This window comes from Paenibacillus chondroitinus NBRC 15376 (genome assembly GCF_004000765.1).
GTDB classification, from domain to species: domain Bacteria; phylum Bacillota; class Bacilli; order Paenibacillales; family NBRC-103111; genus Paenibacillus_E; species Paenibacillus_E chondroitinus.
In genome coordinates, this window is record NZ_BILW01000006.1 from 115,344 (window position 1) to 173,014 (window position 57,671).

The 57,671-nt window shown below is 43.5% G+C and carries 36 protein-coding genes and 1 pseudogene (2 of these 37 cut by a window edge); 25 read left to right on the forward strand and 12 right to left on the reverse strand.

The genetic code is table 11. From position 1 onward, the window contains the following. The 9 genes from PCH02S_RS10190 to PCH02S_RS10235 all read left to right on the forward strand — a co-directional run. Nucleotides 1-1,672: the 3' portion of an endo-1,4-beta-xylanase gene (locus PCH02S_RS10190; protein WP_127452574.1), read on the forward strand. The gene continues 1,613 nt to the left of window position 1, outside the view; the window shows 1,672 of its 3,285 coding nt (coding positions 1,614-3,285); its start codon lies off the left edge, out of view; its stop codon occupies nucleotides 1,670-1,672. Nucleotides 1,673-2,110: 438 nt separating this feature from the next. Then, complete coding sequence (locus tag PCH02S_RS10195) at nucleotides 2,111-7,525, forward strand: cohesin domain-containing protein (protein WP_127452576.1); 5,415 nt, start codon at nucleotides 2,111-2,113, stop codon at nucleotides 7,523-7,525. Between the two features lie 275 nt (nucleotides 7,526-7,800). Further along, entirely contained in the window at nucleotides 7,801-8,622 is an 822-nt protein-coding gene (locus PCH02S_RS10200; protein ID WP_127452578.1) for a helix-turn-helix domain-containing protein, read from the forward strand. A gap of 450 nt (nucleotides 8,623-9,072) precedes the next feature. Then, nucleotides 9,073-9,927, forward strand: coding sequence for an ABC transporter permease (locus PCH02S_RS10205; protein ID WP_407670053.1), 855 nt, complete (start codon nucleotides 9,073-9,075; stop codon nucleotides 9,925-9,927). A 13-nt stretch (nucleotides 9,928-9,940) separates the two neighbouring features. Beyond that, nucleotides 9,941-10,813 (forward strand): carbohydrate ABC transporter permease, encoded by an 873-nt coding sequence (locus PCH02S_RS10210; RefSeq protein WP_127452582.1) that lies wholly within the window; start codon nucleotides 9,941-9,943, stop codon nucleotides 10,811-10,813. Nucleotides 10,814-10,880: 67 nt separating this feature from the next. Beyond that, complete coding sequence (locus PCH02S_RS10215; RefSeq protein WP_127452584.1) at nucleotides 10,881-12,485, forward strand: extracellular solute-binding protein; 1,605 nt, start codon at nucleotides 10,881-10,883, stop codon at nucleotides 12,483-12,485. A 238-nt stretch (nucleotides 12,486-12,723) separates the two neighbouring features. After that, nucleotides 12,724-15,240: a carbohydrate-binding protein gene (locus PCH02S_RS10220; protein ID WP_127452586.1), complete on the forward strand. Its 2,517-nt coding sequence runs from the start codon at nucleotides 12,724-12,726 to the stop codon at nucleotides 15,238-15,240. A 221-nt stretch (nucleotides 15,241-15,461) separates the two neighbouring features. Next, complete coding sequence (locus PCH02S_RS10225; RefSeq protein ID WP_127452587.1) at nucleotides 15,462-17,024, forward strand: response regulator; 1,563 nt, start codon at nucleotides 15,462-15,464, stop codon at nucleotides 17,022-17,024. Nucleotides 17,025-17,740: 716 nt separating this feature from the next. Further along, nucleotides 17,741-19,402: a response regulator transcription factor gene (locus PCH02S_RS10235; RefSeq protein ID WP_127452589.1), complete on the forward strand. Its 1,662-nt coding sequence runs from the start codon at nucleotides 17,741-17,743 to the stop codon at nucleotides 19,400-19,402. A 75-nt stretch (nucleotides 19,403-19,477) separates the two neighbouring features. Here PCH02S_RS10235 and yjfF read toward each other — a convergent pair whose 3' ends face one another. Genes yjfF through PCH02S_RS10250 form a run of 3 tightly spaced genes read right to left on the reverse strand, consistent with a single transcriptional unit; the run spans nucleotide 19,478 to nucleotide 22,970 of the window. Next, the gene (yjfF, locus tag PCH02S_RS10240) at nucleotides 19,478-20,440 is read right to left on the reverse strand and encodes a galactofuranose ABC transporter, permease protein YjfF (protein WP_127452591.1); all 963 of its coding nucleotides are present in this window, start codon (nucleotides 20,438-20,440) and stop codon (nucleotides 19,478-19,480) included. After that, nucleotides 20,424-21,461 carry an ABC transporter permease gene (locus tag PCH02S_RS10245; protein WP_127452593.1) on the reverse strand — a complete coding sequence of 346 codons (1,038 nt, stop codon included), beginning with the start codon at nucleotides 21,459-21,461 and terminating at the stop codon, nucleotides 20,424-20,426. The genes yjfF and PCH02S_RS10245 overlap by 17 nt, the downstream gene beginning before the upstream one ends. 3 nt (nucleotides 21,462-21,464) lie before the next feature. After that, on the reverse strand, nucleotides 21,465-22,970 hold the full coding sequence (locus tag PCH02S_RS10250) for a sugar ABC transporter ATP-binding protein (RefSeq protein ID WP_127452595.1): 1,506 nt from the start codon (nucleotides 22,968-22,970) through the stop codon (nucleotides 21,465-21,467). Nucleotides 22,971-23,418: 448 nt separating this feature from the next. Here PCH02S_RS10250 and PCH02S_RS36840 point away from each other — a divergent pair, with 448 nt between their 5' ends. The 4 genes from PCH02S_RS36840 (at nucleotide 23,419) to PCH02S_RS10270 (ending at nucleotide 34,355) form a co-directional block, all read left to right on the forward strand. Beyond that, entirely contained in the window at nucleotides 23,419-26,655 is a 3,237-nt protein-coding gene (locus tag PCH02S_RS36840) for a family 43 glycosylhydrolase (RefSeq protein ID WP_127452597.1), read from the forward strand. A 486-nt stretch (nucleotides 26,656-27,141) separates the two neighbouring features. Continuing rightward, on the forward strand, nucleotides 27,142-30,585 hold the full coding sequence (locus tag PCH02S_RS36845; protein ID WP_407670054.1) for a carbohydrate-binding protein: 3,444 nt from the start codon (nucleotides 27,142-27,144) through the stop codon (nucleotides 30,583-30,585). 104 nt (nucleotides 30,586-30,689) lie between these two features. After that, nucleotides 30,690-32,012, forward strand: coding sequence for an Ig-like domain-containing protein (locus PCH02S_RS10265; RefSeq protein ID WP_127452601.1), 1,323 nt, complete (start codon nucleotides 30,690-30,692; stop codon nucleotides 32,010-32,012). Between the two features lie 279 nt (nucleotides 32,013-32,291). After that, nucleotides 32,292-34,355 (forward strand): alpha-glucuronidase family glycosyl hydrolase, encoded by a 2,064-nt coding sequence (locus PCH02S_RS10270; RefSeq protein WP_127452603.1) that lies wholly within the window; start codon nucleotides 32,292-32,294, stop codon nucleotides 34,353-34,355. Between the two features lie 59 nt (nucleotides 34,356-34,414). On the opposite strand, the gene PCH02S_RS10275 is transcribed toward PCH02S_RS10270, so the two are convergent. From PCH02S_RS10275 to PCH02S_RS10290, 4 genes are all read right to left on the reverse strand, one after another. Then, the gene (locus PCH02S_RS10275; RefSeq protein WP_164819505.1) at nucleotides 34,415-35,437 is read right to left on the reverse strand and encodes an S-layer homology domain-containing protein; all 1,023 of its coding nucleotides are present in this window, start codon (nucleotides 35,435-35,437) and stop codon (nucleotides 34,415-34,417) included. A 295-nt stretch (nucleotides 35,438-35,732) separates the two neighbouring features. Beyond that, entirely contained in the window at nucleotides 35,733-36,707 is a 975-nt protein-coding gene (locus PCH02S_RS10280) for a sugar ABC transporter substrate-binding protein (protein WP_164819506.1), read from the reverse strand. Between the two features lie 52 nt (nucleotides 36,708-36,759). Beyond that, on the reverse strand, nucleotides 36,760-37,155 hold the full coding sequence (locus tag PCH02S_RS10285) for a response regulator (protein ID WP_246069025.1): 396 nt from the start codon (nucleotides 37,153-37,155) through the stop codon (nucleotides 36,760-36,762). Nucleotides 37,156-37,160: 5 nt separating this feature from the next. Then, entirely contained in the window at nucleotides 37,161-38,972 is a 1,812-nt protein-coding gene (locus PCH02S_RS10290) for a cache domain-containing sensor histidine kinase (RefSeq protein ID WP_127452611.1), read from the reverse strand. A 259-nt stretch (nucleotides 38,973-39,231) separates the two neighbouring features. On the opposite strand from PCH02S_RS10290, the gene PCH02S_RS10295 reads away from it, so the two are divergent. The 10 genes from PCH02S_RS10295 to PCH02S_RS10350 all read left to right on the forward strand — a co-directional run bounded on the left by PCH02S_RS10295 (nucleotide 39,232) and on the right by PCH02S_RS10350 (nucleotide 50,778). Then, on the forward strand, nucleotides 39,232-40,269 hold the full coding sequence (locus tag PCH02S_RS10295) for an ABC transporter substrate-binding protein (protein WP_127452613.1): 1,038 nt from the start codon (nucleotides 39,232-39,234) through the stop codon (nucleotides 40,267-40,269). An 80-nt stretch (nucleotides 40,270-40,349) separates the two neighbouring features. Then, the gene (locus tag PCH02S_RS10300) at nucleotides 40,350-40,547 is read left to right on the forward strand and encodes a hypothetical protein (RefSeq protein WP_127452615.1); all 198 of its coding nucleotides are present in this window, start codon (nucleotides 40,350-40,352) and stop codon (nucleotides 40,545-40,547) included. A gap of 80 nt (nucleotides 40,548-40,627) precedes the next feature. Continuing rightward, nucleotides 40,628-41,692, forward strand: coding sequence for an ABC transporter substrate-binding protein (locus PCH02S_RS10305; protein WP_246069017.1), 1,065 nt, complete (start codon nucleotides 40,628-40,630; stop codon nucleotides 41,690-41,692). Nucleotides 41,693-42,460: 768 nt separating this feature from the next. After that, on the forward strand, nucleotides 42,461-43,378 hold the full coding sequence (locus tag PCH02S_RS10320) for a family 43 glycosylhydrolase (RefSeq protein ID WP_246069018.1): 918 nt from the start codon (nucleotides 42,461-42,463) through the stop codon (nucleotides 43,376-43,378). 296 nt (nucleotides 43,379-43,674) lie between these two features. Then, on the forward strand, nucleotides 43,675-44,991 hold the full coding sequence (locus tag PCH02S_RS10325) for an extracellular solute-binding protein (RefSeq protein WP_127452617.1): 1,317 nt from the start codon (nucleotides 43,675-43,677) through the stop codon (nucleotides 44,989-44,991). Nucleotides 44,992-45,051: 60 nt separating this feature from the next. Then, nucleotides 45,052-45,972, forward strand: a complete 921-nt coding sequence (locus PCH02S_RS10330; protein ID WP_127452619.1) for a carbohydrate ABC transporter permease — start codon at nucleotides 45,052-45,054, stop codon at nucleotides 45,970-45,972. 33 nt (nucleotides 45,973-46,005) lie between these two features. Beyond that, on the forward strand, nucleotides 46,006-46,827 hold the full coding sequence (locus tag PCH02S_RS10335) for a carbohydrate ABC transporter permease (protein WP_127452621.1): 822 nt from the start codon (nucleotides 46,006-46,008) through the stop codon (nucleotides 46,825-46,827). Between the two features lie 97 nt (nucleotides 46,828-46,924). Continuing rightward, nucleotides 46,925-48,706: a cache domain-containing sensor histidine kinase gene (locus PCH02S_RS10340; RefSeq protein ID WP_164819507.1), complete on the forward strand. Its 1,782-nt coding sequence runs from the start codon at nucleotides 46,925-46,927 to the stop codon at nucleotides 48,704-48,706. Beyond that, entirely contained in the window at nucleotides 48,699-49,484 is a 786-nt protein-coding gene (locus PCH02S_RS10345) for a response regulator transcription factor (RefSeq protein ID WP_164819508.1), read from the forward strand. The genes PCH02S_RS10340 and PCH02S_RS10345 overlap by 8 nt, the downstream gene beginning before the upstream one ends. Next, complete coding sequence (locus PCH02S_RS10350) at nucleotides 49,477-50,778, forward strand: ABC transporter substrate-binding protein (RefSeq protein WP_127452627.1); 1,302 nt, start codon at nucleotides 49,477-49,479, stop codon at nucleotides 50,776-50,778. Before PCH02S_RS10345 ends, PCH02S_RS10350 begins: the two co-directional genes overlap by 8 nt. Before the next feature lie 259 nt (nucleotides 50,779-51,037). On the opposite strand, the gene PCH02S_RS35700 is transcribed toward PCH02S_RS10350, so the two are convergent. The 4 genes from PCH02S_RS35700 to PCH02S_RS10370 all read right to left on the reverse strand — a co-directional run bounded on the left by PCH02S_RS35700 (nucleotide 51,038) and on the right by PCH02S_RS10370 (nucleotide 55,338). Next, nucleotides 51,038-51,328 carry a hypothetical protein gene (locus PCH02S_RS35700; protein WP_164819509.1) on the reverse strand — a complete coding sequence of 97 codons (291 nt, stop codon included), beginning with the start codon at nucleotides 51,326-51,328 and terminating at the stop codon, nucleotides 51,038-51,040. A gap of 146 nt (nucleotides 51,329-51,474) precedes the next feature. Then, on the reverse strand, nucleotides 51,475-52,701 hold the full coding sequence (locus PCH02S_RS10360) for a Ger(x)C family spore germination protein (protein WP_127452631.1): 1,227 nt from the start codon (nucleotides 52,699-52,701) through the stop codon (nucleotides 51,475-51,477). Next, nucleotides 52,691-53,788 carry a GerAB/ArcD/ProY family transporter gene (locus tag PCH02S_RS10365; RefSeq protein ID WP_127452633.1) on the reverse strand — a complete coding sequence of 366 codons (1,098 nt, stop codon included), beginning with the start codon at nucleotides 53,786-53,788 and terminating at the stop codon, nucleotides 52,691-52,693. Before PCH02S_RS10365 ends, PCH02S_RS10360 begins: the two co-directional genes overlap by 11 nt. Then, on the reverse strand, nucleotides 53,785-55,338 hold the full coding sequence (locus PCH02S_RS10370) for a spore germination protein (RefSeq protein ID WP_127452635.1): 1,554 nt from the start codon (nucleotides 55,336-55,338) through the stop codon (nucleotides 53,785-53,787). The genes PCH02S_RS10365 and PCH02S_RS10370 overlap by 4 nt, the downstream gene beginning before the upstream one ends. 462 nt (nucleotides 55,339-55,800) lie before the next feature. On the opposite strand from PCH02S_RS10370, the gene PCH02S_RS10375 reads away from it, so the two are divergent. Continuing rightward, complete coding sequence (locus PCH02S_RS10375; protein ID WP_164819510.1) at nucleotides 55,801-56,280, forward strand: response regulator; 480 nt, start codon at nucleotides 55,801-55,803, stop codon at nucleotides 56,278-56,280. Between the two features lie 352 nt (nucleotides 56,281-56,632). Beyond that, nucleotides 56,633-56,761: pseudogene (locus tag PCH02S_RS36385) on the forward strand (IS200/IS605 family transposase); the annotation flags it as partial. A gap of 28 nt (nucleotides 56,762-56,789) precedes the next feature. Here the strand turns inward: PCH02S_RS36385 and PCH02S_RS10385 are convergent. After that, a protein-coding gene (locus PCH02S_RS10385; RefSeq protein WP_127452639.1) for an NAD-dependent epimerase/dehydratase family protein crosses the window boundary here: on the reverse strand, nucleotides 56,790-57,671 show its 3' portion. It continues 99 nt past the right edge of the window; 882 of the gene's 981 nt are visible here — the last part of the coding sequence; its start codon lies off the right edge, out of view — the gene reads right to left on this strand; it ends in the stop codon at nucleotides 56,790-56,792.

A 57,671-nucleotide genomic window follows, 5' to 3' on the forward strand; every position in this document is an offset into this window, starting at 1 on the left:
ACTCAAAAACACCAACTGGCTTTCTGCAATGTCGGATGATCTAATTGGCGGCGACATCTCCGAGCATTATATTTACTTGCTCTTCAAATACGCTCACATCGCTGCCCCTAACGCCACAATGGCGGCGGCTTACAAAGCCAACTACACTAACCTTCCCGAGTACATGAAGGTAGACGGACACGACAATGTTGGCAGCATTGACGCGTATATCGTTAACGATCCTCCAAAACTAACCTATAACGATTACGACATTTCTAATCGTACCAAAGCGAGAACTGTATACAACATGGTTCGTGCACTGAATACCGCATGGCTCTCAGATCCGTTGTATGACGGAAGACCCCTTATTGAAGATATCGGTATCCAGGGACACGATTCGATTGGAAAGACCCTTGCAAGCGATAATCAATATGCCATGGCCCTCTATGCTTCTCTTATTGACGAAGGTCTACTTTCCGGAATTGCCTACTCAGAACTTGACCTTAAGATTCCGACTACTACGCCTGGTGGGGGCTCGGTCGCTCCTGCAGTGCTCAATGTGAAACAGTCTGACGCCCTTGGTTATGAGTATGCGCTGATGTACAAACTGTTCAACAAATTCGCCCCTTACATCGATCATATTATCAGTTGGGGCGTAGCCGGTTCAGGATGGCAGGGAAGCTATGTTTTGTTTGATAGCCAGAGCAATGCCAATGCCGGCTACTATGGCGCCGTGAATCCGGACAGATTCGTTCTTGGACATTCATACCTAGATGATTTCTTTGATGGGGAATACGAGAAACTCCAGAACAGTTATGCAATTGACCTTGGCGATCTTGGAATCTATACACCTGGTAATGGGGAAGTCAAATCCCTTACAGCAACAATCTCGGCTAACAACAATGTGACACCTGAAAGTACTTTCACAGCAGCTGTTAGCCTAGATAGTGTGACACAAAGCGTGTACGCACAGGATATCACGCTAAGCTATGATTCCACTGTATTCGATTATGCCAGTGTAGCAGGTGCAACCACGAACATTCAGGTTCTGATAGTTGATACAGCTACCCCTGGAAAAGTGAGAATCATTTCCGTTAATATCGGTGGAGTAGCAGGAACCAGCACGCCCGTTTTGAATATTACCTTTAAGGTAAAATCCGGTATTCAGAATACGACTGGAACCATAGCAGTCTCTCAAGCGAAGGCTGGCGGTGCTGATGGAACCGTAACCTCTGCGGGGCTGAGCAGCAAGACGATATCCGTTGGTAGTATCATTCATCAAGTGGATAAAACGGCCTTGAATACAGCAATTACGAGTGCACAAACCCTGTACAACTCGGCTGTAGTAGGTACTCAACCAGGCCAATATCTGCAAGCAGCTAAAGACGCACTCCATGAAGCAATTAACACCGCAATTGCTGTAAGAGAAAATGCAAGCGCAACACAAGCCGAAGTTGACAGTGCTCTCTCAGCACTCAACGCTTCTATTGATACCTTCAAAGAAACAGCTAACAAGTCTGCAGACATAAACGGAGATGGAGACACCAACGTAGGAGACCTCGCGATTGTAGCTTATCACTATGGCAAGAACTCCACCAGCACAGATTGGGCAAAAGCTAAGGTCGCTGATATGAACAACGATAACAAAATTGATATCTGGGATCTTGGGTATGTCGCAACCAACATAAATTAATGCTATAGTTACACGCTATCCGTTAAATAGAAATCCCAATTGCAAAAAAAGACTGCCGCAATGAAGAGAAGCGGCAGTTTTTTTGCAATTGGGCAAGAGGTTGGCTGCAGCTATCAAGCTGCACCTTCTGAGGCGTTGGAGAACGATCTGATTACTGCTTATGAAAGTATTCTTCACCATTTAAATCTTTCGAAAATAGTACAAATGGCAAATACTTTAACCATGTAGTTTATCAAATTTCAAAGGTAAAATGGTAATGTAACCAAGTATTACATGTGTTTTCGGATTCATTCTCCGAACTAGAGTTATGTGTAAAACACCCACATTTATTGAAAACGCCTTCATGTTTTAAAGTGACATATGCCATTCAAATAATGTGGATTGGGATTGACTGCTCTAATTTCTCAACAAGAAGAAAGCTAAGGAGGAACACGTTGTATGAATAGTTTTATTTGGCGAAAGACACTTGCGGTTAAGTTGGTGGGCGCATTGATGCTTTCAAGCATTGCCCCTGTGGCATATTCCATCCAGGTTCAGGAAGTTCAAGCAGCCGTGAATACCGCTCCTGTAACAGCCAATTGGTACTCGACATATCAAACGATGGATGGTGTAGGCGCTGCCTATGCATACACGGATTCCATTCATATGCTGCAGCTTGCTGCTGCTGGGCATCAGGATACCGTCAGACATTTGCTAAATCTCACATTTAGCGAAAAAAATGGAACAGGACACGATATTGTACGTGTAATTATTGGGGATAACGGCGGTTTAACCGCCTCAGGCGCTACTGCAGCAAGTCCAGGTTTCAATCCAGTAACAGGTTTGTTGGCAGATACTTCGAAACCAGGCTTCGACGTTGAGGGGAATCCTATTCCCATGAGAGGAACTGCTGGACAGTACGGTTATAAAATTGAAGCTGAGAACCGTTATGCCGACGGTAATACAGATAGTATTTGGCCTAACGAGCCGGAGCACGCACCGGGTACGTTGGTGCCGGTTGATGGATTTATTTGGGATTATCCGTCTTGGAATCTGCCGATTGCTAATGACGATGGAGGACCCACCAACCTCCTCGGAGCCTCTGACCGAGATCCAGTAGTTATTAAGAACGGTCCGCGTACCCGAAAAGAGCTGTTCGATTTCGACCAGGTGTGGACAATGCGTCAGGCGATGCAGTATGGTGTCAAGCAATTCTACGCCTGTACATGGACGGTTCCTTATTGGATGAGCAATTCTTCAACCAACTCTCCTAGCAAGATTGTCCGAGGAGACACGGCAACCATTGATGGTAAAGTAGTAAAGATCTACTACCAGGCTTATGCCGATTATCTTGTCAATTATATTCGAGGCATGTGGGAGCAGTGGGGAATTCCGATAACTCATATCAATCCTTTTAATGAAGTTGATCTTGCCGGCGGAACTGCTGACTATGTTCGGGAGCTGATAAACGGCTACATTGGACCTACCTTGAAGAAGTCCATGCAGCCAGGCGGAGCCTTGTATGATATTAAGAATCCAGACGGTAAGATTATTGATTTTATACCTCAACTTGCTGCCGTCGATGGTACTAATCTTAGTGCGTCCTTAAGTAGAGGCGGTTTGGCTTTCCAAGATACAGATCCAGATAATGCATTAGATAAAAATCCGTATCTTGATGTGTTTACCACACATTTATATGGGACTGTAGGCATCGGAACGGATGAAACAAAGCTGTACCATACAGGTGACTTTTCCAAAAGTCCTTTAGATTATACAAAAGACGGGTCCAAGTATCCAGAATACTTGAATAAATATAAACTCTGGCAGGCAGAGTTTATGAATCAGGACACCGCGGACGGATCAGCAGGTGCGTATACGCAGCGGTACGGTAATCAGAACATAAATGATGCCGTGCGTTGGTCCAACCTGCTGACCAATATGTTCACTAGCAATCCAGGCTTTAACGGGTTCGTTTGGTGGAGTATGTGGGATAGTAATGGTGCAGACGGCTCTGATTTGATACGTTTCGTAACAACGAACTCTCAGCAGGAACCCGGAAGAATTAGCACGTTGACAGGCGAATACCGAGCATTCAAGCGCTTTTATGGCTATGGCCATTTTTCACGTTTTATGAATCCTGGTGATGTACGTTTTGATGTTACAAGAACACCAGCTGAAGATATTAATATTGTCGGCTTTAAGAATCCGAACACGAATGATTTTGCTCTCACGGTTTCTAACGCCAAAAATGATGACAGCGTTCAACCCTTAGAGTTTACACTGAAGGACTTCCCTTCGGGGACAACGAGTGTAACCGTCTTCCGTACCTCGGGCAGTGAGAATCAAAAGAAGTTAGCCACGATTCCAGTGAGTAACGGCAAATTTGTTATCGACATCCCGTCGGCTAGCATCGTTACGATTGTACCGTCCCAGGGGACCTATGCCACGTACAACGGTCTTGATAGTGAGCGTGATATTTTCTCCTCACTTGAGGCGGAGGGAAATGACAACGGCGTGAATGGAGACACTGCTGGAAACGCGGGACGTGATAATGAGGCTGTCACCTTGAGTGAGGAAAAATACCTTTCCTACAAAAATATTAACTTTGCAGATGGCTCCGCTAACGGCGGGGTGGTTCGTAGACACTTGTTATACCTTACAGCGCAAGCCAAGTCGGCAAAAGGAGGCAAGCTTCAAGCCTACGTTCTGCCGGTGGGAACAGCTGTGAGCAGCACCGCCGATATTGTATCCAAAGGTACGCCAGTAGCTGAAATTCTCGTTCCTGCTAATGATAAATACGGTAAGTATCAGGATATGGTTGATACAGGCGACCTCAGCGCGTATGGTCATAAGGATCTCTATATCGTATCTGGTGATACGATCACCGTTGACCGCTTCTTATTCGGAGCAAATGACTCCGATTGGAGTGCCACTGCTAACAACTCGACGGTGCTCATTCCGGGCAACATTTTACAGAACGGTGATTTTGATACTGCAACAGCCGCTAATACAAACAATTGGTCAGCAGGCCGTTATAATAAAGGGATGTTTGAACAGACCGTCTCAGGGCCTATTTTAACTGCGGATACCATCCAGAGTTACTCGGGTATTTCTCGTTATCTGAAAAACAATTCTACATCAAAGGTTGCCGGCTCCGGGAAAGTTGCAAATCGTATTGACGCCCCAGACCAGTACGACGGAATGTGGCAGGATGTCACAGGCAAGCTGACTAAAGGGGACAAATACAACTTCAAGGGCTACTTCCTCTCCATGAAGAGTCGTCCGGAGAGCTATGATATTGCTGCTGAAAATCCGGGGGATGTGGAAGCCGCGTTGGTGTACTACGACAGCACAGGGAAGCAACTTGGTATGAATCCTATTAATAACCGGGACATGCCTGAACCTTACCCAGCTCGTGAAGCCGGAGATGCTGCTTATTGGAGCAACGGAAAGTTTATCGGGCGCATTCTGGAGGGCGGACCGGTCGGTTTAAGCTCATTCCAGCCAGTCGATGTTAAAGTGGCGGATTGGCACGAAACACCGAACCAACCGTTTACTTATAACGAACCAGAGGGGACGGCCAAAGTAGCCCTGGTTGTGTATGCTAAGGATTCCAATATTCTCTATGCAGACCAGCTATCGCTTACGCCCGAAGTAACGTCAAACTATAGTCTTTTTATTAACGGAATCCAGCTTTCGGATTTTGATGCAAGTAAGTTGGATTATACGTACTCGGTATCAGGCAATTCCCTACCGGTAGTAACCGCTTCTTCCAGTGATAAAAATGAAATCGTAAGTATCTCACAAGCGGACAGTGCTCAAGGAACGGCTGTTGTCCGGTTTATCAAAGGCCAAAATATTAAAACGTATAAGATTGCTTTTAGTACAAATGAAGTCATCAGCTTCGCGAACGGCCTTCCAACCGGATGGCAGGTAGCTAATCCGTCGGACCCTCAAACTGCTATTACGTATAGTACGGCAGGAGAGGTAACGATTGCTACCACAAAGGGGGATGCCGATTATCCAAATAGCTCGAATGTGCTGCAATTCCCGGGCTCGGCGAGTGGCAACTGGACGCTCACAGCGAGACTTACCGTGAATAAAGCGCTGAATGATTCCACTATAGCAGAGCTTTCACAAGTAGGGCTTGGCATTAATCGCCCTTCAACAGGTGAGTTTTATAGAATCAATGCAAGAAAAGTCGCGCCTAATATTAAGGTGAATTATTCGGGTAAAACAGGTACCAGCACGTACTCGGGTAACACGAACCAAACTAATTTAACAGGTACAGTTTATGATCTTCGTATAGTGAAGGAAGGCAATATTGTACAGGGGTATTTCTCCACGAATGGCGGTTCAAGCTGGCTTGCTATGGGGAATACGACGACATTTACTCCGGCCTTTTTTGATGATGCCAAATTGGAACTATACGGGGCTAACTTTAGTGCAACAACAGATTTGAATGTGAAATTTTCAAATGTCTCCTTAGTGAAAACTATAGCAGAGGCAGGAGAAGTTGACTCGGATCAACAAGCTGTGGAGCAAGCAGCAGCATTGATTGGTACCCGGCTGGCTGTTCCGAATGCAACCGGTGATGATGAAGCCACACTGAAAGAAAAAGCACAAACGCTACTCGATAACGATGCTAATCTGGGCGCCCTTGGAGTTACCAGTACAATTCTCTATGAGGATGGTAAATTTGCGTTGCGTATTTCCAAAGGAGCTTCGAGTGTAAGTGTCAGTTCGTTTACTATTGTAGGGGGAATAGAAGACACAACGCCACCTACATGGACCCAAGGAAGCACACTTGAAGAAAGTATTGTAACAAGTACGGGACTGACATTAAAGTGGCCCGCGGCTGAGGACGCTAACGGGGTAGCTGGCTACAGAATATTCAATGGTATTGATGAAGTGCCTATTACTGTAGCTGGAAATGTATATAGTCATACTATTACTGGATTAACGCCGAATACTACCTATACATTCAAGGTTGAGGCAGGGGATCATGCCGGAAATTGGAGCACAAACGGTCCGTCAAAATCAGTAACCACATCTCCGGGCACCGCAACTACGGCGACAGTAACAGGCCCAGGAAATGTTGCTCCTGGCCAATCCTTTCAAGTAAACTATGGCTTGGCAAATGTATCAGATGACCTATACGCTCAGGATATCACCGTAAACTTTAATGCCTCGCAGCTTGAACTGCAAAGCGTTCAATCCTTGAAGCCAGGTTTTGTAGTCATTGACAAACGCGAAGTGGTTCCAGGCAAAGTGCGTATCCTAGCCTATTCTCAAGGGGAGGAGAACGCGGTGAGTGGAAGCGGCGTCCTTCTTCAGCTACAGTTTAAGGCATTTGCTACGAGCAGTACAGCAACAAGTACCGTTACCTTGTCGGATGTGAAGGTTTCAAACGACAGAGGAACTGTCAATTCAGTGGGCAGCGGTTCTGCGTATAGTGTAGTCATTAGCAGCGTAAACGAAGTTAATAAAACTGCATTGAATAATGCTATTCAAACGGCATCCGCAGCTCTGAGCGATACGACCGAAGGTACTCTATGGGGACAATATGCAGTCGGTTCTAAAGCTGCATTGCAAGCGGCTATCAGCGATGCACAAGCCACGGCAGCGAATACCTCAACTACGCAAGAGCAGGTAGACCAAGCGGTCTTGCAACTGAACGGTGCGCTGCAAACATTTAATAGTTCTATTCAAACTCAAGCTACAATCGGTGATCTGGGCATTTTGGCTAAGCATTACAATAAGTCATCGGATTCATCAGACTGGAGCCTCTTTAAGCGTTACGATACAAATAATAGTGGTCAGATTGATATTGCCGATCTGGCGTACATCGCAAGACTAATCTTGAATAACTAAAGATAAGAATCAAAGTGGAAGGTAGTCTTATAAACAGCCCTCGGTTGCTCACTAAGAGCGCCTAGGGCTGTTTATATTCGCCCGAGCAATTCATGGAAAAGAAGAATTAGAATCAAGCCTAAGTTCGTAGATGGTATGTTCTATACTTTTTGTAGTATGTTCTATACTTTATGGAGTAAACTTTCTTGAATCCAGAAATATCCCATAATATAATTAAATTCAATAAGTAGGTATTGGATTAGCTGTATAATTTTATATTGGAAAGGATAATTTCTATGGAATATATCGAAATTAATCCCCAGATTGAATTATTCATTAATAGACACTCCACACCCACTTGGATTATTGAGGATGCCACAACAGATTTTATTGATTTAACCTATATTTTCAAGGGAAGAGCTTACTACTCCATTAATGGCATCGTGCATGAAGTTAATCAAGGTGATCTTATATGTATTCCAAAAGGCAGCCGTCGAAGTGCCACCACTGACCCCAATAATTTGATGACCAGTTATGCACTAAACATTCATCTTTATGATCTTAAAGGCAAAGACGTTCATTTACCGTTTCCATTAATATCGCATATCGGTGAGCCGGAGGAACTGCATTCCTTATACAATGAATTGACATTTGAATGGTTAAAGAAAAATAAAGGTCATGAAATGAAAGCGCGTGCATTGCTGCTTCTAATTCTCCATTATTATTTCAAGTCTCTGTATTATAAAGGTAACAATGTGAATATAGACAAACGGATTCAGAAGGCCATTAGATACATATTAAGTAACTTGCAGAATCAAATTGAGGTTGAAGAGCTAGCTGCTATTACCGGTTTAACTACCGCTTATTTTGGAACATTATTTAAGAAATACATGGGAGCATCCGTTAAGGAATATATCAACAGAATGAAAATTAACAATGCTGAGAATATTCTACTTAGCGGTGAATTTACCGTCCAGGAGGCTGCTTATAAATGCGGTTTTGAAGACATTTATTATTTCAGCAAGCTATTTAAAAAAATAAAGGGTTTTCCTCCTTCCAGAATTTTAATAGAAAGTAGCAGATCTGATCGGCAGGAATTTGAAATCGTAAACAAGTAAAAACAGGACTTATCGCGGAAGCGGTAGGTCCTTTCTTCATGCAAGTAGTGGCGACAAAAGCTTTAAAACGATTGCTTTCAGAACAAAATATCGAGTGGGATTGAACTGACAAGAACCTTGGAAATTTCTGAGGTTCTTTTTCATGCTGGAGATATCCGTCCGTTTAACAAAAATATTATCCATAATTAATACAAAAGGTAAAAAGTTTGTCCATGGATATTGAAAGCGCTTAAAATTACAATTCAAATATGAAAAAAGTCCTCGGAAACTCAGGATTGGTTTTTCTGACGCATCTGATGCAAGCAACAATAATTAAAAAATACAAAGAGGTGAGTACACCAAATGGAGAGGAACGATTTGATGAAAACAGAAACTAGCACTACAACCTCCATTCCTGCTGTCAAAGGAGGTGGCATTGCCTACTTGAAAAGACAATGGCCACTTTACGTAATGATGGTCGTACCAATGGTATTTTTCATCATTTTTAGGTACATCCCGATGGCAGGCGTTGTGGTTGCTTTTAAAGACTACAACATTTTCAAAGGAGTTTGGGCCAGTCCATGGGTAGGTTTCGCAGTCTTTAAAGAAATCTTTGCCATGCCCGAATTTTATAAGGCACTTCGTAACACCCTCATGTTGAACGTGCTCGGATTGCTAACCTTTCCGGTTCCTATTCTATTAGCACTTCTTCTGAATGAACTTCGCGTGCAATGGTATAAGAAGCTAAGCCAGACATTAATGTATTTGCCCCATTTTATTTCGTGGGTCATCGTAGGAGGGATGGCTATCGAGTTGCTCTCGACCAATAATGGTTCGATTAATCATATGCTGATGGCGATCGGCGCTTCCCCCATTCCATTCTTGGAAAAACCGGCTTTATGGATTGCAACCTATGTTGGAACAGGGGTTTGGCGTAATGCCGGGTGGGGAACGATCCTGTATTTGGCAGCACTTACGGGAATAAATAAGGAGTTGTATGAAGCAGCAGAAGTAGATGGTGCGACTCGTATGCGCAAGATTTGGCACATTACTTTACCGGGCATTAAGCCAACCATTGTCGTCCTGTTTATTCTTCAAATCGGGAATATGGCTAATATCAGCTTCGAGCAACCTTATGTTCTGAAGAACTCATATGTGATGGATTATGCTCAAGTAATCAGCACTTATGTATATTCTGTAGGAATTCAGTCGGCAAGATTCGCACTTGCAACGGCTGTCGGTTTGTTTCAATCAGTAGTCGGATTAATTCTTCTTCTGTCGGCAGAGTTCATTTCGAGAAAAATCAATAATCAGGGCATTTTTTAATGGGGGTACATGTATGATTCAGAATCCGGCTGAGAAAATAGGCAATACGATTATTATACTTCTGCTGGGCATTTTTTGTTTGTTTTGTGTGGTGCCCATGATCCATATTTTTGCATTATCGCTCAGCGGTAATCGGGCAATCATGTCCGGCGAAGTGACTTTATGGCCGATAGATTTAAATTTCGAACCCTATAAGAACGTATTTGGTGACATGAGCATGATTCGCTCCCTGTTGTTTACGATCTGGCTTGTTGTCGGTTACACAATTGTAAGCTTGATCGCTACGATTCTGGCTGCATATCCGCTTAGCCGGCGGAATTTTAAGGGGAAGAACATCCTTTTCGCTCTGATCATCATAACCATGTTCTTTAATCCTGGGATTATTCCAAACTATTTGTTGATTAAAGAGCTTCATATGTTGAATAGCGTTTGGTCGCTAGTTTTGCCGCTTCTCATCAACGCTTTCCTGTTGATTATCTTGAAAACATCTTTTACGCAGCTTCCAGCTGAACTGGAAGATTCCGCCTGGATGGACGGGTGTGGTCATTTCCGTTATTTAATGCGAATCGTGCTCCCGTTGTCATTGCCGATATTGGCGACTTTGGCGCTCTATTCCGCTGTCGATCGTTGGAACATGTTTCAGGATGCACTGTTCTTTATTAACGACTCAAATCTATACCCGATTCAACAAAAGCTTTATGAGATCGTAATCAACAGTCAAGTGAATGACGCTACTGCCCAGGAAGGCTTTGGAGGCTCTGCTCCGGTGCCGGAAAGCTTGCAGGCGGCAAGCATCATGTTCGCAACTGTCCCAATTCTACTCGTATATCCTTGGCTTCAACGTTATTTTATCTCAGGCATGCTTGTAGGTGCAGTTAAAGGCTGATAGCTGTCTCGACCGCTATAGCGGTTGAATTCACTATACATTCAATAGATTAAAGGGAGGATTAAACATGCAGGTAAAATATCGCAAAACTATTAACGTAGCTATGGCCGTTTTAGCGACAACTGCTATCGCGCTTGCAGGCTGCAGCAACTCACAAAACAGCCCAAGTAATTCGGCCACGCCGGGAAGTTCGGCAGGAACGAGCGAGACCCCAAAGGGTCCGCCAATCACTTTAACGGTCGAGCTGTTTGATCGAAGTAATGCACCAGCAGGCGCTCCGCCAATCACTGACAATTTCATGACGCAGTACGTTCAGAAAAACTTCGGAGATCCGAATAATATCACAGTTAAGTTTGTTACGATCCCTCGTTCCGAGGAAGTCAAGAAACTGAATGTATTAATGGCATCCGGAACTGCGCCCGATCTCGTCTTTACGTACGACAAGCCGACTGTTCAAAGTTATGTGCAAAGCGGCGGAATTGCTGATCTTGGGCCAGCGATTGAGAAGTACGGACCTCAGTTGAAGAAAGTACTTGCTCCAACATTGAAGGACGGCGTTTTTAACGGTAAGCAATATACCATTCCGGCCCTACGGGTCATTCAATCGCAAACAACAAGCATCATCCGTAAAGATTGGTTGGATAAATTGAACCTGCCTTTGCCGACGACGACGGATGAATGGTATCAAACATTGAAAGCGTTTAAGGAGAAGGATCCGGGCAATACTGGCGGAAAAGTCATTCCGTTTACGTTAATTGATATGTTCCATATCAAACCGCTAACCAACTCTTTCTGGGATTGGAGTAAGATCACTGAAGAGGACCTATTTGCGGATCCAGACGGATGGACGCTACCTGGCAACAAGGAAGCTTTCAAATTCTTAAATAAGCTATACAGTGAGGGCCTGCTCGATAAAGACTTCCCGCTAGCGGCAGACTTCAGTCAGACATTCAACAAACAAGTCGTTAACGGTCTTGCAGGGTCTGCTACACCGAATACAAACGATCCAATTTACAGCGGATACTACGCAAACCTTAAGAAAAATAATCCTGAAGCTGTTCTTGCAACGATCGATCCGTTCAAAGCAGCGAATGGAAAGTATCCTAAACCGATGTATTCCCCTAGCGGTATTTATCTGATGGTTCCAGCAGCGAGTAAAAACGTTGATTCGGTTATCAAATATTTGAACTGGATGGCGGAACCGAAGAATCTTATTGCGCTGCAGTTCGGACAAGAAGGCGTTTCTTACAAAACAGGTGACGATGGCATTCCATTTGCTTTGACAACGCCTGAAGCCAATCAGATTCTCTTTAATAATCAAGACTACGCCATGATTGTGAATGGTAAATACGTGAGCACAGACTCACCAGAAAAAAACATGGCAGCCAATGCAACCGATCCGCAATTTAAAGACTTCACTATCGACAGTATTAAGAGTGGTGCGAGAGACGGCTATACAGGCCCGCGCGTCGATATTCCAATTCAAGCTGAAATCAAGTATTCACAGATTCTGACCGATAAGATCAAACAGATGTTGGCAAAGATTATTACTGCTAAGTCTACCGAAGTTGACAGTGTTTATGATCAGCAACTGAAAGAATGGAAAGATGCGGGGGGCGAAGCCGTTATGAAAGAAAGAAGACAGGCGTATCAACAAACCTACAAAAAATAATCCTTTTGCTGCCTAACGAACTCGGTTCCCTCTCAATAGGGGAACCGAGTTTTCATTTTTTTTTGAATTAAAAAATATTTAAAGGTTTTAAAAAAAATATTCCATGTAATTCTTATCCATGTTTGATTAAAATTTTTAATAAAAGCGGTTTCAGTTGAAAGTATGAAGTAAGAATGGATGTGATGATGAACGTTATTGGCAAGCAGTAGCCTATTAACTACTCAAGGAGTTGAAAGCAATGAACTTACGTTTTAAAAAAACAGTTAACATTTTCTTGGCATGTGTAACTGCTATACCATTATGCTTCGTGCCTGCGTCGACTGAGGTATCGGCCGCTTCGGCAGCTAACGATGTAATTGTTAACTTATCGGCAGAAAAGCAAGTGATTCGTGGATTTGGAGGAATAAACCATCCGGCATGGATCGGAGATTTGACATCTGCTCAAAGGGAAACTGCTTTTGGTAACGGAGAAGATCAGTTGGGTTTTTCCGTTTTAAGGATTTTTATTGATCCAGATAAGAACAACTGGTATAAAGAACTTGAAACAGCTAAAAAGGCGATTGAACGGGGAGCAATTGTGTTTGCATCGCCTTGGAATCCTCCAAGTGAAATGCTTGAGACCTTCACCCTCGGTATGAGCTCAGGCAACGGCACCACATATGAAGCGGAGACGGGAACAACATTGACCAGTTCCGCAGTGGAAATGAGCAATTCAGGGTATAGCGGTACCGGATATGTTAACTTTCAAACAGCATCCGATGCGGCCATTCAGTGGGGGAGTATCGGCGTTGGCAGTACAGGTACGAAAAACGTAAAAATTCGGTATGCTCTACAGGAAGGAACAAGCAAACTAGATGTTTATGTGAATGGGACGAAAGCTCTCACCAATGTAGCGTTTGAGGCAACCGGCAGCCTGTCGACCTGGGGAGAAAAATCCGTTCAGGTTCCCATGAAGAGCGGGAACAATACGATAAAACTGGTAACTACCGGCACAGACGGACCGAATATAGATAATATCAACCTAACAGCGTATGTTGAGGATCCATCAGCTAAACGCCTTAAACATGATAAGTATGGAGAATATGCGCAGTATCTGAATGAGTTCGATACCTATATGAAGAGCAATGGTGTGGAATTGTATGCGATCTCAGTTCAGAATGAGCCTGATTATGCACACGATTGGACGTGGTGGAGCCCTGAAGAAATGCTTCGTTTTATGAAAGAAAATGCGGGAACCATTCATAACAGGATCATCGCACCGGAGTCATTTTCTTACGTAAAACAAATGTCAGACCCTATCTTGAACGATCCGGAAGCACTAGCGAATTTGGATATTCTAGGCGCTCACACGTATGGCACTAATTATAAGGATTTCCCTTACCCGCTTTTTGAACAGAAAGGATCGGGCAAGGAACTCTGGATGACGGAAGTGTACTATCCAAATAGTGAGAATAACTCAGCTGATCGTTGGCCCGAGGCATTAGGTGTTGCAGAGCATATGTATAATGCCATGGTAGAAGGGAATTTCCAAACATACGTATGGTGGTATATCCGTAGACAATACGGTCCCATGAAAGAGGATGGAACAATAAGTAAGCGTGGATACATGATGGCGCATTACTCAAAATTTATTCGACCTGGCTACGTTAGGGTTAAAGCTACCAAAAATCCGGATCCGCAGATTTTTACATCAGCATTTAAAGGTAACAATAAAGCGGTTATTGTTGCAGTAAATAAAGGAAATACAGCCGTGAGTCAAAAATTTGTTATGCAGAACGGGACCGTAACGAACGTAGCTTCATGGTTAACGGACAGCACAAAGAATCTTAATGCCAGAGCCCCTAGTCATGTAACAAATGGTTCCTTTACGGCCGAACTACCTGCCCAAAGTGTTACGACTTTTGTTGCTGATATCAATACGGACAACCTAGTACCAACTGCTGCACTCTCAGCAGACAACAGTGTGATGCCAGGGAGCAGTTTTACAGTGAGAGTTAGCTTGAACAACTTGGAGAAAAGTGTTTATGCCGAAGACATTACATTGACTTATGATGCCAATAAATTTGACTATCTAAGTGCGGAAGCGGCAAATAATAACATCGAGATCGTTGGAGAGGACAAAGCAACAGCCGGCAAAGTTAGGTTTATTGCCGCTAACATTGGAGGTGTAACAGGAGCAAGCACGCCGGCTCTAAATTTAAATTTTAAAGTAAAAGCCGGTGTTCAAAATACGCTTGGAACGATTGAAGGTTCTAAGGCAGAACTTGCTGATTACGAAGGAACCGTTTTTCAGGCAGCGCTTGGCAGCAAGAACATTTCTATTGGCAATGTGATAGTAATCGTTGATAAGACAGCTTTGACAACAGCTATCTCAAGTGCACAGAGTCTGTATGATGCTGCAGTCATCGGCACAGAGATAGGTCAATACCCGCAGGCAGCCAAAGATGTTTTCGGCACTGCGATCGACGCAGCCAAAATGGTTAAAGACAAAGCAAATGCGACGCAGTCTCAGGTCGATAGTGCCGTTGCAGCACTGGGCAGCGCTGTAGAAATCTTTAAGGCAGCAGTTATTAAATCTCCTGACCTCAATAAAGATGGAAATATAGATGTAGGTGACCTTGCCATTGCGGCTTATCATTACGGCAAGGATTCCAACAGTGTAGATTGGGGAACGGCTAAGTTAGCAGATTTGAATGGAGATTATAAGATCGATATTATGGATATCGCATATGTAGCATCCAAAATAATTGAATAATATTTCTTTTGAATTTGGTACTCGTTTGGCGATGGTAATACATCATCCCAAACTTATCATTCCATTGGATTATTGATATTATGAAAGCGAATACTAGTGGGATGTGAATGGAAGGGACTCTTGAAGTTCCTTCTTTTGGTTTGGCTAGCATTCTTTAGGGGATAGGTTTATGATACAATAAGTTTCATCAATCTGAGCAGATATAGAAGGAGGCAAGAATCTTGTTCAAGGTATTGTTAGTCGACGATGAGGTATTCGTGCGTAGGGGTCTGCAAAAGCTGATGAAATGGGAAGAGTATAAATTTACCCTCGTTGGAGAGGCAAAAAACGGTGGGGAAGCTTTGGACATGATAAACCGTTTGAAGCCGGATGTGGTAATTACTGACATTATGTTGCCTGTATTAGATGGGCTTGGTTTAATCAGAAGCGTGAAAGAGGCGGGACAAGTAGATCCCGAATTTATCATTATTAGTGGTCATGATGATTTCAAATATGCCCAACAAGCGATTCGTTACGGAGTTCAGGATTATATCTTAAAACCTATTGATGTGAAGGAACTGGGTGATACACTGCAGAGACTTGTGGTTTCTATTAGCAGAAAGCATTTGACAGCGCTTACGGAGGGGAGACACGCACTCGGTTCTGTGCTGGAGGTGCTGCTTCAGGAGGATCTTCAGGAACACGAGGCTGCGCGTTATATAGAAGGATTGGGAATTGAATCAAATGCTACAGGATTCCTATTTGCATGGGCCGAGATCCAAGTTGCCCCCGGAGAACAGCAAGTTAGTTTAAAAGTTTTCCAAGAAGTATTATCTTCCTTTGGCAGAGCAGGAGGCAGGATTCCCGTACTTGAGAATATGCCAGGCAGGTTTGGAATGTTATTGAGTGCAGAGGTACTGAATCAGTGGGGAAATGAAGTATCGCACTCATTGGCGGAGCTTCGCGCAGAGATTTCTAGACAGCTCATTAATGAAGTAACTATCTTTGCAGGCGACATCGTGAACAGCATCGTACACTTGCAGCAATCTTATTTCGGAGCCAACGAATCAGTAAAACATAAGTATGCCGAGGATGGGAAGAATGTCATTCTATATGGGAAAGTGAAAAGCAAGCCTCTTGACATGACCGAAATGGCTCCTAGTCTATACAATCAGTTGATGGTGGAGTTGGAGGAAAATAATAAACAAGCTTTCGTAGAAATCATCGACGGCATGTTTTTGACTTTTCGTAATCAGCGATTTGCACTACAAACCGTTGTCAGTCTTCTATGCGCTTTCAATTTAAGAGTTATTGATGTAATAAAGCAGATGTACGGCGATGATGAGGAGCAGCGTCGGTTGCTTAAAATATTAAAGGGTGACCATCAAGCTTGGAGCCTACAGAGGTTAAAGGAGCATTTCTTACAAATGACTTCACAGGCAGCCGAGTATATAGCCCAGCTGCGCAAAGAACAGAACAAGGGAGACATCGAAAAGATTAAGAAATTTATCGATACCCATTATAGTGAGAATATTAATCTAAAAAGTATTGCCGCTCAATTTTATATGAATTCCGTCTATTTGGGGCAGCTCTTTCGTAAGACCTATGGCGCCTACTTCAATGGTTACCTTCTGAAGTTGCGTGTGGAGGAGGCGAAGAAGCTGCTTCGTCAAACTGACCTGCGGATGTATGAAATAGCTGCGAGGGTAGGTATTCCGAATGCAAATTATTTCGTAACCCAATTTGAAAAGTGGGAAAAAGTATCACCATTGGAGTATCGAAATAAACTTGTAAACAAAAAATAGGTGGCGTTATGGACGAGAAAGATACATCTAAATAATATGAAACTGTTCTAAAGGGGGAGTTAACATGGGAAAAGTGAAATTGTCCAATTTACGCCAGTAAGAGGCGGTCTTTATTTGTAGCCGCGATTAATGAAAGATGCATTTTGCTATAAGTTTTCGTTTAAATTCTGTTATAACTCTCCCGTTCAGGTGCCACCATTAAGCAGAATTGGCTGGTCAAGTTGTGGAGGAACCGTAACATCCACCGCCAACCCGCACATTCACCCAATGGGGAGCAATCTTGTAGATAAATTGCTGTATTATGTGAAGAACTGTGATGACCCCATTACAAATAACTGCGCGTATAAAATGACAACGTCTGGTAAGTGGAGTAAAAAGTTGTACATTGTTCGTTTCCTTTATGGACTTTATAATGTGTAAATAGCACAGCGACAGATCTTTGAGGGTATTTTAGAATGAATCTGGAAAACAAAGTTTGCGTTTTAGTGGGCTGTAAAATGTAAAAAAATTTAAATCCGATAAAAGTGCAAAAGATCGAAAGTTTGTTCATTAATTTTTAACCTATAGACTGTTAAAATAGTGTTACATAGATTTGAAAGCGTTTTAATTCGAATTAAAGCTCCGATGTTGCTTCGATTTCCAAGAACTTATCATACGATATTCAAATAAAGTACAGTTGTCACCCTTCTCATTCCAATGGAAAAAGGTGAGCCATAATGAAAAAAGTCATGCTAGTAGACGATGAAATTCTGATCAGGGAAACAGTACGGGAGTGCATCCAATGGGAGCAAGAGGGCTTTATTTATTGCGGTGACGCTCCGGATGGTGAAATGGCACTGACTTTAATTGAGCAATTACGGCCTGACATCATCATTACAGATATTATGATGCCCTTTATGAACGGTTTAGAACTAAGCGCTATCGTCCGAGAACGATATCCGGAAGTGAAAATTATTATTTTGACGGGACATGAGGATTTCGGCTATGCAAGAACAGCTTTAAGGATGGGGGTCCACGATTACTGTTTGAAGCCGATCCATGCATTAGATCTCATTCAGCTTTTACGCAATGCAAGCGAGATGATTGACAAAGAGCGTGAAATAAAGGCTAGCATTGATAAATTGAGGCAAAGTGAGCTTGAGAAAATAGAAGTTTCGCGCGAAAAGTTGCTGAATGATTTGTGCAGCGGTTTTGTTACAACGATTGAGGCTATTCAGTTAGGCGCGACTTTGTCGCTTGATTTGCAAGCGCGCTATTATGTTGTGGTAATCTCAGATGTGCGAAGTCTTGAAGACAAGCCAATAGCGGATACCGGTGTAGCGAGTCAAGTAGAACATAATCTGATCGGACAATTTCAAAAAGCTCTTGAGAGTAAGGAATTGTTACAATTTAAGCGAAGTCGCACTGAGATTTGTTGGTTAATTAAAGGTGAGACGCTAGAACAAATCCAGTATGAGCTAGGAGTTTTCAAGGAAATATTAAATATGATTAATGAACAGACACCTGCTGCATCGGTTTCGATCGCGGTGGGGATTGGAAGCGTACAGGAACGGCTTATGAATATTCACATCTCTTTCCTGGAGGCCGTTGAAGATATGCACTGGAGGCGATTATCCAGTCAAAACCGTATCACACTTTGGGAATCGATCTCAGGATCCATGGAACAGTACGTTTTCTTGGACCGTGCCTGGTTCGTAAATTTCTTAAAAATGGGATCTCCTTCACAATTATCCTCGTTCTTGGAGGAATACGCCTCGGCATTGGCTGGTGTTGACTGGATCTCCTCTCCTATTGGTTATTACATTCTTAATGATTTGACATTGGAGGTATTTCGTTCGGCTAAGGATATGTACCGGCATTGGGACGCGCCTGAAGATACGCTTCAGCAGTTGCAGCAAATTCTCAAGACGGTTCGTTCTATGGAGGATGCGATTCAATATTTGACTAGCCTCACAAATCAGTTTTGGTCGTGGCGTTCTCAAACGAATGATAGATATGGCGATATGCTCAGGAGTGTTAAGGAATATATTCATGCTAATTACAACAATGACACTTTTTCGCTTCAGGATGCAGCGGAGCATGTTAAGGTGAGTTCCAGTCATTTAAGCAAAGTATTTAGTCAGGAAACAGGCCGCACCTTCATTGAGTACTTGACACATTATCGTATTTATAAAGCGATGGAGCTCTTTAAAACGACATCCTACAAATCGTTTGAAATTGCGTTTCTCGTCGGTTATAACGATTCCCATTATTTCTCTACTCTTTTTAAACGCATAACCGGGATGACCACCAAGGAATTTAAGAAAAGTGGGAATTTGGATAGCACCCTCTTGGTCATGGAGCGCAGCGAAGCTAGTGAGCAGTTGATTAAACGGTAAGTATGTTTTGCTATTATCTCTTGTTAAATAAAAGAAAGGACTTTGGCGGAACCCACCAAAGTCCTTTTGTTGTTCTTACTTATTAGCCCATTTTCGCTCACTTAGTACCTTCTGGAGAAGGATGAATATGCAGAGTAGTAAACCAATTACAATTTTAGTCCACCAAGAGCTAAGTGTACCTTCGAAGCTAACAATCGTTTGAATAACCCCTTGAATTAGGACTCCAAAGAAGGTACCTGCTATATAGCCTACTCCGCCGGTTAAGAGGGTTCCACCAATGACAACGGCTGCAATCGTATCAAGTTCCATTCCCATGGCATGTAAGCCATAACCAGATAACATATAGAACGTGAAGACAACGCCAGCGAGCGCAGAGCATAATCCACTGAAGGCGTAAACGCCAATTTTTGTTTTCGCAACAGGTAAGCCCATTAATAGGGTGGATTGTTCACTGCCGCCTATAGCATAAGTATTACGTCCAAATCGGGTATAATGAGCCATATAGAACCCAATCGCCACAACCATGAGCGCGATGATCACGCTAATTGAAATGAAATTACCTCCTGGCAGCGGAATTTTAGTCTGTGCAATACGGGTATAAAGTGCATTATCGATAGTAATTGTATTTATGCTGATTACGTAACAAAGTCCTCTTGCTAGAAACATCCCAGCGAGTGTGACAATAAACGGCTGGATATTGAAATAATGAATAATTGCCCCCATCCCCCAGCCGAAAAGAGTCCCTATTAGTAATACTAATAGGATTACAACAATAGGAGGCCAGCCTGCTTGTAAAAGAGAGGCAGAGATTATCGTAGTTAATGCGATTACCGATCCTACCGATAAATCGATACCACCTGAGATGATGACAAAGGTCATCCCAACGGCCGTAATGAGTAGAAAAGCATTATCGATTAACAAATTTAATAGAACCTGCATAGAGAAGAAACCTGTATATCTGAACGAACCTGAGATATACATCAATGCAAATAAACAAACAGTCACATATATAGGAATGTATTTACGATTTAGCAGCATGGCGTTTAACCCCTCGCTCTGCCGGATATTTGCGAGTTTTCCAGCTCATAAGTATCGTTTTGCGGAAAGTATCTGATTGAATGAGGCATACAGCTAGGACAACAATAGATTTGACGACTAATGTAATTTCTGGTGGAACTCCGATCATATAAATCGTAGTTGTCAGTGTCTGAATAATTAATGCTCCAATTAACGTACCACTAAGAAAAAATCGTCCTCCATTTAATGAGGTTCCTCCGATGACAACGGCCAGAATGGCATCTAGTTCATACCATAAACCCGCATTATTACCGTCCGCGCTAGAGACGTTTGAACTTAAAATTAAACCGGCGACTCCTGCGCATAATCCACAAAAAATATATACTGACAACATCACAGTGTGAGAGCGAACACCCGCCAAAAGACTTGCAGTCGGTTTACAACCAACGGACTCAATAAATAACCCAAGTGCTGTTTTGCGTGTTAATAAAACGGAGATAACAAAAACAATCGCAACAAGAAAGATGGAAAAGGGCAGTGTCCCTAAAGAACCAGCACCGATATATTTATAAGATGAGCTCGATACGGTAATAATTTGACCGCTTGTTATTAGTTGAGCAATTCCCCTTCCGGCAACCATTAAAATCAAGGTGGCGATAATAGGTTGAATACCTGTTTTCGCAACTAGGAATCCATTCCATAAACCTAACAGCAAGGATAGTGCAAGGGAGATCCCAACGGATAACAATAATGTTCCCAAAGCGTTTTGATCGTTGCTCTTACTAATCGTTAGACAAGCAACAGCACCGGATATTGCTACAACAGATCCCACAGAAAGATCAATACCCTTTGTTGCGATAACTAAAGTCATACCAATTGCAACAAGAATTAAAGGGGAACCGAAATTCAGGATGTCGATTAAACTTCCATATAAATGACCATCCTTCATTGTAATAGCGAAAAAACGGGGGGAATATACCAAATTAAACAATAACAAAATAGCCAACATACATATGGGCCAAAACAAATGATGCTTTACCATGACTTAACCTCCTGCTATCGCTTTCATGATATTCCGCTGACTGATTTCCTCTCCTGACATTTCCATCACTTTCTTGCGGTCTCTAAGAACAACGATTCGTTCACTAACTCGAAGCACCTCTTCAAGTTCAGACGAGATAAATAGGACCGACATACCTTTATATGCCAAAGAAAGAACAAGTTTTTGAATTTCTGCTTTTGCGCCAATATCAATTCCCCGTGTCGGTTCGTCCAGAATTAATAGCTTTGGATCAGTCAGAAGCCACCTGGCAAGCAGTACTTTTTGTTGATTGCCACCACTTAGATTCTTAATTAACTGCTCGGGATTGGGTGGATTGATATTTAAAGCACGAATATACTCATCGGCTATCTCATCCTGTCGCTTTCTTGAAATCACTTTAAACCAACCGCGAGTTGCCTGCAGAGCTAGAATAATATTCTCACGAATGGTTAAATCGTCAATAATTCCTTCCGTCTTGCGGTTCTCTGAGCAGAAGGCAATTCCTTGATCAATTGCTTGTCTTGTCGATTGTACATTGACGATGGAACCGGAAAACTTCAATTGACCCGAATCGGCACGGTCTGCAGCGAAAAACAGTCTGGCAAGCTCTGTTCTCCCCGAACCTAGAAGACCAGCTAGGCCAACAATTTCTCCCTTGCATATTGATAGATCAACTGGTTCAATCGATCCTTTTTTGCCTAAGGCCGAGGCTTCCAAGAAGACTTCATTTTTCAGATAATGCACATTATCTTTGGGAAGGTCATCGAGAAGACTAATGTCCTTGCCAATCATCTTCGAAACTAGCTCTATGCGAGAGAGATCTTTGGCCAAATGCTCGCCAACATATTCTCCATTGCGAAGAATAGTTATACGATCTGAAATTTCGTAAACCTGGTCAAGGAAATGAGTGACGAATAATATAGCTAATCCTTCATTTTTCAGCCTGGATATGACCGTAAATAGTTGCATAACCTCGCCACGATCAAGACTTGAAGTTGGTTCATCTAAGATGAGAACTTTTGCTGATATACTTACAGCTCTTGCAATCGCGATTAGTTGCTGAACAGCTACTGAGTATGTATGCAATGGTTGCGTTACATCAATCTCAAGATTCATTCTCTTTTTCAACAACAGCTCTGCTTGCCGATTAATCTCTTTCCAGAGAATACGTCCGAATCGCCGAGGCTCTCTACCGATGAATATATTTTCAGACACGGTAAGATTAGGACATAGATTAACTTCTTGATATACGGTACTGATACCAGCCTGCTGTGCATCTCGAGGGCTGGTGAATTTAACCGCTTTTCGGTCTAGCATTACGCTACCTTGATTAATGGAATAAACACCTGTCAGAACTTTAATAAGTGTTGATTTCCCAGCTCCGTTCTCTCCCATCAAAGCATGAACTTCCCCCGGGAACATCCGGAAGTTAACGTCTGACAGAGCTTTAACACCAGGAAACTGTTTATGAATACCAGACATTTCTAGAACGGGCTCGTTTTCCCTCATTGGATAACTCCTCTCTTAGATAAGAATGGCCACTCCTCACGAGTACTAGCATCAGAGTTGGTTGATTCCTTATGAATTAATTATAGAAAGATCACAAATTATTTTATACAGAGTTTCTAACTAGTTTCTTGTAAATTTTTAACCGTTGTATCTTGCTAAAAGACAAAAGTTTATTTTCATTCGCAAAAAATTTGATTTTTGGCAAAAAGGATAACGGACGGATAACCTAAAAAATGAACTTTTATAAAAAGAAATTACATCGTGCTTTAATAATTGCAAAGTTATAATGAAGGAAATATTAACCAGGGGAGGCGATAAAATGCTTTCAACTTAAAGGGTGATCCCAAAAAATAAAGCGCTATCATTTTGTTTTTGAAACCATTTGCGTATAGGTCACTGGTCAAAAATTTGCTTCAGATTGAGCAGGAATGGGAGGAAGTTCAAATCTATGTATAAAAAAATGTTTGCATTCCTTTTAGTTTTTACATTAGTAGTAGGTATTTTACCAGGCCAAAGTACTACACAAGCAGCAGAAAGTACTGCGAAAAATCCAATCATTTGGGCAGACGTACCAGATGTAGATGTCATTAGGGTGAACGACACTTATTATATGACCAGCACTACGATGCACGTGAACCCAGGAGTTCCAATTATGAAATCAAAGGATCTTGTAAATTGGGAAATCGTCAATTATGTTTACGATATTTTAGCTGCTGGTGACAAGCAAACGCTTTCCAATGGTCAGAATATTTATGGACAAGGCTCATGGGCAAGCAGTATTAGATACAATAACGGCAAGTTTTATGTGGTGTTTGCTTCCAACGATATTGGTAAGACCTATATTTTTCAGACTACTGACATCGAGAAAGGCCCGTGGGAAAAGTATGAACTAGCTGGTGGCGTTTATCATGACATGTCCTTGCTGTTTGATGATGACGGACGTGTATATATGGTTTATGGAAATGGGACTATTAAAATAATTGAGCTTACAGCAGATGCCACTGCAATCAAAGCAGGTGGAATGAACAAAACAATTATTCAAAATGCAAGTGCTCCCGGAGGTTCGGGCGGTCTGGGAGCTGAAGGCTCTCACATTTATAAAATTAACGGAAAGTATTATATCTTTAATATTTCTTGGCCTACAGGGAGTATTCGTACTGAATTAGTACACAGAGCGGATACGATAGATGGCGCTTACGAAGGGAAAATTGCTCTAAGATCTGGGAGTAATTCCAATAGTGCCGGTGTAGCACAAGGGGGAGTTGTTCAGTCTCCTGATGGAAAGTGGTATGGCGTGTTGTTTCAGGATTATGGATCAGTTGGTCGTATTCCTTACATTGTACCGATGACTTGGAGTCAGGATGGATGGCCTGTATTCGGAGATGTCAATGACACGGGGATTCCAGCAGCGCTTTCGAAATCCTGGGTTTCATCGGATAATTTCGATCAGAGAACAGAGAAGGTCGCAGCTTATCACACTGAGGTAGCAAGTGGTGAAAATGACAATAATGGATCGAACCTCTCACTAGTATGGCAGTGGAACCATAATCCCGATAATAGGTTCTGGTCTCTAACTGATCGAACAGGATATCTGAGACTTAAGACTGGAAAAACGAGCACTGATATTTTGAACGCAAGAAATACACTTACACAGAGAACTTTCGGTCCGGAAAGTTCAGGAACGGTCGCTTTAGATGTTAGTAATATGAAAGACGGGGATTATGCCGGAATTGCGGCATTCCAAAAAAACTACGGATTTGTTGGCGTCAAAATGTCCGGTAATACGAAATCTGTCGTCATGGTTAACGGAAGTTCAGGATCGCCCGTGGAATTAGCCAATATTCCCCTTAATCAAAATACGGTCTACTTAAGGACGGAACTGGACTTTAAGAATAGGACGGATAAAGCTTATTTCTATTTTAGTCTTGACGGTCAGCGTTGGGCTTCTATAGGAAACACACTCCAAATGTCGTACACACTTCCGCATTTTATGGGTTACCGTTTTGCACTATTTAATTTCGCCACTAAAACAACAGGCGGTTATGTTGATTTTGATTACTTTAAATTAGATGACAAATTGTCGGGATCAAATTTCGATACGAATTTAAAATCGCTTCAAGTGAATGGCGTTCAACTGAGCGGATTTAATTCTAGCGTATACACCTACTCCGTAGATCTTCCTGCTGGTTCAGCACCTCCGCAAGTTACTGCTGCTTCAAATGACTCTGCCGCAAATGTCTCAATTATACAAGCAACTTCTTTACCAGGAAAAGCTACAGTGACTGTAAGTAAAGATGGTCTGCAGGCCGTCTATACCATTAATTTTAATACGCCAGCCATGGTGGCCATTGAAGCGGAAACGGCCGCAGAAAACTCGGCGAATGCCTATGTACAAGGTATCGCAAATGGCCATACTTGGTCGCTTGTTGACGGACAATCCACGAAAGCAATGTTATTTGGCCCGGATGATGGCACTTCTGTTACGACGGGGACCGATGCTGCAAGCCTTGCTGCAGGTTCCAGACTTAACTATAAAATCAACTTCCCAACCACAGGTAGTTACAATGTTTGGTTGCTAACGAAAAGTCATAGCTTCCAAACGGATTCCATCCACGTCGGATTAGATAATCAGTACAAATTTACTTCCAATGGTATTCAGAATGTGAGTAACAGCCAGTTTAGATGGGTTAACCTCAGTAATGGCGGTACGCTTGTGACAGGTGGCACAACGCTAAATATTTCTGCAGGTGAGCATGAATTGAATTTATGGGGAAGAGAATCCGGCTTAATTATTGATCGAATTTACTTAACAACAAGCAATTCAACTGCAGATCCAGTTTGGCCTACTGTTGAACCGAAAGAAGTTACAGCTGCAATTACAGCAGACAACAGTGTAAAGCCTGGAAGCAGCTTCATAGCAGCAGTTAATCTGAATAACCTGACACAAACGGCTTATGCTCAGGATATTACTCTTTCCTATGATCCAAACGTTTTTGATTATGTAAGTGCGGTGGGTTCCAATGAGAACATTATGATCGCCGGTGAGGACAAAACGACCACGGGAAAAGTTAGACTTATTGCCGCTAATATCGGAGGAATAACCGGAGCTAGCACGCCGATTTTGAATCTTACATTTAAGGTGAAGTCCGGTGTTCATGATACGACTGGAGTAATAGCAGTTACGCAGGCCAATTTGGCTGATCCGAATGGAACAGTCGTTCAGGCTGCTCTAAGTAGTAAGAGTATTTCTATTGGCAGCGTGGAAATCGTTGTAGATAAATCTGCTTTGACAACAGCGATTACGAATGCACAGAGTGTGTTTGACTCTGCCGTAGTTGGAACCCAACCTGGTCAATATTCTCAGGGAGCGAAAGATGCATTAGGTGTTGCCATCCTTGCTGCAAAAGCTGTCAATGAAAATGCAAGTGCGACACAGCCTCAGGTTGACAGTGCCGTAGCAGCTCTAGGTAGTGCAGTGGATATCTTCAAGGCAGCGGTAATTAAGTCTGCTGATATGAATAATGATGGAAGTATTAACGTGGGAGATCTAGCAATGGTTGCCTACCATTATGGCAAAGATTCTACGAGTGCGGATTGGACGACAGCGAAAGCTGCAGATCTGAACGGTGATAATAAGATTGACATTCTGGATCTTGCAATCGTTGCATCCAAAATACTTGAATAGGTCGTATTGTTAACAAACTGAGTTCTAGTAAGCTCTATCCTAAACATGTAAACTCATCAGGGGATAGAGCTTACTAAATAGAATATCCGCCGAAAAAAATAATCAATTAGCTCGCCTTATTCGCCTAAGATTACTCATTTTTGACAATCACTTCGTGCAATATGCTACCTAAAAATTTCAACTTTAAAAAAAAGAAATTACATCGTGATTTCAAAATCGCAAAGTTATAATTAAAGCAGTCAGAAAAACAATGGCAGCCGAAAGAGATGTTTGAGTACCAAGAAGGGAGAAAGGAATGGGGCATTTATTCTATGTCAGGGATAATGAAAGCGCTTAACTTTCGTGTCGTATGTAAAGTGAAAGGAGGTGCCCAGGTAAAAAGAACAGTAAAATGCAATAGAAATGTGTCGTCTAATGTAACAGAGTTCCTATCATGATGGTGGAGGTTGTTCTATGAAGAAGTGGAAAAAATTGCTTGGGGTTACTATGGCTTTAACTGTTGCTCTTACATCAAGCCCAGTACTGACTGGGAGTGTAGAGGCTGCTACATCAACGATCACGCCAGCAATCGGGAAAACACCTGGTAACGCTAATCCTTTATTTTCGCAAAAATTTGGTGCTGATCCATATGCCATGGAATATAACGGCAGAGTCTATGTTTACATGACAAATGACGTATTTGAATACAATGCAGATGGGACGATTAAGGATAACGGATACAGTAAGATTAATAAGATTACGGTTGTTTCATCTGACGATATGATCAACTGGACAGACCATGGTGAAATACCTGCAGCCGGCGCGCAAGGTGCGGCCAAATGGGCAAATAACTCTTGGGCACCGGCAGCTGCACATAAAACGATAGATGGAAAGGAGAAATTCTTCCTTTACTTTGCAGATAGTGCGAATGGCATAGGGGTGCTTACAGCGGACAGTCCGATCGGTCCCTTTACAGATCCGATTGGAAAAGCTCTCGTGAATAGAAACACCCCAGGAGCTAGTGATGTGACATGGCTGTTTGATCCGGCTGTGCTGGTTGATGATGATGGAAGCGGGTATATCTATTTTGGTGGTGGTGTACCGACTGGCAAAGACGCTGACCCAGGGACAGCGCGTGTGGCAAAGCTCGGTGCGGATATGATTAGTTTGGATTTGAGCGCAAGCGGTGGGACACTAGGACGCATTAATCCACCGTGGTTGTTCGAGGACTCAGGAATCCATAAATATAACGGCAAATACTATTACTCTTATTGCACTAATTTCTCAAGCGGACATCCGGCAGATATTCCTACTGGAACAATTGCCTATATGGTGAGCGATAGTCCGATGGGGCCATTTACGTATGTTAAAACGATACTGCCTAATCCAGCGTCCTTTTTCGGTGTAGGGGGTAATAACCACCACTCTGTGTTTGAATTTAAAAACCAATGGTATATTGTCTACCATGCCCAGACCCTTGCCAAGGCATTGGCTGAAAGCGGGACGGTACCTCAAATGGGGGGACAACCGCATGGATATCGGAATGCGCACATTAATAAGGTCGATATTGATGCAAACGGAGTCATACAGAATATTGCCGGTGATTACAAAGGCGTCCCGCAGTTGAAAAACTTTAATCCCTATACAAGGGTTGAGGCTGAAACCATTGGTTGGAACGGAGGTATATCCACCGAAACCACGACCGAGCCCGGAGGAATGGTAAGCAGTGTAAACCTGGCTGTGAGCAACATTAGTGATGGAGACTGGACAGCCGTTTCCAAAGTCGACTTTGGTACCACAGGAGCAGCAATATTTAAGGCTAATGTTGCAAGCAGCTCGGCTGGTAGTACATTAGAACTCCGTCTTGATAGTGCTGATGGCACATTGATTGGGACACTTCCGATTTCCAACACAGGCGGAGACAACGTATGGAAAACAGCGGCAACAAACGTTACAGGTGCCTCAGGTGTCCATGATGTTTATATGGTATACAGGGGAGCATCCGCAGGTAATCTCTTCAAGGTAGATTATACGCAATTTGAGCAAAAGAGTGCTGTTCATGAATTAGCTGCCATTAATGCTTCTATTGATAAACAAAAGATCGACACTGTTTCCGGAACGAACCAGGCAACGATGAAGGTTACTGCTGTATACTCCGATGGAACGAGTGAAGATATTACTACTCAAGCAGTTGCAACATCATCGCCAAGCGGCATTGTAAGTGTCAGTAATGGAGTAGTAACCGGCATCGGCTATGGCACGGCAGCCATTAATGTAAGTTATGGCGGTAAAACAGATACACTCCATTTACAAGTAAAAGACTTGAAAAGTGAATTGACAGTGAAGAAGATTACTGTTGATAATGCTTCTTTCGCACTGGACGCAGGCAAATCTGCCACCTATAAAGTTACGGCAGAGTATATGGATGGACATACGGAAGATGTAACGAAATCAGCAACTTATACGAATTCGAGTCCTGCCGTAGCAGATGTTGCGAACGGTACAATTACAGCCAAAGCCAGCGGGACAACCAATGTTACTGTAAGTTACAAAGGAACATTAGGCGATGCAGCAACAACGCAAATGAATGTAAGTGTAAATACGCCTTCCGTAGTGGCCATTGAAGCAGAAGCTGCAGCAGAAAACTCAGTGAATGCTTACGTATATGGCACCATAAACGGACATACGTGGTCGCTGGTTGACGGGCAGTCAACGAAAGCTATGCTATTTGGTCCTGATAATGGTTTCGCCATGTCAGGCACGGATGCTGCTACACTCGCAACAGGTTCAAGCTTGAATTATAAAGTCAATTTCCCGGCTTCAGGTTCCTACAACGTATGGTTGCTTGCGAAAAGTATTGATTATAATTCAGACTCTATTCACGTTGGATTGGATAATCAATATAAATTTACTACCAATGGTATTCAAGGTTTGAGTAACAGTCAGTTTAAATGGGCTAACATCAGCGGTACGAGCGGTGGGATGTTCGGTGGAGCTACTTTAAATGTTTCTGCTGGCACGCATGAATTGAACCTTTGGGGAAGAGAAGACGGATTTATTATTGATAGAATCTTGTTAACTACAAGTAATGCAACAACTGACCCAGTCTGGCCTGAACAAAAAGTACCTACTGCTGCAATTTTGGCGGATAGCAGCGTAAAGCCTGGCAGCAGCTTCACAGTAGCGATGAATCTGGACAACTTAGCACAGAGCGTTTATGCCCAAGATATCACCTTGTCTTATGATGCCAACGTATTTGATTACGTAAGCGTTGCAGGTGCAAACGACAATATTCAGATTGTTAAAGAGGATAAGTCGACTGCTGGAAAAGTTAGACTGATTGCTGCTAATATCGGCGGGGTTACTGGAGCCAGCACACCAATTCTGAATCTGACCTTCAAGGTTAAGGCTGGTGTTCATGATACAACAGGAGCGATTGCAGCAACGCAGGCCAAATTCGGCGTGGGTCCCGATGGAACCGTGGTGCAGGGAGCTCTTGGCAGTAAGAATATTGCAATAGGAAGCGTTGAAGTTGTTGTAGATAAGTCCGCCTTAACAGCTGCGATATCGAATGCACAAGGTCTGTTTGACACGGCAGTGGTTGGAACACAACCTGGTCAGTATCCGCAGGCAGCCAAAGATGCGTTAGGCGTTGCCATCCAAGCAGCTAAAGCTATATATGACAACGCAAGTGCTACACAGTCCCAGGTTGACAGTGCAGCAGCTGCACTGGGCAGTGCAGTGGATATCTTCAAGGTTGCTGTAGTTAAGTCTGCAGACATGAATAATGACGGAAGCATCAACGTGGGAGATCTGGCGATGGTTGCCTACCATTATGGTAAGGATTCCACAAGCGCGGATTGGGAGACTGCTAAAGCTGCAGATCTGAATGGGGATAATAAGATTGACATTCAGGATCTTGCGATTGTTGCAGTTAGAATACTCGAATAATTAGTTGAACTGCGAGCTTATGCCCTCTCCCTATAAACTAAGTGGGATAGGGCATAACTCGAATACTTTTAGAGACCACCTTTTTTAAAAAAGGAGTTCAGCAGATGAGAAATGTTAAAAAAATTGTCTCCCTGATTATGGCTGCGGCTATATCGGCGAGCATATTTATCGGTGTGCCACCTGCCGTTAAAGCTGCAAACGATACAAATCTCAAACTCTGGTATAAAGTTGAAGAGGCAAGCGGAACTAGATTGCAAGACTCTTCTGGCAACACTGCATTCAAGACTCTAAATACTGAAGTAGGTGTGCCTGTAACAGATGTGACAATTGCATTAAGCATGATTCAGGGATCAACTGTAACATTGCTTGCAACAATTACCCCTGCTGATGCTTCCAACAAGACAGTGACCTTCTCTTCAAGCAATCCAGAAGTTGTAACAGTTTCCGAAGCGTTATACAATCCTGCTACAGGAGCTACTAGCGTAAAAGTGAAAGCAATGGCAGAAGGAAATACAGTCATTAGCGCAACTACTTCGGATGGTAATAAAACAGCAGTATTCCATATCACAGTAGTTTCATCCAACGAACCAGCAGGGCCTACGGCTGTACTTTCTGTAGACAACAGTGTGAAGCCTGGAAGCAGCTTTACTGTTGGTGTTAGCTTGGCGAATATGACACAAGATGTCTATGCGGAGGACATTACCTTAGCCTATGATGCCGATATATTTGAGTATGTTAACACTTCAGGTGCAAACAACAACATTCAACTTGTTACAGAGGATAAAAGTACCGCTGGCAAAGTTAGACTTATAGCGGCTAATATCGGAGGAATATCGGGGGTGGACACGCCTGTTCTGAATACAATTTTTAAAGTAAAAACCGGCGTTCTAAATACTAGCGGGACAATTGCAGTTACTCAGGCAAAACTAGGTGTTGCTCCACAGGGAACTGTAGTTGAAGCGGCACTTAGCAGTAAAAGTATTTCAATCAGCAATTCAGAAGTGGTTGTAGATAAGGCAGCATTGATAGCAGCTATTACCAATGCTCAGAACCTATATGAAACGGCAGCGATAGGCACACAGCCGGGACAATATCCGCAAGCGGCTAAAGATGTGTTCGGTGCAGCCATCCGTGTAGCTCAAGCAGTAAAGGACAACGCAAATGCCACTCAGATTCAAGTTGACAATGCAGTAGAAGCCTTGGGAAGTGCTGAAGCTATTTTCAAAGCGGCGGTTATTAAGGTTGTGTCTGCAGATCTGAACAAGAATGGAAGTATCGATGTAGGCGATCTTGCAGTTGCCGCTTACCATTACGGTAAGAGTTCAACTAGCGCAGACTGGGCAACTGCCAAGATGGCCGATATGAATGGAGATGATACAATCGATATTGTTGATATTTCGTATATTGCGTCCAAGATCCTCGAATAGTTGATCAAAGAAGCCGCTCCCTGGGAGCGGCTTCTTTGTCATTTATCCCGCATCGTTCGGCCACCTCTGAAACAGTAAATGTCCCCCCATGAAAAGTATTTCAAGTAATCTGTTCAGATTAATATACAACAGTAGAAATGATAGGTATCTTTAAAAATTACAAATCATCTTGGGTTCTTCCATGGTGTAGTAATACACGATTTAATATAATCGAAATCAACGGAATGAAACTTAAGTAAGCATGGGTGTGGCTAAACGACGACTAGGAGGATTATTCTAATGAGCAGCAAAGGTTATGCTTGTTGGCTGGAGTACGAGCTTGCGTCAAGGGCAGCGAAGCAAGCTGCCAGAGAGTGGGGAAGGGAAATCGTCATGGACGAATCGCCTCAACAGGGGCCACTACAAACCGCTGTAAATGAGCTAACAATAGGTCTTGAAGCGATAATTGGACAGCGTCCGTCAATCGTAAAGGATTCTGGGCAGCATCGACATATTGTAGTGGGCACATCACGTTCCCCGCTAGTGGCGCTGATGTTGACTGAAAATGAATTGGAGGGAATCGGAGCGGAAGGTTACCGGATTAAAACCGTACATACAACGAATCGAGAAGCGATCGTGCTGGCTGGCGGTTCGAGTAAAGGTTGCTTATATGGCGTGTTCCATTTGCTACGGTTGTTGTTGACCGGGGCAGCCCTTGATTGCCTCGACATTACAGAACAACCGAAATACCAACTGCGTATGATCAATCACTGGGATAATATGGACGGCTCCATTGAGCGTGGCTATGCCGGGCGCTCGTTTCTGTTCCGGAACAATGAGGTGTTGGCTGGTTCACAGCGTATACGGGACTATGCGCGCTTAATGGCCAGCATCGGTATCAATGGTATTGCTATCAATAATGTCAACGTTCATAAGTACGAAACATTGCTGGTGACGGAGCCATACTTACCTCTTGTTGCCGTTGTGGCCGATGTATTTCGAGAGTACGGCATTCGTTTATTCCTCAGTGTGAACTATGCCAGTCCGCTTGAATTAGGAGAGACTACGACTGCAGATCCGCTTGACGAGAGTGTTGCGGCATGGTGGAAGACGACAGCTGAGAACGTATATCGGTATATCCCGGATTTCGGAGGCTTTGTTGTAAAGGCTGATTCGGAGAACAGACCGGGTCCGTTCACTTATGGGCGAGATCATGCAGATGGAGCCAATATGCTGGCGGAAGCGCTAAAGCCATATGGCGGACTCGTGATGTGGAGATGCTTCGTCTATAATTGTCACCAAGATTGGCGAGATCGCTTGACTGACAGAGCTCGCGCCGCCTATGATCACTTTAAGCCGCTGGACGGACGATTTATGGACAATGTCGTGCTGCAGATTAAGAACGGGCCTATGGATTTCCAAGTACTTGAACCCGTGTCGCCATTGTTCGGTGCCATGGAGCGGACGAATCAAATCATGGAGTTTCAAATTACACAAGAATACACAGGACATCAGATTGATGTGTGCTACTTAATTCCACAATGGAAAGAGATACTCGAATTTGATACCTACATGAAGGGGAAAGGCAGTACAATCAAGGAAATCGCGGCTGGCACTGTACATCCATATGTCCATTGTGGTATTACAGCCGTAACCAATGTCGGAGATGACGCGAATTGGACGGGGCATCATTTGGCACAGGCGAATTTATACGGATACGGTAGACTGATTTGGAATCCCGAGCTTACGGCAGAGGAAATTATCAATGAATGGGTACTCCTAACGTTCGGCGATAATCCCGATGTTGCTAAAACAATAACAGATATCTTGATGACATCATGGCCGACCTATGAGAATTATACCGCTCCGCTAGGTGTAGGATGGATGGTGCGCCCTCATCTTCATTATGGCGTTGACGTGGATGGTTACGAGTATTCCAAGTGGGGGACCTACCATTTTGCCGATCATACAGGAATAGGCGTGGACCGGACAATTGGAACCGGAACTGGCTATACGGGACAATATGGTAAGACGAACGCTGAGCTATACGAAGGACTTAACACTTGCCCGGATAAGCTGCTTCTATTTTTTCACCATGTGCCTTATACACATAGCCTTCAGACGGGCAAAACTGTCATTCAGCATATTTACGATACACACTTCGCTGGCGTAGAACAGGTGGAGCAGTGGATTGTACGCTGGCAGGAGCTTGAGGGTAAGATGGATGCGGAGCGCTTCGTTCATATCGCAGGCCGACTTGATTTGCAGTTGGACAATGCCAAACAATGGCGAGACGTCATTAACACGTACTTTTACCGGAAATCTGGTATTTACGATCAAGGTCAGAGAGTCATCTACGTATAATCGATCTGGCATCAAAAAAAGCTACCCTTCCCACGGCAATAAGTGGGTAGGGTAGCTTTTTATTTCAACTCTGCTAGAAGCCTTTTTAGCACGACAACGGATTCAGCTCGACTGGCATGCTCTTGCGGAGCAAATTCTTGTTCTGTTCTTCCGTTCATTAAGCCGGATTCTACTGCGAGTGCGACTGCTTTTTTAGCCCAATCGTTGATGGCAGTCTCGTCACTGAACTTGATGGATTCTTTGACAGTCATATCATCCATATTCATTCCTGTTGCATGGGCTTTAGCTCTCAATAACATTGCTGTCATTTCCTCGCGGGTGATATTTTGTTCCGGCGCGAACGTGTCATCCGCTATGCCATTAATAAGTCCTGCTGCATAAGCCTTTTTCACGCTGCTCTCAAACCAGGCTCCTGAGGTTACATCGACAAAAGGATTTTTCACAGTATCATCCTTCAAATCTAATGCCTTGGAGAGCAACGTTGCAAACTGAGCTCGCGTTACATTCATATCGGGCGCAAAACGATCGTCGTCCATGCCTTCTACGACTTTTTTATCTACCATCTGCATAATGTCGGATTTGGCCCAGTGGCTTCCAAGGTCGCTGAATATTTTAATGAAATTTGTAGATGTGTTTGGTGTAAATGTCTTGCTGTCCAATTTAGAGTCTACGATTTTTATGTTCGTCCAGTTAATGGTGGTCGTACCTGCTTTTTTTGCTCTGAAAGTGATAGTGCCGATGTCTACGTTGCCTTTCTCGCCATCCACTTTACCAACTTTCGTATGTGCAAAAGTAATCTCATTGTTTTTCACTATAGGTGGAACGGAGAATCCGTTAATGGCAGTGGTTGCTTTAACAATTTCAACATTGTTGGCATAGATGCCAAGTTTAATTTCATATGCGAATAAATCCTGGATATTTTGCCCTTTCAAGGTAATTGTAAATTCTCCGCTGTCTGATTCGGTAACGGGAGCAGTGATATCGAATTTGGCGTCGTCTGCAGCTAATGCAGGAGCTGCTGCAGCCAAAGTTAAACACAGATTGCAAAATAGAGTTGCCAGAATCAGTTTACCTTTAAGCATGTCTACCATCCTCTCGTATAGGACGAGGGGGATGAGTTTCTCCCGCTCGTAGCTCGGAAATGCGCCATAAAATCAAAAATATTAGTTACAGTAGCGTAAGCGTTTTCCTAATTTACTTTTATTATAAACCTATGTCATAACTAGAATCGATGAAGTTTTGCGTTTCAAAAATTATAAATTTTTATTCCTATTTTGAGCAAAGATAAAATATCATACCTTTTGAATAAAATATTCAATTTTATTTCATATAGGAACTACTTAGAAAATTGAGGGTAAACTCGGTGGGAGGCTGAGGTTATGGTTCTCGTTCCAGCATAGTCTTGGTCATTTCCTGAACTCCCGTGTCGACATAAGTAGAGGTGCTTTCCCGGCGTACAGTGCTTAGCAATTGTCCAATGATGTAGTCTCCCCACAACTGTTCATTTTGTGAAATAACCGAAGTAATTTGCCCGTTAATGAGCGCCCCCCTCACTTTCGGCATCATACCGAAGGAGACTGCATTTCGTTTCAAACCCTTGGCCTTCCACAAGAGGATCGAGGCTGGACTGGACAAAATATCCAGGGTAATGAGCGTGTCAAAGTGTGGATGGTCGTCGATCATACGCTCCATGTCTTTTAAAGCTTTATCCGAAGAGCCTTCGTTATAGCCGACTTCCAGCACCTGAATCTCCGTATTTCGTGACAAATAGTTGAGCAGACCGGATAGTCGTTCCCTCTGAATGGAGTTATTAACCATACCAGTTTCGACTAGTACCATGCCTTTGCCCTTCATTAGCTTGTTCACTACCTCACCCATTACAATCCCACCCTTATAATGATCAAGCCCGATATAGGAAGAGCGTCGGCTTAATGGGGCGTCGGTTTCGAAACATATGACCGGTATTCCGGCATCCACAGCTTTGTTAATTACTGAGATCAGGGAGTCCGGATCAATTGGATCGATGGCGATTCCGTCAACCCTTTGCTTAATCATCGTTTCCATCATGCGAATTTGCTGCTCGATGCTAATTTCTTCCGGCGCTTTCACCACCAGTTGAACTGAATTAGCGGCAGCCGTCTTTTCGGCATTTTGGGTAATGATTTCGTAAAAAGAATGGGCAATTGGATAAATGATACCAAACGTATAGGTTGGATTATGCGCTGTTTTTGGAACTGGAGTAGACAACTTATCGGAAGAAAGCAGGGGAGTACTGGATTCTTGGCAGCCAACGTTTGTGAATAGTGAACAGATAATAAAGAATACCAGAAGCGTTCTAGGAGTAACTGGCACAGTCTTTATGCTCCTTTCTTTTTTTAAGATTTCACAGAAATTGGTGTCTGCATCAAGTTAGCGTCCCTTTTTCACGGCGCTCAGCGTCAATCTTGTCACTAACCTGCCGAAGAACTTGGTACAAATCTGCTGAACTGAACGGTTTAGTGCAATATTCTTCCACGCCTATTTGTAAAGCAGATTTGATATATTCGTGCTCTCCATGGCCGCTTAAAATGATAATTTTGATATCCGGCATGTTCTTCTTGACGTATGAACTTAATTCAAGTCCGTCCATGAACGGCATCGTAATATCCGTAATCAAAATGTCAGGTTTATATTGTTCGATTAATGGCAGCGCTACTTCACCGTCGGAAGCATCCCCGGAGTATATAAGTCCTGCTTCTTCCCAATTAATCGTATCTCGAATTGTCTCGCGGATTAAAACTTCATCATCAACTAGCAACACCTTCTTCAATATCCGTTGCCTCCTGTCTTGGGGATTCTAATGGACACTTTTGTTCCTTCATTCTGAATACTGTCTATACTTACTCCGTACTTGTCTCCGTAATATAGCTTAATTCTTTGCTGCACGTTGTGCAGACCGAACCCGCCTGATACTTCATTCCCCGTTTGCTCTGGCAACTGCTTATTGGTTACATATTGACGTATTTGTTCAAGCTTCTCCGGTGACATTCCAATACCGTCATCTTCGACGACAAGCACAATATTTTCATTGTCCTCGATTTGGCCAGTGATTCGGATCAAGCCTTTTCGACGCTTGTTTTTTAAACCGTGATACAGCGCATTTTCTACAATCGGCTGCAGTGTCATTTTGAGGATAGGATAAGGGTTTAAATTCTCGTCTATATTAATTTCATAATCCAGAATATCTCGATAACGCATCTGTTGAATAACTAGATAGCTTTGTACATGCTCGATTTCTTTATGAATGATAATCCAATCCCGGCCTTTGCTGAGTGAAATGCGAAACAGCTTGGAAAGTGATTGAACGAGTTGAATGACTTGGGCATTCTTCCCAGCCTCGGCCATCCACACGATAGAATCCAATGTGTTATACAAAAAGTGAGGATTAATTTGCGCTTGTAAGGCCCGTAATTCCGCCTTTTTAATTTCTTCCTGTTCTTTAATGCTTTGTTCAAGCAATTCTCGTATTTTACTGAGCATGGAGTTAAAACTGTTGCCTAGAAGCGCAATTTCGTCATTGCCTTTGGGTATGACCTTAGCTTCCAAATAACCTGAAGCGGCGAGCTGCATTTTACTTTTTAATAGATGAAGTGGGTGTGTTAATCGATAAGAGATAAAAAAATGAAGCGAGACAGCAAAGATAAAACTGAGCACAACAGTGATGATGATCAGTTGGCGAATGGAATTTGCTTCTTCAACAATTTCTTGAAGCGGGACATAACCGATAATTTTCCATCCGGTTACATTTGAAGGAGCTGCATATACAAACTTAGGCTTACCTTCCGCGGAGTCTACATAATTCGAATCTGAACCAGTCATTATGCTTGATAAATTCGAAGACGACGGGAGTTTGGCCGGATCCTTAAGGGATGAGGGAGTAAAAATCGGCTTTCCTGATGAATCCACTACAAAATAAAAGCCTGTTTTACCAATCATTACGTTATCGCAAAATTGTTTGACAATCTTATCATCTACATCAATGACGATAAATCCAATAACTTCATGAGTAATTTGCTGTTTGATCGCTGCCATAATGGAAATGACATTCGTAGTATTGTATTGAAAACCGTCAATTCGGTCAAGCGCGGATGCTTCGGATGGAGGGATAATGAATACCTCATCCGGGTTATTCGTCAGATGTGTCAGGTGCGGATTGCGCAAAGGATTTTTCTCCAGTTGGAATAGGCCTTTACGTTCACTGATGCCTCTGCCGTATAGGTTAACCATAGTAATATTGAGAACGCTGTCATATTGGTATGTCTGCCGGTAAGAATCCATGGTTCGTAAGATTTGTTTAGCATCTTCATAAGTATCTTCCTGGGAGAACAAAAAATGAAGCACCTGAGAGTTTTTACTGATTTCGAGTAGACTTCGCGTAGCAATGAATTGTGTATCAAGATCCCTAGCCAATTGGGCTGCGGAAAGCATGGCGGCTGCTTTACTGTTCTCGAAAACGGTTTTAAACGACTTCTGATAGGAGATAAGTCCAACTGCAATAAGAGGAATGCAAGTTAGTATGATAAACATCGTTAGCAGCTTAATTTGCAAGCTGGAAGAAATCCATCGTATCAATCTCATAAATGTTGCAACCTTTCTAACGCTTAGTCGTGGTCTCCTTTTACTATAGCAAATTGTTACCAGTGCGGATATGGTGCTCATCAAATTCAAAGTAAATAACAATTTTTTCTCAAAAAAACAAACTTTTTGCTAAGATATCTTATTGAACCCCAAAAAATTTATAAGAAATGAATTTGAAACTCCGTATAAAGCGCTGATGGAAGCGTTTTATAATGAGGTCACACCGACCAAGAGGTGAATGAAGGGGAGGAAATGAATCATGAAAATGACGAAAAAAATGGGAGTTCTCATCGCAGCTTCCTGCATGATGTTATTCACGGCAGCTTGCGGCAATAGTGCCAATACGGCTTCCAGCGGCACAACTGCAGTTCCGGCAGGTAATACAGCGACAACTGCTCCGGCGACTCCGGCGGCAGCAAAAAAAATTACGCTAGGCTTCGCACAAGTAGGGGCAGAAAGCGGTTGGCGTACGGCAAATACCAAGTCCATTCAAGATTCGGCGAAGGATACGGGTTTTGACCTTAAATTCTCCGACGCTCAACAAAAGCAAGAAAACCAAATTAAAGCAATTCGAACGTATATCCAGCAGAAAGTGGACGTTATCGCATTCTCTCCGGTTGTTGAATCCGGTTGGGACACGGTATTGAAAGAAGCGAAAGACGCTAAAATTCCGGTCATTCTTACAGACCGTGCTGTTGATTCCAAAGATACTTCGCTGTATGCGACATTTATAGGTTCGGACTTCGTTGAGGAAGGCAAAAAAGCGGGGAAATGGTTAGCTGATAAATACAAAGATACGAAGGAAGACGTGAATATCGTTGAGCTTCAAGGAACAACAGGTTCTGCTCCGGCAAACGACCGAAAAGCCGGTTTCGCTGAAGAGATTAAGAGCAACTCACACCTCAAGGTAATCGCATCCCAAACGGGCGACTTTACTCGTGCAAAAGGGAAAGAAGTTATGCAGGCGTTCCTGAAAGCACATAAAGATATTGACGTGCTGTATGCACACAACGATGATATGGCACTTGGCGCGATTCAAGCAATTGAAGCGGCTGGTCTCAAACCAGGCCAAGATATTACAATTATTTCTGTTGATGCGGTGAAGGACGGCATGACAGCAGCGGCCGAAGGTAAAATCAACTTTATCGTTGAATGTAATCCATTGCTCGGACCACAATTAATGCAGGCTGTGAATGATGTTGTGGCGGGTAAACAAATTGAGAAGCGCATTGTTACGAAAGAAGGCGTGTTTACTTCAGAAGATGCGAAGAAGGCTCTTCCCGACCGACAATACTAACAAGCAGTAGTGAGTTAAGGCCACTCCATTACATTTATTGGTGGAGTGGTTTTCTCTATTTACAAGAGAGGAGCTGCCACATGAGACAAAATCAGTTCAGTTTGCAAATAAGGGATAACCATAAACGTGTTGCTATTGTCGGGAGAGACGTATATGAGCTAAAGGAACTCCCTATTTCCGATAAAAACCAGGAGATAACCGCTGGTATGCTGCTTGAGGCGTACTCGATCGCGAGAAAAGGAAGGGGAGTTGGGGCAATTTATGATGTTTCGAATTAAGAATTTCTATTGTTACATTATTGGAAGCGTTTTATAATACAACGAGAGAAATGATTACATTACCTTCTAGGGGGGCTCTCATGCTCGGGAGATCGTTTAAGTTATTATTTAAAAGCAAGCTGTTGATCGTTCTATTCTTGAGTATGATTGTAATCATATATTTTTTCAATTCATTTTCCAATACATCTAATCGCATTATCTCCCGTGCAGAGAATATGGGTAATAAGAGTGTTATTCAAACAGATTCGGAGCAGGCACCACACCGAAAAATCGTGCTCGGCTTTTCCCAACTTGGAGCTGAAAGCACATGGCGCATTGCGAACACGACATCGATCCGTGAAGCGGCGAAGGAGGCAGGCATAGAACTTTGGTTTGAAAATGCGGATCAGTCGCAATCCAAACAATTTGAAGCGATTCGCTCCTTTATAAAGCAAAAAGTGGACGTAATCGCCATAGCTCCTGTCATAGAATCAGGCTGGGAGCCGATCTTGCAAGAAATTAAGCAAGCCGGCATACCGTTGATCATATTAGATCGGCTAGTGAATGTTAGTGACCCATCTCTGTATGTGACTTACATAGGGTCCGATTTTTATGAAGAGGGCAGAAAAGCCGGCAAATATATGATCGATAAAATGAGCACAAAAAAAGACACGATTGGTATTGTAGAACTAGTAGGCACCGAGGGATCTACTCCTTCCATATCTAGGGGAAAAGGATTTCGGGATGTTATTAAAGATCGTCCGAATTTTAAAATATTAAAAAGCGAAGTTTCTGACTTTACGTTTGCACAAGGCAAGCAAGTGATGAAGACATTTTTGGCCAAGATGGGGGGCGATATTGATGTCCTATACTCGCATAATGACGATATGGCGCTTGGAGCTATTGAGGCAATTGAGGAGTACGGGTTGCGACCTGGGAAAGATATTATAATTATTTCTGTGGATGGAACAAACAAAGCTTTTGAGAAAATGGCGGAGGGCAAAATTAACAGTGTTGTTGAATGCAACCCACTGCTGGGGCCCAACCTCATGCAAGCTGTCAACGAGTTGATTCAGGGACGCAGCTTGCCAAAACGGATTGTTACCCCGGAAAGTGTCTTTACGGAGACGATGGCTGAAGTAGAAGTTGGGAAAAGGAAGTATTGAGTGAAGTGGCAAATCTGTGGGTTTGTCATATCGCTTTTAACTGCTTAAATCAGTTTGAATATACAAAATATACAAAGTATTATTCTTTGATTTAAAGGGATTTACATGCTGAAAATTCATTGGAATGTGTTAATGTAGGTATTTTACAGAAAATTATATGTAATAAGTTGGTCTATTGATATGGTTCGGTTATCCCGCTCTAGCTCAATATATGCCGAGTAGCGACAAAACCTGCTTGGTACCTTGGGGCATTCACGTCATTGTCATGAAAGACAAGAAGATCTTTCACATCCAAAATTTCATTAACGCAAAATTATTTTTCAGATTGGGGCTTCCTGAACAATTAGACCGATGAATTTTGCAATCATCTTTCGTCTAAATAAATGAGAATAAAAAAAGAATAAGCGAGTGAGGTCATTCAAAATGAAAACTATTATTGAGATGAAAGATGAGGACTCAAAAGGCTTTCTTGCTGGCGGAGTTGCATATATTGGAGAAGATGAAGTTGAGGGGGTTGAATTTTAGTAATACCGCCAATTTAGGAGCTACTCTTCAAGATTTTCGGCAGGGCAATCCTTATGAATACGATTCGCTGCTTTGCGGTTCAGGATAAAGTATTGGTCTATGATCCGGATGGAAACGCATGGGAAGTTTTCTATCAAATTTACATATCCAAAGCGGGACGCGGGAAAAACTATTTGATAGAATTTTCGGATAAATGCTATACTTTACCAATGCATAATTTATCCAGAAAAAGGAGAATGAAAAATGATGTACTATGCTGATCATTCCAGGGGAAAGCCATACGCTAAAGATCCGGCTGTTGTAAAATTTAAAGGGAAGTATTGGATGTATTATTCCATTCCTTCCTATGAAGACGGGCGTCAACCGGACGGCTGGGGCATAGGTATTGCTGTAAGCGATGATCTGGAGCAATGGGAACGCGTTGGTGAAATGACAGCGCAGCATCCTTATGAAATCAACGGAATATGTGCTCCCGGGGCTATTGTATTGAACGGAAGCATTCATTTGTTCTATCAAACCTACGGGAATTTCCCAAAGGATGCGATTTGTCACGCGGTTTCGGAAGACGGGCTGCATTTTGAGAGAAATAAGTCGAACCCCGTGTTTTCGCCAACAGGTGAGTGGAATAACGGTAGAGCTATCGATGCCGATGTTATTATTCACCAGGATCAGCTGTTCCTTTATTTTGCGACGCGCGATCCCAAGGGTGAAATTCAAATGCAGGGTGTGGCAACAGCGCCACTTGATTCTGACTTTGGGGCAGGCGCATGGACTCAAGCTTGTGACCAGTCAATCCTTAAGCCCGAGCTTCCTTGGGAGGGGCAATGTATCGAAGCGGCGGCGACGTGTAAACGGAATGGCAAAGTATTTATGTTTTATGCGGGTGCCTATAATAATTGGCCGCAGCAAATAGGATGTGCGGTAAGCGAAGACGGAGTGCATTTTCAAAGGCTGTTTTCAGAGCCTCTTTTGCCGAATGGCGAACCGGGCAGCTGGAATTCTAGTGAGTCAGGCCATCCATATCTATTTGAAGATGAAGATCAGCGCACTTATTTGTTTTTTCAAGGCAACAACGATAACGGGGAAACTTGGTATTTGTCCTATGTCGAGATTGGATGGGAAGCTGATGGTAACATTCCGGTAATTATCCCTCCACTCTAATTTGTTGAAATGAATGAATACCTGTTAGGTTTGTCGAATGGTCATAACAAAAAAGCCGTCAGACTCACTGAAGCAGTGATTTTGTCGGCTTTTTTTCGTTATATGAAATGAACTTCTCCAGAAGCATTCCCCAGGCAATTTCCCCCGACATCACTCCTTTTATTCATTTCTGTTAAAAGCCTACATACCCAATCAAATTGGCATTTTTGCCTATCAAAGTACCTTTTTTATGAGCAGGGGCCGGTGATATTATGAAAGCGTAAACAAACTAAATACATATCGAGAGGGGTTCCCCAATGAAGAAATGGATTGCTATGCTTTGCGTATGCGCGCTGTTTGTTATTTCAGCTTGCAGCGGCACTAAAACTGCGGCACCGGCAGCACCTGACTCCCAACCAACCCAACCTGCTCCTGCTCCTGCTGCGGCCGGAGAGAAAAAGAAACTGTCGTTATGGTATATAGAAACGGGGAAACGTAAGGAACTGATTGAGGCAACGATTCAACAGTTTATGAAGGATCATCCCGACGTGGAAGTGGAAGCGGTTCAAATTCCTAATGACCCTTACAAAACGAAGTTAACCGTTGCTATGGGCGGCGGGAATCCTCCTGATATTTTCCATTCCTGGGGCGGTGGTTGGCTGAAGCAATTTGTAAGCGCTAACCAAGTGCTGGATTTAACCGGTAAAATCAGCACCGATTCCTTTATCCCTGCCGGGATCAGCTCCGCTACCTTTGATAATAAAGTATACGGCGCACCGGTGGCTTTGTCCTTAGTTCCTGTTTATTACAACAAGGAAATTTTCGCTAAATACAATTTGCAGCCGCCTCAAACTTACGATGAGCTGATGACGATTGTAGAAAAGCTTAAAAAGGAGAATATCATTCCTTTTGCGCTTGCTAATAAAACGAAATGGCCTGCTGCTTTGTTGTTCATGTATTATGCAAACCGTCTTGGGGGTTCGGAAATTTTCAACGAAGCCTTTGAAAGAAAAGGACGCACATTTGATGATGAATCCTATGTAAAAGCTGGAGCTATGATCCAGGAGCTGGTCAAAGCCGGCGGCTTCAATCCAGGGTTTAATGGTATTCAATACGATGCGGGAAATTCACGTCAGTTGATGTATACGGGCAAAGCTGCAATGGAAGTGCAAACCTCCTCGTATATTAACAACGTCCGTACTGAAGCGCCTGACTTTGAGAAAAAATTAGGCATGTTCCCATTCCCGACCATCAACGGCGGCAAAGGGAAAATTACAGACGTAGTCGGAGGAGTATCACCTGTACTTTCCGTATCTTCCAAAACGAAATATCCTAACGAATCCGTTGAGCTGATTAAAGCTTTAACATCCAAGGAGCTTGGACAAAAATTAGCTGACCAAGCTGGCACAATCTCGGCACAGAAAGGTATTACTTACACGGATGCCTTTGCCAAACAATTAAACGACATGTTGAGCAGCGCGACTTCCTTGCAAACGTTCTATGATCAAACGTTGCCATCGGAATTAGCTGAGCTGCATAAAGATACAACGCAAAATATTTTTGGCCAGACCATGACGCCGGTCGAGGCAGCTAAACAAATGGAAGCTAAAGCAAAAGAAGTATTAAAGAAATAAAGTCATTCAAGGGGAGGGATGCCTCCCCTTCTACTATTACACCAAGGAGAGGGGCTTCCCATGAACAGCAATGCCTCGCCACAACATATACGCCGGAAAAATAAGATACAAAACAGTCTATTTTTATTATGGTTTATCGGTCCGGCGCTGCTCGTTTACTTGATTTATGTGATTTATCCCATCTTTGCTACTTTTTACTACAGCATGTTTAAGTGGAGCGGGATTCAGACTGAAAAAACGTTCATTGCGTTGCAAAATTACGTAACTCTATTGTCGGATAACGTTTTTTGGATGACGGTTTCTAATAATTTACTGCTGGTTATCGCTTCCGTTGTTACACAAATTCCGCTCGGACTCGTTATGGCGCTTATTTTGTTTGCTCCGCTAAAAGGCATGCGCTTGTTTCGAACCGTGTATTTCCTGCCTTTGCTGATGTCAACCGTAGCAGTAGGTATTTTGTGGTCGCTGATCTACGATCCGATGTTCGGCGTTATTAATAAAACGTTGGAAGCTATAGGGCTCGGCTCGTGGCAGAACGGTTGGCTTGGAGATACGAAAACCGCTTTTATCGCAGTTATCATTACTATTTGTTGGCAGTACACTCCGTTTTATATGATTTTGTTCCGAGCGGCCATTTCCGGAATCCCGACGGACATCTACGAGTCGGCTGGCATTGACGGCTGCAGCGGCTTTAAAAAGTTTTGGCTTATTACGCTGCCGTTAATTAAACCAACGATTATTACTTCTTCGGTTTTATCAGTAATCGGCTCGTTAAAATATTTTGATTTAATCTTTGTCATGACGGAGGGCGGTCCCTCCAGCAGTACAGAGCTCATGGCCACATATATGTATAAGCAAGCCTTTTCCCAATTCAATATGGGATACGCGAGCTCCATCTCATTTACTATGTTTGTTATCGCATTTGTGGTTGCATTGATCATTTTGGCAGCGGATAGATCCCGCGCGAAGGCAAACCAATAGGAATATGACATAGATAAAGAAAGGGTGATCACTATGCCTTCCATAATAAAGTATACAGGGCTTTATTTGATCGCGGCCATTCTGCTGGTTTTTACAGGCTATCCATTTATATATATGATTGCAACTTCTGTGAAAACACAAGAGCTGTTTTTTCAAAGTCCAACTTCTCTCTGGAGCAACTTTGTGTTTGAAAACTATGCGCTCGTGTTCAAGCTCGGAATCGACCAATATTTTATCAATAGTATATTGATCTCGGTGGTTAGCGTGTTTGCCGTTATTTTATTATCGGCTATGGTCAGCTTTCCCTTGTCCCGCATAAGATTCAAGTTGAATCGGCCTATCTACTATGTATTTCTTGCAGGCATGATGATTCCGGTGCATACCACATTGATCCCGGTTTATCTTCTTACAAAGGAAATCGGATTATATGATTCGTTGTGGGCGCTATTGGGGCCGTATATTTCATTTAGCCTTCCGGTTTCCATCATTATTTTGACACAATTCATCCAGGAAATTCCGCGCGAGCTGGATGAAGCGGCTATTATGGACGGAACCTCGCAGCCGGCATTATTTTGGAAAATCATACTGCCACTGCTTGCTCCGGCGCTTGCAACGATAGGGATCTATAATTTTATTCATATATGGAATGAATTTGTTTTTGGCTTGGTGCTTATCACTACACCTGAAAAAATGACACTGCCGCTCGGTTTACGTGCGTTTTACGGTGAGTTTTCCGTTAACATTCCTGGAATTATGGCTACATTGACACTGGGGACCTTACCGCTGCTAATCGCTTATTTTCTTTCCCAGGAAAAAGTGGTCAGAGGTTTATCAGCCGGTGCAGTAAAAGGATAAGTTTCCGATAGATAAATATATGTTGTTTGCAAACCATTCCTATGATGTATACTATGGGGTATGGTTCTTTTTGCTAGGAATAAAGGATGTGTTTAGCATGAACAGGATTATAGGCGCCTTGCAATTGAACCGGACAAGAGTGCAAATCTTACTTGGCTTCCTGCTGGTTATGATGGTTGTCCTGTCCATTGCAGGCGGATTGGTTTACCGTTCAATATCCGAGTTGTTGGTCCGCAATGCCGAATCCTACGTAGGGGAAACGACCAAGCAAGCCAGTGCCCGCTTGGATGCGGTGCTTGCACAAGTTGACACGCTTAGCTTGCTGCTGATGACGGATGCCCGGATCCAACAGTTATTATACAAAGTTAAACAAGGAGAAACCGTAACGGTTGATCAAAAGCTGTCCGTCCGGCCTATTTTGATCAATTTGATGACCTTTTCTGACCTCATTCAGGGCATTGAGCTGTACGCGGGCGATGAGCCGTTTTATCCGTTGGAAAACCAAAATTTATTGGAACGCATCGGCCAGGAGGCTGCTATTTTCGCCAATTTGAAAGAAGGGCAGCTTGTTTGGGCGGACACAAAGCAAAAGGAGAACGGTCACCTTCTCGCTGTGCGGCAAATCCGGTTGGAGGATGACTATCTGGCTGGAGGAGGATACATTGTCTTCCGAATCAGCGATTCACTTCTTGACTTTTTTAACACGGAGTTCTCTTCAATCAAGGGAAGCACGATGCATTTGTACGACCAGCATCAACAGCTTGTCGCATCCAGCTCTCCCTCGCTGCTGACATCGGTCGATCCGTCCTTATTGCTTAGCCCGGCTCCGCAGGGCACTCATGCCATCATTAATATACACGGGACGGATTATCTTAAGATTATTCGCCAGTCAACGGAAACCCACTGGTCCATACTCATGCTTGTCCCAGTAAGAGCGATTACAGAAGGGCTGCTCGTACTCAAGCAGGCTTTGCTTTGGTCGTTAATTGTCGGTGTTGTTTTCTGTCTTCTGCTTTTGTGGATACTTTCCAGTTTTATTACAAAGCCGATCCGCAGGCTCAGAAATAAAATGCGCATTCCGTTCCTCGGGCTGCCGCATCTGAATGAAGAGGTCTATTTTAATTTTGAAATGAATGAGTTGAATATTTCTTATAACAATCTTGTCCGGGAATTGCATCAGCTGGTGCAAACGGTTTACGAAAAGGAACGCCTCAAAAACCAAGCGGAAATCAAGATGCTGCAGGCACAAATTCACCCGCATTTTTTGTTCAACACGCTCGAATCGTTATATTGGACATTGATAGATAAACAAGAGGAAGAAGGCGCCCAGACGGTTATTGCCTTATCCAAGCTGTTCCGGTATACGATACATGCCGCAGACAAAGATGATTGGGTGAGCTTAACAGACGAAATAGAGCACTGCCAGCGTTATATGGAAATTATGAAATACCGCCTCGGCCATCGTCTAAACTGGCAGTTTCATATCGAACCGCTGACCCAAGAAGTAAACGTTCCCAAGCTGTTGATTCAACCATTAATAGAAAATGCGATACAGCATGGGATTGAACCGAAGATTGGGAATTCATCGCTGCTTGTCTTGATACGGTCCGTCGAAAAGGATGGGGAAACCTTGCTAGGTATACAAGTTAAAGATGATGGCGTAGGAATGGAACGGCATGCTCTTGAAGCACTCAAAAACCGATTGGAATCATCCGGCCGGCCGGATACATCTTCCAAATCAGGCATTGGCCTCTTAAACGTACAGCAGCGTATTAAGCTTTATTACCGCAATCATTATGGAATTTACATTCAAAGCAGCCCGGAGCAAGGGACTGTTGTGGATCTATATCTTCCTTACGGAGTTGAACGCGATGTCTGAACTTCCTTGTATTCTTATAGCCGAAGACGAGCTGCCTACCCGAAACGGCATTATGAAAGCGCTACAAACTTGGTCGGAAGGAAAAATCAATTTGCAAGTGGCGGAAAACGGGATGGAAGCCTTCCACTATCGAAAAACAAATCCAGTGGATTTACTGATCACGGATATCCGGATGCCCGGTTTAAACGGGATACAGCTTCTCGAGAGACTGAAGAAGGAAGGCTTGCAGACAAAATCCATTCTGCTTACGGGGTATGCAGAGTTTGAATATGCCAGAAAAGCGCTGACTCTTGGCGCGGTGAACTATATTCTGAAGCCGGTCGAATTCCAAAATTTAATTTCGGCCGTCGAGGAAGCCTTTGAAGAGAACAAGCTGTGGAAACGGGTCAACCATGATTCTTCCTTCATTGTACCTCAGGTGCTTAATGATTCGATCCGTAAGTCTTTAGTCTATATTTCCGCCGAGTTGTGGAATCCGTCTCTTGGGATCAAGGATGTTGCCGAGCATATTCATTTGAACTCCAGTTATGTTTCGGTGTTGTTTAAAGAGGAAACCGGCTATACGTTCAGTGATTACTTGACCCGGCTGCGGCTCTTCAAAAGTAAGGAATTACTGCTTGGAACCGATATGAAAATATACGAAGTAGCCGAACGTACGGGGTTCAGCTCTTCTAAATATTTCGTGAAGGTTTTCCGTGAGGCGGAGCTTTTGACTCCCAAGGAGTTCCGCAATGAACATAAAAAAATGATGAATAAGAGCGGGTTCGGCCATGAATAGAACGCATAAGCTAAACATGTTGATTGCAGCCGTGCTGTTAGTCACTTTATTATTTACTATATACGGCAGGAGGGATGCTCCTAACGTTTCCCAGTCTCCACCGGCAGCGCCTTCTGTTTCTTCGGCCCCGGTAAAGATTACGTTCTGGAACGTCGAGACCAATGACCTTCGTCAAGCTTTATTAAATCAAAGCATCCAAGCCTTTAACCAAACTCATAAGGCTGTTCAGATCGTACCTTATTTTTATGAAGTGGAAACTTATAAAGCCAAGCTTAAACTGTCCATGATTTCTGGAAAAATGCCGGATTTGTTTTATTATTGGACAGGTGAGTCGTTTAAGTATATGGTTGATTCCCAGATTATAGCCGATTTAACCGAGAAAATGCAGGAAAAGCCCGCTTTTATGAAACAGTTTTATCCGGAAGCGCTGCAATATGCTACTTATTATGACCGGTTGTATGGGCTGCCACACACAACCAGTCATGTCGTGTTCTGGTACAACAAACGAATATTCGCTCAATATGGCATTACGCCTCCGCAAACATGGGATGAATTAATGTCGGCTGCGCAGCAGTTATTAAATAACGGAATTCCGCCGTTTACCGTCTCCGGCAAGGAAAGATGGCCACTTCTCAATTGGTTCGCTTATTTGTCCAACCGTATGGGAGGCTCGACTCCTTTTCAGCATGCAATAAAGAAAACAGGTGACTTTACCGATCCCGCCTTTTTAGAAGGGGCTCAGTTATTTCGCGGCCTGATTACGGCAAAAATGTTCGTGCCTGGCTTTTTAGGCTTGGACGGGCCGAAGGCCGAGGATATTCTTTTAAAAGGTGAAGCGGCCATGTATTTGCAAGGCGATTGGGTTGCGGAAAAAATGCTCAGTAATCCGGACATCGGCTATTTCCGCTTTCCGACGGTTCACGGCAAAGGCGATCCTCAAGTCTACTACGGTGGCTATTCCTCAGGCTGGGCCATTTCAGCAAACAGTAATCGGGATGCGGCCTTTGAGGTGCTTTCTTCAATGTTTAGCATGGAAGAGAGGAAGAAGGTTGTTGAGGCGAGCGGGCTGCTCTCTACAGTAAAAGTTATGCCTCTTGATAGAAATAATATGAACCCACTCGTATACGATTTTGTTACCTTTATTGAAAAAGATCCCGTCGATTTTTTCGGTTATTATGACCAAGAAATCGATCCCCACAGATCTCAGCTGTTATTGAATGCTGTAGTAACGATGGCCAGCGCGCCTACGATGTCCCAGGAGGAGATTGAGGATTTATTGAAACAGATCCGGTAATCTGTATGGCATTTAAACCCAATATGTCGAAAATGAATATTTGTTATATGGACAAGTAAGCATTAACGAAATCAAGATACTTAAATGGTTCTTTGACCAATTATCGGATCTCGATGTAACGCTTCACTATGTTGTGCTGTACGCGAAACCAGACACTCTTACCGCTCGACTTCATCAGCGAGGAGATGCGCAATATATCCACCGCTCGCTCTTCCTTCGGAATAAGTTGATGGCTTCACCGGTTAATGAGCCATTCCTGCTAGACACCGATGGTAAGAAGCCGGATGAGCTTGCTGAAGAAATCATAAAAAATGCCGTATTTCGGATACAGGGTTAGAATAATTATTGGTACGCTTAATGCGCTAGTAAAGGCTGAAAGCTCGGATAACAAAGTAGGTGAAGATTCCTCCGCAAGCTGCTTCGCGGACTTCAAGCTGGCTATGGCTTTATTGTGTACCGCATTATGCGCGATAACCAGCTTGATTTTGTATGTGTATTTGAATTGGAGAAAAGAGTGATTTAATTCATTGGCTATTTCAACACCTCCCATACCGTCAAAGGAGGAAAACAGGCTGCGAGGAGTAGAATAAAAGCTCCTGCAGTCTTATTTCCATTTTGCCATGTTAATTTGGCGTAAATGAATGTGTAGTAAGTTAAATAGAGACAAATCGCAACCGTTATGAATGAAATCATGCGTTAATCCTCCTGCTCGATCCGTTGAGGGGCCATTTGTTTACCGAAGCTTTCAATTTTGAGATCATACTTAATATTAACGCTGGCTTCCGTAAATTTCTTTTCCCAATCGTATTGCTCAAATTCATCCATCGTCCAGAATTGTTTCCTTGCTTCGAGGTACCAAATAAAGGGCTCTCCTTGATAGTTCTTCTGGCATTTGGCAACGATACGCTTCGAAGTATTTTCTAACTCTTCCTTAACGGCTTGTTTCAGCAATTTCTGATTGTTAAGGTCTGAAACGTAGTTGACTAAGCTGGGAATGGACAATATTTGCAAGGTAATGGGAATCTCTACATCAACCTCGGGAGGATCTTTTTTAACATTTATCTTAATTTTGCTATTCTTTTCTTTTATTAAACGGAGCGTTATCCGGTAGTTACGGTTTTGTGGATCCGGAAACGATGACACAAAATTGTGGGCGAGTGCCTTCTTCCTAAGCAGAAGGGCGTGCCGCGTCTCTTCCCCAGTCAATGTGCCGATCATGAGCCCGTTTCTTATAACGGCAGAACCCATAATTTGAACCGGATCACCGGCTTTTTGTGGAATTTCACCTGCTTTATAACTATCTTCATCCTTAGAGGACTGGGCAGCAAGACGCTCCGTCGTGCCATAAATGGCGAGAAACAACTCACCATGCACTCTCTGCATGTACCGATTAAGGGTTGCATAAGGTACGTGGGCGGTATCTCGCCATCTTTGTTGCATGAACGCATAGTACTTGTGAGGACGCGTCTCCAGTTTGGGCTTGTTTTTGTGAATGAACTGAGAGGATTTCTCCCGGGATACCACGATATTGATCTCTCGTCGCAATTCAGGATCGCGCATGGAATAGCCCAGAACGTTTGCTAATAGGTTGGATTTAGCCATCTCTTCCGAGATCACAAGTGTCCGCAGGTGGGCAAAGCTTAGTTTGCGAGTGACTACGCTATTGGCTAGTTCTTTCGCGGCTAGGATATCTGATGCTGAAAAGGTGATCGTATCACTCGGCGGTTCATTGGGGGCATTCCCTTTGTCCGTGGAGCCAACTTGCGGATTCGCGATTTGAAAGGTGACATTCACATTATTGTCTTTGGCGGTATCCAGACCAAGTACGACGACATACGCTTGTTCCTCCAGCTCCAGCTTATCCCAACAGCCGCTAAGCAGCAGAGCCATAGGAATGAGGATGAGGGCTGCCTTAAATTTCATTGTTGTGAAGTTTTCCTTTCCATCTGTCCAAGGCCCAGAGCACAAAGGGGAGCGTGAGTAAGAGTAAAGAGGATCCTTGAAGCAGTATTTCCCTAAACGATGTGGAGACGACGATGTTATCGGGCAATAAGCCGGTTAAAAACGCAAGACCACTTAAGGGCAGCAAAAGCGGCTCAAATTCATCGAGCTGGACTGATCTGGCGAACATCACAGCACATAGGTACAACAGGATGGAAAAGTGGAGTACCGTGCTGATGATCCAAAATCCAAAAAAGAGAGCTTCTACGTTTGTAATCATTTGCCCAACGGCGGCTGTTCTTGCTAATTGATGAAAAGGGTAGACCATATGACTCACGGCAGGGTAATCGAATACAAGCACGAACAGAGCGGTAAAAAAGGCGATCTGTACACCGGAGAAACTAAAACCCACTAAGGCGGAAAATCGAAAGTCCTCATAAGATTTAGCAAAGCAGGCAAAGCAAGTCATCAAGATGGCTTCTCCGAAGATGGAGTTATGAGTCGTACCCTTGATGAATACTTGCTTTAAACCAGGACCGGCAATGGGAAATAGTTGTGCCCAATTCATTTCTTGAATAACAAATAAAATCAGGAAAATCACAATGATTTGAATATAGGGGAAGATGAGCCAAGCGGATCTCCCTAAAGTCTCGAAGCCGCGATTTGCAACAAAATAGCAGACGGCAATCAGTGTTAGCAGCAGATAAAAGAGCGGAGTTCTCGGGTAGTACATGCTGTTCACAATATCTACGTAGTTGCGTGTATTCAAAATGGTTGCCGCAAACATGATGAGAAATAATATAAGCCCGACCGCGGCACCTACATATTTCCCCATCAAGGTATGGAGAAGCTCAATTAATCCTTGACCAGGATGTTTGCTTAATAGTCGAAGCAGAACCAATAATGGCATGCTCACGATAAGGCACGAGATGATCGGGATCATCCACGCTGCATTTTTTCCATAGCTAAAAAATAGATCTGGCGTTGTATCAGAAAATTTGATCCCAATTGCGAACAAGACAACAGAGAGGAACTCTCTTTTACCCAACTTTCCGTCCGAGAGCTTCATTGACGCGAATTCCCCTTTGGTTTATTTCCTCTTACCCGATTGTTGGATTTGGCCGTTGCTGGACGAAGCCACATTTTCCATACGGGCGGTCGTGTAATTAAATCATTCGATGAGCGCGTATAAGGAGCGAGCGGCGATAGGAAAGGAACGTCGAATGATTTCAAAGATACGAGATAAGCAAGCAGAGAGATTAGAAATAGCGCCATCCCATAGAAGCCAAGAAGGGCTGAAATTAAGAGCACTACAAAGCGCAACACGCGCACGCCGAAATTAAAGTTAATTTCGGGAATTGCGAAAGAGGACAAGCCTGTTAGTGCAACTACAATGACCAAGATCGGGCTGATAATGTTGGCGTCCACAGCTGCTTGGCCAAGAATTAATGCTCCGACGATACCAATTGTAGGCCCCATGACAGTAGGGATCCGTATGCCAGCCTCGCGAACTAATTCGAACGCGATTTCCATGATGAGCACCTCCAATAACGCGGGAAAGGGTACCCTCTCCCGCGTAGCGGCAATGGCCAATAATAAATCCGTATGGATCATTTCTTCATGAAAGGTACTTACGGCTACATAGAAAGAGGGAAGCAACAGGGCGACCATAATGGCCAAAAGGCGTACCAAGCGAATAAAATTGCCATAAGCCCATCGAGTATACATATCTTCAGCCGTTTGGAACAACGCCCAGAAGGTAACCGGTACAACTAACGCGTAAGGAGCGTTTTCCATTAAGATTGCAATGTGTCCATCCAAAATAAACGAGCATGCGCGATCAGGGCGCTCAGTTATGATCGTAGAGGGGACGATTGAATAAGGTCTTTCCTCAATATGCTGCGCCAAGATGGATAACGTTTGAACAGAATTACCTCCAACCTGGGTAATCCGATCTTTGACTTTAAGAACCAGATCGGGGTTCGCGACATCCTTCAAATAGACAAGTGAGAGCGGATTTTTTGAACGTTCATCGATGACAACCGTTTCGAAGATCAGATTCTCATTCTTGATATGTTTCCTAAGCAAAGAACGGTTCGTATAGGCGGATTCAACAAACGCTTCCTTTGGTCCGATAAGGACATTTTCGTTTTGAGGGGGAGAAATCGAGCGTGTTTCAAACCCAGGGGTATCCATGCTTAAAGCTTCAGATGACCCCTCAAACAAGATTAAGGTGTTTCCGTTAAATAAAGAATTCAAGCAATCGCGAAAGTCATGCAAGGGATATCCCGTTGCTGTCGTCAGCGCTCCTCTCAGAAGACTTTTGGACAGATCATCCAAAGAAGGCAGGACGAGCGAGGGATCGAGTAAAGGCTCAATGATGTGCTTTTCAATGGTATGGGTATGGGCTGTCCCTTCGATAAAAAAGATCACTGCTTCGCTATTCAGAACAGGGATGTAAATTTCCCGCACTTTTAATGAATTGTTCTCGGGATACGAGAAGGCTTCTTTAAAAGCATTAACGTTAACGGATAAATCCGAGGATAGCGAATGGAAAACATTTTCCTCTCGGTTCTGTGCATGATGTTTTTGCTGCAGTAATTTATTTAAAAAGTTCATACATCCTTGGCTCCAAACATTCGTTGGTTTGGATATTTTGCCCAGTAAAGGATTCGCTATGCGTGAAGGGGGAGGAACCTGCGATCAAATTGCTAAAAAGCTGATGTCTACTTAAAAAAGCCGGATGTGATTATAGACGGTTACTCCAAAAATAGCTGCGATTAAGTAACGACCTCATCGACATATGGGAGGAGTTCATACCCAATGAAGGTAGCAGTGAAACATTGAACTTTGCATATAATCTACCTCTTATTCACTAATGACAACGTTATAGGTAAAGGATATTTGTTTTATATAGGGAGGACTGACATGAGAAAATATATTTCCAATCGCTCTATCATTGACACTGAATGGTCATACTTTTCGAGGAAAATAACTACTTCGGGCCATTCGACTAAACACATAAAATGCGATAATAGCTACAGGCATAGGTTTTAAGGTTCCATAAAGGGGTGTGGAGCGGTGAGTCATATCAACAGAGTGTTGCTTGTAGAACCATCGAAAGAGCATAGGGAGCGGATCAAGTATCTGCTGGAGCTGGATCCGCTATTTGAGGTCGTAGCGGAAACTGGCTGCGGAAGGGATGCGATATCACTAGCCGGTTCATTAAAGCCGGAGGTTGCGCTTGTTGCGGTTGAATTACACGATATGAAAGGTATAAAGACCATTCAAGAAATGAAAAAGATGAATCCCCAAATGATAGTCGTATTGCAAGCGGAAAGCGCTGACGTTGGGCATTTTTTTGAAGCTCTGAAAAGAGGTGCACAAGGTTACTTGCTCAAGTCGCTGCATCCAGCTTCCTTTCACGAGTATCTGAGATCACTCGTGATCGAGGATGTGACTCTGCCGAGAGAGCTCGGATATCAAATTTTAAAGCAATTTGTTACCGAGAATATCCCACATGGCATACGTCCCCTTCTTAGTAGGAAACGGCAGCATTAAGAAATCTGTGTAGAGGATTCAACAATCAAAGAAATCGCCGATCGGTTAGTAATACCGGAAGATACCGTGAAGCTCATACTGATGACCAGAGCATCCTTCCGCAATAATCGTGCCGCTAGCCCTATTCACGCTTGTTTGGGATGGACGAATCAAATTAAAAAGCATCGCGCATTGCTCGATGGACAATGCTTTAATGATGGATCGATATTACTAATTTGAATAATTCTGATATAAACCGGCAAAGCCCACGAGAAATCGTGGGCTTTTTTTCTTGTAAAAGAAAACCCCTGCTAACCGCTACCAATTCACATGTTGGTTAGTATCCCGCAACACTATGAATGGGAATCGATAATTCTGGTGCAGAGGGTACTTCGTGGAAACGGTCGGGCGATATAAGAAAGTGATTGAAGAATACATCCTTAACCAGTTGGGGGAGGACAAAAATTATGAACAACTCACAATGAAAGAGCTGCTGGACCCGCGATTGCCGTCGTTCGCCCTCCAAAGCACTATCGTCGAGCAAAGGGTTCCTCATAGCATTGCAAGCCGGCGTCGCGCAAAGTTCTTCCGACATAGCCCAACTCTCGACGTGCAGCGGTATCGTTGACTGTGAACTCACGCCCGATCATGCGTATCATCGAGCGTGAGATCGGCGGATCGCCGTCTTTCCGCGTCAAGGCCCAGATAGTGTCGAGCAGCCGGCCAATGGCAGAGGCAATCCAGTAGGGCATAGAACGCAGCTTATCGATGGACAGGCCCTGCAAGTTCGCGAGCGAGGAGACGAATTCACGGAAAGTCTGCCCTTCCTGGTCTTTGATGAAGAAGGCATGACCGCCTTCTCCGCGTTCAAGAGCGCATTGTATGGCTTCGACCACATTATCCACGTGGCAGGTTGCAAAAGCGTAGTCTCCGCGGTCGATGAAGGCGAACTGTCCAGATCTGACTGCTTCGGGAAGCGCTCGACTAAACGGATCACCAGGTCCCCAGATAACAGGTGGGCGGAGCGCGATGGTGCGAAAGCCGGGTTTGTTGGCTGCCAGAACCAATGGCTCGGCCCTTGCCTTGCTCGCCAGGTAGGCGGAGAAGTGGTTCGGGTAAGTTGGCGCGCTTTCATTGGCGTCGCGGATCGGCGTACCGCCATTATCCATGAGGATCCCCGCCGCGCTAATGTAGACAAATGTCTTCGCACCGGCGGACTCAGCCGCCTTCAACAAGGTTACGGTGCCATCGACGTTGGTACGGAAGAAGGGTTCGCGAGGCCCTGAGAAGCGGAACAGGGCGGCCGCGTGCACAACCGCATCAATCACCGGCAATATGAGTGGCGTGTTGCTTTCGAGATCCGCATCGACTGGCGTCGCACCCATGGACTTGAGTTTGACTTGAGATGATGT

Excerpts from the sequence above, each read along its gene's own strand:
- PCH02S_RS10220 (WP_127452586.1), top strand. The coding sequence starts at position 12,724 with ATGAACTTACGTTTTAAAAAAACAGTTAACATTTTCTTGGCATGTGTA.
- PCH02S_RS10295 (WP_127452613.1), top strand. The coding sequence starts at position 39,232 with ATGAAAATGACGAAAAAAATGGGAGTTCTCATCGCAGCTTCCTGCATG.
- PCH02S_RS10215 (WP_127452584.1), top strand. The coding sequence starts at position 10,881 with ATGCAGGTAAAATATCGCAAAACTATTAACGTAGCTATGGCCGTTTTA.
- PCH02S_RS10325 (WP_127452617.1), top strand. The coding sequence starts at position 43,675 with ATGAAGAAATGGATTGCTATGCTTTGCGTATGCGCGCTGTTTGTTATT.
- PCH02S_RS10360 (WP_127452631.1), bottom strand. The coding sequence starts at position 52,701 with ATGAAATTTAAGGCAGCCCTCATCCTCATTCCTATGGCTCTGCTGCTT.
- PCH02S_RS10265 (WP_127452601.1), top strand. The coding sequence starts at position 30,690 with ATGAGAAATGTTAAAAAAATTGTCTCCCTGATTATGGCTGCGGCTATA.
- PCH02S_RS10250 (WP_127452595.1), bottom strand. The coding sequence starts at position 22,970 with ATGAGGGAAAACGAGCCCGTTCTAGAAATGTCTGGTATTCATAAACAG.
- PCH02S_RS10195 (WP_127452576.1), top strand. The coding sequence starts at position 2,111 with ATGAATAGTTTTATTTGGCGAAAGACACTTGCGGTTAAGTTGGTGGGC.
- PCH02S_RS10305 (WP_246069017.1), top strand. The coding sequence starts at position 40,628 with ATGCTCGGGAGATCGTTTAAGTTATTATTTAAAAGCAAGCTGTTGATC.
- PCH02S_RS36845 (WP_407670054.1), top strand. The coding sequence starts at position 27,142 with ATGGCTTTAACTGTTGCTCTTACATCAAGCCCAGTACTGACTGGGAGT.
- PCH02S_RS10235 (WP_127452589.1), top strand. The coding sequence starts at position 17,741 with ATGAAAAAAGTCATGCTAGTAGACGATGAAATTCTGATCAGGGAAACA.
- PCH02S_RS10270 (WP_127452603.1), top strand. The coding sequence starts at position 32,292 with ATGAGCAGCAAAGGTTATGCTTGTTGGCTGGAGTACGAGCTTGCGTCA.
- PCH02S_RS36840 (WP_127452597.1), top strand. The coding sequence starts at position 23,419 with ATGTATAAAAAAATGTTTGCATTCCTTTTAGTTTTTACATTAGTAGTA.
- yjfF (WP_127452591.1), bottom strand. The coding sequence starts at position 20,440 with ATGCTGCTAAATCGTAAATACATTCCTATATATGTGACTGTTTGTTTA.
- PCH02S_RS10345 (WP_164819508.1), top strand. The coding sequence starts at position 48,699 with ATGTCTGAACTTCCTTGTATTCTTATAGCCGAAGACGAGCTGCCTACC.
- PCH02S_RS10330 (WP_127452619.1), top strand. The coding sequence starts at position 45,052 with ATGAACAGCAATGCCTCGCCACAACATATACGCCGGAAAAATAAGATA.
- PCH02S_RS10210 (WP_127452582.1), top strand. The coding sequence starts at position 9,941 with ATGATTCAGAATCCGGCTGAGAAAATAGGCAATACGATTATTATACTT.
- PCH02S_RS10365 (WP_127452633.1), bottom strand. The coding sequence starts at position 53,788 with ATGAAGCTCTCGGACGGAAAGTTGGGTAAAAGAGAGTTCCTCTCTGTT.
- PCH02S_RS35700 (WP_164819509.1), bottom strand. The coding sequence starts at position 51,328 with ATGGGAGGTGTTGAAATAGCCAATGAATTAAATCACTCTTTTCTCCAA.
- PCH02S_RS10245 (WP_127452593.1), bottom strand. The coding sequence starts at position 21,461 with ATGGTAAAGCATCATTTGTTTTGGCCCATATGTATGTTGGCTATTTTG.
- PCH02S_RS10275 (WP_164819505.1), bottom strand. The coding sequence starts at position 35,437 with ATGCTTAAAGGTAAACTGATTCTGGCAACTCTATTTTGCAATCTGTGT.
- PCH02S_RS10370 (WP_127452635.1), bottom strand. The coding sequence starts at position 55,338 with ATGAACTTTTTAAATAAATTACTGCAGCAAAAACATCATGCACAGAAC.
- PCH02S_RS10320 (WP_246069018.1), top strand. The coding sequence starts at position 42,461 with ATGATGTACTATGCTGATCATTCCAGGGGAAAGCCATACGCTAAAGAT.
- PCH02S_RS10340 (WP_164819507.1), top strand. The coding sequence starts at position 46,925 with ATGAACAGGATTATAGGCGCCTTGCAATTGAACCGGACAAGAGTGCAA.
- PCH02S_RS10335 (WP_127452621.1), top strand. The coding sequence starts at position 46,006 with ATGCCTTCCATAATAAAGTATACAGGGCTTTATTTGATCGCGGCCATT.
- PCH02S_RS10205 (WP_407670053.1), top strand. The coding sequence starts at position 9,073 with ATGATGGTCGTACCAATGGTATTTTTCATCATTTTTAGGTACATCCCG.
- PCH02S_RS10300 (WP_127452615.1), top strand. The coding sequence starts at position 40,350 with ATGAGACAAAATCAGTTCAGTTTGCAAATAAGGGATAACCATAAACGT.
- PCH02S_RS10200 (WP_127452578.1), top strand. The coding sequence starts at position 7,801 with ATGGAATATATCGAAATTAATCCCCAGATTGAATTATTCATTAATAGA.
- PCH02S_RS10350 (WP_127452627.1), top strand. The coding sequence starts at position 49,477 with ATGAATAGAACGCATAAGCTAAACATGTTGATTGCAGCCGTGCTGTTA.
- PCH02S_RS10290 (WP_127452611.1), bottom strand. The coding sequence starts at position 38,972 with ATGAGATTGATACGATGGATTTCTTCCAGCTTGCAAATTAAGCTGCTA.